Annotated in this window: 56 protein-coding genes (2 of these 56 cut by a window edge); 1 reads left to right on the top strand and 55 read right to left on the bottom strand. The window is 34.5% G+C overall.

Annotated features, from left to right (window positions below):
• The 14 genes from ftsX to VTHSUH11_RS06930 form a co-directional block, all read right to left on the bottom strand.
• A protein-coding gene (gene ftsX, locus VTHSUH11_RS06995) for a permease-like cell division protein FtsX (protein WP_105093135.1) crosses the window boundary here: on the bottom strand, positions 1-56 show its start. The gene continues 832 nt to the left of window position 1, outside the view; the window shows 56 of its 888 coding nt (coding positions 1-56); it begins with the start codon at positions 54-56; its stop codon lies beyond the left edge, outside the window.
• Entirely contained in the window at positions 46-732 is a 687-nt protein-coding gene (gene ftsE / locus VTHSUH11_RS06990) for a cell division ATP-binding protein FtsE (protein ID WP_059362160.1), read from the bottom strand. The genes ftsX and ftsE overlap by 11 nt, the downstream gene beginning before the upstream one ends.
• An 11-nt stretch (positions 733-743) precedes the next feature.
• Positions 744-1,676 carry a transketolase family protein gene (locus VTHSUH11_RS06985; RefSeq protein WP_105093134.1) on the bottom strand — a complete coding sequence of 311 codons (933 nt, stop codon included), beginning with the start codon at positions 1,674-1,676 and terminating at the stop codon, positions 744-746.
• Complete coding sequence (locus VTHSUH11_RS06980) at positions 1,676-2,512, bottom strand: transketolase (RefSeq protein WP_105093133.1); 837 nt, start codon at positions 2,510-2,512, stop codon at positions 1,676-1,678. The genes VTHSUH11_RS06985 and VTHSUH11_RS06980 overlap by 1 nt, the downstream gene beginning before the upstream one ends.
• A gap of 35 nt (positions 2,513-2,547) precedes the next feature.
• A complete protein-coding gene (csaB, locus tag VTHSUH11_RS06975) occupies positions 2,548-3,642 on the bottom strand; it encodes a polysaccharide pyruvyl transferase CsaB (protein ID WP_105093132.1) in 1,095 nt (364 codons plus the stop codon).
• Positions 3,635-5,671, bottom strand: coding sequence for a DUF5693 family protein (locus VTHSUH11_RS06970; protein ID WP_105093131.1), 2,037 nt, complete (start codon positions 5,669-5,671; stop codon positions 3,635-3,637). Before VTHSUH11_RS06970 ends, csaB begins: the two co-directional genes overlap by 8 nt.
• Positions 5,672-5,683: 12 nt before the next feature.
• The gene (locus tag VTHSUH11_RS06965) at positions 5,684-6,376 is read right to left on the bottom strand and encodes an LmeA family phospholipid-binding protein (protein WP_059362145.1); all 693 of its coding nucleotides are present in this window, start codon (positions 6,374-6,376) and stop codon (positions 5,684-5,686) included.
• Positions 6,377-6,384: 8 nt separating this feature from the next.
• A protein-coding gene (gene prfB, locus VTHSUH11_RS06960) for a peptide chain release factor 2 (protein ID WP_244900000.1) occupies positions 6,385-7,492 on the bottom strand; the annotation gives its coding sequence in 2 pieces (ribosomal slippage) (positions 6,385-7,434 and positions 7,436-7,492; 1,107 coding nt in all).
• A gap of 126 nt (positions 7,493-7,618) precedes the next feature.
• A complete protein-coding gene (secA, locus tag VTHSUH11_RS06955) occupies positions 7,619-10,054 on the bottom strand; it encodes a preprotein translocase subunit SecA (RefSeq protein WP_105093130.1) in 2,436 nt (811 codons plus the stop codon).
• Between the two features lie 203 nt (positions 10,055-10,257).
• Positions 10,258-10,791: a ribosome hibernation-promoting factor, HPF/YfiA family gene (gene hpf, locus VTHSUH11_RS06950; RefSeq protein ID WP_059362137.1), complete on the bottom strand. Its 534-nt coding sequence runs from the start codon at positions 10,789-10,791 to the stop codon at positions 10,258-10,260.
• Positions 10,792-11,025: 234 nt separating this feature from the next.
• Positions 11,026-11,223: a cold shock domain-containing protein gene (locus VTHSUH11_RS06945; protein ID WP_059362134.1), complete on the bottom strand. Its 198-nt coding sequence runs from the start codon at positions 11,221-11,223 to the stop codon at positions 11,026-11,028.
• Between the two features lie 465 nt (positions 11,224-11,688).
• Positions 11,689-12,408, bottom strand: coding sequence for an amino acid ABC transporter ATP-binding protein (locus VTHSUH11_RS06940; protein ID WP_059362131.1), 720 nt, complete (start codon positions 12,406-12,408; stop codon positions 11,689-11,691).
• Entirely contained in the window at positions 12,405-13,055 is a 651-nt protein-coding gene (locus VTHSUH11_RS06935) for an amino acid ABC transporter permease (protein ID WP_059362128.1), read from the bottom strand. Before VTHSUH11_RS06935 ends, VTHSUH11_RS06940 begins: the two co-directional genes overlap by 4 nt.
• 14 nt (positions 13,056-13,069) lie before the next feature.
• The gene (locus VTHSUH11_RS06930) at positions 13,070-13,882 is read right to left on the bottom strand and encodes a basic amino acid ABC transporter substrate-binding protein (protein WP_105093129.1); all 813 of its coding nucleotides are present in this window, start codon (positions 13,880-13,882) and stop codon (positions 13,070-13,072) included.
• Positions 13,883-14,838: 956 nt separating this feature from the next.
• Here VTHSUH11_RS06930 and VTHSUH11_RS06925 point away from each other — a divergent pair.
• Positions 14,839-15,441: an HD-GYP domain-containing protein gene (locus tag VTHSUH11_RS06925; RefSeq protein ID WP_059362122.1), complete on the top strand. Its 603-nt coding sequence runs from the start codon at positions 14,839-14,841 to the stop codon at positions 15,439-15,441.
• Positions 15,442-15,495: 54 nt separating this feature from the next.
• On the opposite strand, the gene VTHSUH11_RS06920 is transcribed toward VTHSUH11_RS06925, so the two are convergent.
• The 41 genes from VTHSUH11_RS06920 to VTHSUH11_RS06720 all read right to left on the bottom strand — a co-directional run.
• Positions 15,496-16,215: a ComF family protein gene (locus VTHSUH11_RS06920; protein WP_105093128.1), complete on the bottom strand. Its 720-nt coding sequence runs from the start codon at positions 16,213-16,215 to the stop codon at positions 15,496-15,498.
• Positions 16,215-18,368: an SF1B family DNA helicase RecD2 gene (gene recD2 / locus VTHSUH11_RS06915; protein WP_105093127.1), complete on the bottom strand. Its 2,154-nt coding sequence runs from the start codon at positions 18,366-18,368 to the stop codon at positions 16,215-16,217. Before recD2 ends, VTHSUH11_RS06920 begins: the two co-directional genes overlap by 1 nt.
• Positions 18,368-19,132 (bottom strand): shikimate kinase, encoded by a 765-nt coding sequence (locus VTHSUH11_RS06910; protein WP_059362114.1) that lies wholly within the window; start codon positions 19,130-19,132, stop codon positions 18,368-18,370. Before VTHSUH11_RS06910 ends, recD2 begins: the two co-directional genes overlap by 1 nt.
• Before the next feature lie 9 nt (positions 19,133-19,141).
• A complete protein-coding gene (locus VTHSUH11_RS06905) occupies positions 19,142-20,071 on the bottom strand; it encodes a bifunctional riboflavin kinase/FAD synthetase (protein WP_105093126.1) in 930 nt (309 codons plus the stop codon).
• A gap of 2 nt (positions 20,072-20,073) precedes the next feature.
• Positions 20,074-21,009: a tRNA pseudouridine synthase B gene (locus VTHSUH11_RS06900; RefSeq protein WP_059362110.1), complete on the bottom strand. Its 936-nt coding sequence runs from the start codon at positions 21,007-21,009 to the stop codon at positions 20,074-20,076.
• Complete coding sequence (locus VTHSUH11_RS06895) at positions 21,009-21,953, bottom strand: DHH family phosphoesterase (RefSeq protein ID WP_105093125.1); 945 nt, start codon at positions 21,951-21,953, stop codon at positions 21,009-21,011. The genes VTHSUH11_RS06900 and VTHSUH11_RS06895 overlap by 1 nt, the downstream gene beginning before the upstream one ends.
• 17 nt (positions 21,954-21,970) lie before the next feature.
• A complete protein-coding gene (gene rbfA / locus VTHSUH11_RS06890; protein ID WP_059362105.1) occupies positions 21,971-22,327 on the bottom strand; it encodes a 30S ribosome-binding factor RbfA in 357 nt (118 codons plus the stop codon).
• A 9-nt stretch (positions 22,328-22,336) separates the two neighbouring features.
• The gene (infB, locus tag VTHSUH11_RS06885) at positions 22,337-24,808 is read right to left on the bottom strand and encodes a translation initiation factor IF-2 (RefSeq protein WP_105093124.1); all 2,472 of its coding nucleotides are present in this window, start codon (positions 24,806-24,808) and stop codon (positions 22,337-22,339) included.
• Positions 24,809-24,823: 15 nt separating this feature from the next.
• Entirely contained in the window at positions 24,824-25,129 is a 306-nt protein-coding gene (locus VTHSUH11_RS06880; RefSeq protein ID WP_105093123.1) for a L7Ae/L30e/S12e/Gadd45 family ribosomal protein, read from the bottom strand.
• Between the two features lie 9 nt (positions 25,130-25,138).
• Positions 25,139-25,408, bottom strand: a complete 270-nt coding sequence (gene rnpM, locus VTHSUH11_RS06875; RefSeq protein WP_105093122.1) for an RNase P modulator RnpM — start codon at positions 25,406-25,408, stop codon at positions 25,139-25,141.
• On the bottom strand, positions 25,408-26,493 hold the full coding sequence (gene nusA, locus VTHSUH11_RS06870; RefSeq protein ID WP_105093121.1) for a transcription termination factor NusA: 1,086 nt from the start codon (positions 26,491-26,493) through the stop codon (positions 25,408-25,410). Before nusA ends, rnpM begins: the two co-directional genes overlap by 1 nt.
• Before the next feature lie 17 nt (positions 26,494-26,510).
• Entirely contained in the window at positions 26,511-26,969 is a 459-nt protein-coding gene (locus VTHSUH11_RS06865) for a ribosome maturation factor RimP (RefSeq protein WP_105093120.1), read from the bottom strand.
• Between the two features lie 185 nt (positions 26,970-27,154).
• Positions 27,155-27,847 carry a hypothetical protein gene (locus tag VTHSUH11_RS06860; protein ID WP_105093119.1) on the bottom strand — a complete coding sequence of 231 codons (693 nt, stop codon included), beginning with the start codon at positions 27,845-27,847 and terminating at the stop codon, positions 27,155-27,157.
• Positions 27,831-28,385 carry a lytic transglycosylase domain-containing protein gene (locus tag VTHSUH11_RS06855; protein ID WP_105093118.1) on the bottom strand — a complete coding sequence of 185 codons (555 nt, stop codon included), beginning with the start codon at positions 28,383-28,385 and terminating at the stop codon, positions 27,831-27,833. Before VTHSUH11_RS06855 ends, VTHSUH11_RS06860 begins: the two co-directional genes overlap by 17 nt.
• Positions 28,386-28,453: 68 nt before the next feature.
• Positions 28,454-29,062 (bottom strand): dephospho-CoA kinase, encoded by a 609-nt coding sequence (gene coaE, locus VTHSUH11_RS06850; RefSeq protein WP_105093117.1) that lies wholly within the window; start codon positions 29,060-29,062, stop codon positions 28,454-28,456.
• 47 nt (positions 29,063-29,109) lie between these two features.
• Positions 29,110-31,734, bottom strand: a complete 2,625-nt coding sequence (polA, locus tag VTHSUH11_RS06845; RefSeq protein WP_105093358.1) for a DNA polymerase I — start codon at positions 31,732-31,734, stop codon at positions 29,110-29,112.
• Positions 31,735-32,183: 449 nt separating this feature from the next.
• Positions 32,184-32,444, bottom strand: coding sequence for a 30S ribosomal protein S20 (rpsT, locus tag VTHSUH11_RS06840; RefSeq protein WP_005378787.1), 261 nt, complete (start codon positions 32,442-32,444; stop codon positions 32,184-32,186).
• A 90-nt stretch (positions 32,445-32,534) separates the two neighbouring features.
• Positions 32,535-33,707, bottom strand: a complete 1,173-nt coding sequence (locus tag VTHSUH11_RS06835) for a phosphopentomutase (protein WP_105093116.1) — start codon at positions 33,705-33,707, stop codon at positions 32,535-32,537.
• Between the two features lie 229 nt (positions 33,708-33,936).
• Complete coding sequence (locus tag VTHSUH11_RS06830) at positions 33,937-34,470, bottom strand: NUDIX hydrolase (protein ID WP_105093115.1); 534 nt, start codon at positions 34,468-34,470, stop codon at positions 33,937-33,939.
• Between the two features lie 143 nt (positions 34,471-34,613).
• Positions 34,614-36,230 carry a DUF2828 family protein gene (locus VTHSUH11_RS06825; protein WP_105093114.1) on the bottom strand — a complete coding sequence of 539 codons (1,617 nt, stop codon included), beginning with the start codon at positions 36,228-36,230 and terminating at the stop codon, positions 34,614-34,616.
• Between the two features lie 483 nt (positions 36,231-36,713).
• Entirely contained in the window at positions 36,714-37,196 is a 483-nt protein-coding gene (locus VTHSUH11_RS06820) for a lecithin retinol acyltransferase family protein (RefSeq protein ID WP_105093113.1), read from the bottom strand.
• A gap of 22 nt (positions 37,197-37,218) precedes the next feature.
• Positions 37,219-37,563: a hypothetical protein gene (locus VTHSUH11_RS06815; protein ID WP_105093112.1), complete on the bottom strand. Its 345-nt coding sequence runs from the start codon at positions 37,561-37,563 to the stop codon at positions 37,219-37,221.
• Between the two features lie 126 nt (positions 37,564-37,689).
• Positions 37,690-38,064, bottom strand: coding sequence for a phosphomannose isomerase type II C-terminal cupin domain (locus VTHSUH11_RS06810; protein ID WP_105093111.1), 375 nt, complete (start codon positions 38,062-38,064; stop codon positions 37,690-37,692).
• The gene (locus VTHSUH11_RS06805) at positions 38,061-39,221 is read right to left on the bottom strand and encodes a tRNA lysidine(34) synthetase (RefSeq protein ID WP_105093110.1); all 1,161 of its coding nucleotides are present in this window, start codon (positions 39,219-39,221) and stop codon (positions 38,061-38,063) included. Before VTHSUH11_RS06805 ends, VTHSUH11_RS06810 begins: the two co-directional genes overlap by 4 nt.
• Positions 39,211-39,819 (bottom strand): AAA family ATPase, encoded by a 609-nt coding sequence (locus VTHSUH11_RS06800; RefSeq protein ID WP_105093109.1) that lies wholly within the window; start codon positions 39,817-39,819, stop codon positions 39,211-39,213. Before VTHSUH11_RS06800 ends, VTHSUH11_RS06805 begins: the two co-directional genes overlap by 11 nt.
• A 9-nt stretch (positions 39,820-39,828) precedes the next feature.
• Positions 39,829-40,662 (bottom strand): MBL fold metallo-hydrolase, encoded by an 834-nt coding sequence (locus VTHSUH11_RS06795; protein ID WP_105093108.1) that lies wholly within the window; start codon positions 40,660-40,662, stop codon positions 39,829-39,831.
• 7 nt (positions 40,663-40,669) lie between these two features.
• Positions 40,670-41,896 carry a radical SAM protein gene (locus VTHSUH11_RS06790; RefSeq protein ID WP_105093107.1) on the bottom strand — a complete coding sequence of 409 codons (1,227 nt, stop codon included), beginning with the start codon at positions 41,894-41,896 and terminating at the stop codon, positions 40,670-40,672.
• Positions 41,883-42,836, bottom strand: coding sequence for a glycosyltransferase family 2 protein (locus tag VTHSUH11_RS06785; protein WP_105093106.1), 954 nt, complete (start codon positions 42,834-42,836; stop codon positions 41,883-41,885). Before VTHSUH11_RS06785 ends, VTHSUH11_RS06790 begins: the two co-directional genes overlap by 14 nt.
• 8 nt (positions 42,837-42,844) lie before the next feature.
• Positions 42,845-44,650 (bottom strand): hypothetical protein, encoded by a 1,806-nt coding sequence (locus VTHSUH11_RS06780; RefSeq protein WP_105093105.1) that lies wholly within the window; start codon positions 44,648-44,650, stop codon positions 42,845-42,847.
• The gene (locus VTHSUH11_RS06775) at positions 44,650-45,834 is read right to left on the bottom strand and encodes an aminotransferase class V-fold PLP-dependent enzyme (RefSeq protein WP_105093104.1); all 1,185 of its coding nucleotides are present in this window, start codon (positions 45,832-45,834) and stop codon (positions 44,650-44,652) included. The genes VTHSUH11_RS06780 and VTHSUH11_RS06775 overlap by 1 nt, the downstream gene beginning before the upstream one ends.
• Positions 45,831-46,811, bottom strand: coding sequence for a glycosyltransferase family 9 protein (locus VTHSUH11_RS06770; RefSeq protein ID WP_244899999.1), 981 nt, complete (start codon positions 46,809-46,811; stop codon positions 45,831-45,833). The genes VTHSUH11_RS06775 and VTHSUH11_RS06770 overlap by 4 nt, the downstream gene beginning before the upstream one ends.
• On the bottom strand, positions 46,783-47,478 hold the full coding sequence (locus tag VTHSUH11_RS06765; protein ID WP_105093102.1) for a hypothetical protein: 696 nt from the start codon (positions 47,476-47,478) through the stop codon (positions 46,783-46,785). Before VTHSUH11_RS06765 ends, VTHSUH11_RS06770 begins: the two co-directional genes overlap by 29 nt.
• Positions 47,450-48,172, bottom strand: a complete 723-nt coding sequence (locus tag VTHSUH11_RS06760; protein WP_105093101.1) for a dTMP kinase — start codon at positions 48,170-48,172, stop codon at positions 47,450-47,452. The genes VTHSUH11_RS06765 and VTHSUH11_RS06760 overlap by 29 nt, the downstream gene beginning before the upstream one ends.
• Positions 48,173-48,184: 12 nt before the next feature.
• Entirely contained in the window at positions 48,185-49,198 is a 1,014-nt protein-coding gene (locus VTHSUH11_RS06755; RefSeq protein WP_105093100.1) for a mevalonate kinase family protein, read from the bottom strand.
• Positions 49,199-49,203: 5 nt separating this feature from the next.
• Positions 49,204-50,466 (bottom strand): PfkB family carbohydrate kinase, encoded by a 1,263-nt coding sequence (locus VTHSUH11_RS06750; protein WP_105093099.1) that lies wholly within the window; start codon positions 50,464-50,466, stop codon positions 49,204-49,206.
• 481 nt (positions 50,467-50,947) lie between these two features.
• Positions 50,948-52,051 carry a ferredoxin gene (locus VTHSUH11_RS06745; protein ID WP_105093098.1) on the bottom strand — a complete coding sequence of 368 codons (1,104 nt, stop codon included), beginning with the start codon at positions 52,049-52,051 and terminating at the stop codon, positions 50,948-50,950.
• Positions 52,051-52,857: a hypothetical protein gene (locus VTHSUH11_RS06740; RefSeq protein ID WP_105093097.1), complete on the bottom strand. Its 807-nt coding sequence runs from the start codon at positions 52,855-52,857 to the stop codon at positions 52,051-52,053. Before VTHSUH11_RS06740 ends, VTHSUH11_RS06745 begins: the two co-directional genes overlap by 1 nt.
• Before the next feature lie 13 nt (positions 52,858-52,870).
• The gene (locus tag VTHSUH11_RS06735) at positions 52,871-54,133 is read right to left on the bottom strand and encodes a hypothetical protein (RefSeq protein WP_146104613.1); all 1,263 of its coding nucleotides are present in this window, start codon (positions 54,131-54,133) and stop codon (positions 52,871-52,873) included.
• A gap of 130 nt (positions 54,134-54,263) precedes the next feature.
• The gene (locus VTHSUH11_RS06730) at positions 54,264-55,088 is read right to left on the bottom strand and encodes a hypothetical protein (RefSeq protein ID WP_105093095.1); all 825 of its coding nucleotides are present in this window, start codon (positions 55,086-55,088) and stop codon (positions 54,264-54,266) included.
• Positions 55,089-55,240: 152 nt separating this feature from the next.
• A complete protein-coding gene (gene dut / locus VTHSUH11_RS06725; protein WP_009660864.1) occupies positions 55,241-55,690 on the bottom strand; it encodes a dUTP diphosphatase in 450 nt (149 codons plus the stop codon).
• 10 nt (positions 55,691-55,700) lie between these two features.
• On the bottom strand, positions 55,701-57,671 hold the 3' portion of the coding sequence (locus VTHSUH11_RS06720) for a polyribonucleotide nucleotidyltransferase (RefSeq protein ID WP_105093094.1). The gene runs 99 nt beyond the window's last position; the window shows 1,971 of its 2,070 coding nt (coding positions 100-2,070); its start codon lies beyond the right edge, outside the window; its stop codon occupies positions 55,701-55,703.

The following is a 57,671-nucleotide window of genomic DNA, read 5'->3' as shown; positions in this document are numbered from 1 at the left end:
CGTTTCATAGACTTTAGTGCTTCTTTAAAGAAATATTTCATTGTTCTAGGCTTCATTAAACTCTGCACCCCTCATATTATCACTAAGAACACGACCATCTTTTAATTCGATAACTCGCTTATTTAAATAGGTAACAATATCCATATTATGTGTAACCATAATAACGGTAGTGCCAAAATTATTAATGTGCTTAAACAAATCAACAATATCTTTACTTGTATTAGGATCCAAGTTTCCTGTTGGTTCGTCAGCAATGAGTACTGTTGGACGATTGACGATAGCTCGAGCCACAGCGACACGTTGCTGTTCACCACCAGACAAATCCTCTGGTAAATCATTTGCCTTATCAGACAAACCAACAAGCTCGAGTACATGCGCCACTTTTTCTTTAATTACCTGTGGTTTCTCCTCGATAACCTCTAAAGCAAATGCGATATTTTCAGCTACGCTCTTATTAGGTAATAGGCGAAAATCTTGGAATACTACGCCTAATTTCCGACGTAACTTTGGTATCTTACTACGTTTCATATTCGTAACATCGAACTCATCAACTATTACTGTACCAGAATCAGGCATAACCTCATGAGTCAATAGTTTAAATAATGTAGATTTACCAGCCCCACTATGACCACAAATCAATACAAATTCACCATCATTAATGGTGAGACACACATTATCAAGTGCGGTAGATCCATTGTCATACACTTTACTAACATTCTTAAATTCTATCATCGGTTCCCCTTTTATTTACGTGTCACCACTTTTTTAGCTGCCATTACAATATCATTAGCTGTTAAACCATATTTTTCCATCAATTCTTTTGGTGTACCACTCTCCCCAAATGTATCTTGGACACCAACGAATTCCATCGGTACTGGCTTATTAGCAACAACAACTTCAGATACAGCAGAGCCTAAACCACCTAAAACATTATGTTCTTCTGCTGTTACAATAGCACCCGTTTCTTTTGCAGCTTTAATAATAGCTTCGCTATCGATAGGCTTAATAGATGCCATATTAATAACACGAGCAGAAATTTCTTCAGCCTCTAACTGTTTAGATGCTTCTACAGCAGGGCCAACTAAGGCGCCACAAGCAATGATAGTAACATCGGAACCATCTTTTAATTGATTAGATTTACCTGGTACAAATGTGTAGTCATCTGCAGTTACATCATCAACACCAGCTCTGCCGAGACGTACATAAACTGGCCCATTATAGTTGGCAGCCCATGTAATAACAGCTTCTGTTTCTTTTTCATCGGCTGGTACGATAACAGTCATATTAGGTAAAACACGCATACATGCAATATCTTCTAAACTTTGATGAGTTGCACCATCTTCACCTACAGTGATTCCTGCATGAGTAGCACAAACCTTCACATTAAGCTTTGGATAGCATACAGCATTACGGATTTGTTCAAATGCACGACCGGTTGCAAACATAGCAAAGGAAGATACAAATGGAATTTTACCAGCTGCCGCAAGACCAGCACCTACAGAAATGAGATTTTGCTCTGCAATACCAACATTAAAGAAACGCTCGGGACATTCCTTTTTAAATGTATCCGTCTTAGTAGATTTTGATAAATCAGCATCAAGAACAATAATATTAGAATTCTCTTTACCAATTTTTGCTAGCGCATTGCCGTACGCTTCACGTGTTGCTTTACCCATTATTGTACCCCCATGATTTCATTTACGAATGCCACACCTTGTTCTTCACTAGGTGCCTTACCATGCCAACCAGCTTGACCTTCCATTTCTGCAACACCTTTACCTTTTACAGTATGCATTACAATACATGTCGGACCTTCTGTGAAAGCCTTCGCCTCTTGAATTGCTTGATGTAATTCGTCAATATCATGACCATTTACTTCAATAACATTCCATTTAAAAGCTTTAAATTTATCTGGAATTGGCAATGGGGACATAACTTTTTCAATATCACCATCAATTTGTAGGCCATTATAATCTACAAAGGCAGTCAAATTATTTAATTTATAGTGACCGGCAAACATGGCTGCTTCCCACACTTGGCCCTCTTCAAGTTCACCATCACCGAGGATAGAATATACACGATAATTAGCATTATCTACTTTACCAGCTAAAGCCATACCGCAAGCAGCGGAGATGCCTTGGCCCAAAGAACCAGTAGACATATCGACACCAGGTGTATGTTTCATATCCGGATGACCTTGTAAGAAATGATTGATTTTACGCAAATTCAATAATTCGGATTTAGGGAAATATCCTTTTTCTGCTAATGTAGCATAGAGTGCTGGCGCAGCATGACCTTTAGAAAGAACAAAGCGATCTCGATCTTGCTTATTAGGATTAGCTGGGTCTACGTTCATTTCAACAAAATATAAAAGAGACATAACATCAGCAATAGATAAAGAACCACCAGGATGACCTGATTTAGCTGCTGTTACGGATTGTACGATGCTAACGCGAATTGCTTTAGCCTTCTCTTGTACTAATTGTTTTTGATCTTGACTCAATGTAGTCATAAAGACCTCACTTTCTGGATATATCCAATTTATAGTTAACACTCTTCTAAAAGGGAAATAGCAAATTCAGCATTGCGTTTTGATACCTTGCGCAATGTTTGGATACGATCAAAGGAATGTTGATATGATTCAGTAGAATTTAATAACTCTATACAGCGGTCATACAGTACCTCTTGATGTAGCTCCGTCATGGTCCCTATTGGTTCCTGTTCAATCATATGTAAAAAGCTTGTAATTTTAGGATCATAAGAAATACCAATAACAGGTTTTCCCATTAATGAACTAAATACTAGTGCATGTAGTCGAATGCCAATCATCAAATCCACATTACCTGATAATGAAAGCTGCTCCTCCGTTGTAAAAGGTCCTTCTAACACAATCGGTTTAACCGTCATTAACGATGCAATAGCTTTTGCTTCCTTTGTATCATCTGGATGTGACATAGGAACAAAGATGATTTCCGCATTTTGATTTATGCTGAGACGACTCAAAACATCGGCTAAACTTTGTCTATAAGCCGTATCGTCCTTCCAACGGCGAACTGCAATACCAATTCGTTTTAGCCCACTTTCAGAAGAAGCACAGTTATATTTAGTTAAAATATTCGCACCTATTGATAAATCAGCTTTATGCATTGCTAATACAGCATCCGCTGTCACCTCAACATTTTTAATGCCTAAAGCAAATAACTCATCTTTAGAAATGGTATCACGGACGGTAATACCATCCACATATTGTAACATGAATCGAACTGCACGTTTTGTAGAATTTCGATACAAAGGACCAATGCCTTGAGAATACAGCATAACTGGTTTTCCCAGTAATTTTGCAAGCCCCATAATGCTTAAATAGTAATATGTATTCCGTATGCTGGTAGCATCTTGTAATAAACTGCCACCACCACTAATAACAAGATCTGCATTACTTATGGCATTAAATATACCAAAGGCAGCAAATGTTCCAACTGCCTTAATATTATGCTTTCTACTAGTTTCTTGAGGATTACCTGATATAACCGTAATATGTGCATCACCTTCTACATCACGAATGGCATCGATAATGGCACAAAGCATCGCTTCATCACCAGCATTACCAAAGCCATAGTAACCGGAAATAACAATATTACTCATGACAGTCCTCCCGACGCATTGCCCATTGTGAGATATAGATTACTAAACGAACTGCGAGAATAAGTGCAACCCCAAGCACACAACCGAGTAATAAACCATCGTAACCACGCATGATGGACATGAATACAGGTGTTCTAATATGACAGAATGTTTCTACCATAGATGCAATACCAATAACTCCTGCTAAGGTCAATACAAAATGTATTACCATAGGCCATTTACGTAAGAAAGCGAATGTAGCTAACATCAATAATGGATGCCCAATGATAAACTCTTTTTCCCGTGGTCTAGCATATAATGTATTTTCTAAAAATCTGCGCAATACAAGTTCAAAAGTTGGTACTGGAACACCAGCGGTATGTCCACTACGGCCTACAAATACCCAGCCTACTGCACCTAAAGCTGCCGCAACAAAGAATACATAGATTTTCACATCCATTGTTAAAAATTCACAAATAAATTTCTTAGCCTCTGCTCTAGTATTTATCATGCGGCCTTTCCATAATGGAAAACGTTGTAAATATGCAATCATAACAAGGATAATTGGCAACACAAAGGTAAGCTTAACACCTCTAAAAATGGCAAACTCCATAAAGAATTTTGTATTTCCCAATAATGCTGAAATATACATGCCACCAATAGCTGCAAACAATGCTGCTATAATTAGATAAAATACTGCGAATATAGTAGATTTCCATGGGCCAACAGGACGTGTGCCACCTGATCTACGCCATTCCTCCATGAGCATAACCATAGCACCTACCGGTGCCATAACAGCAGCAGATAAAGCCCAAATTTGTACTAGTAGAGTACCACTAGTTACGATAAATGCAACAATAGAAAGCAAGGATAGTGCGAAGAACAAAACTAATTGCTTATGCTGTGACATAGAAATAAACATTTGTCCTACATACACAAATAATGCAATACTACCGATCATAGTTAGAACAACTAATAAAGGGTTTTGTGTATATGCTGGATAAATATCAGCAGCCCCAAATTTATAACCTTTAGCGCTCAATTTATCATTAGCACTTTGGATATAATTGATAGTTGTTTGTAATACAGTCTCATTATTTTGACCAACTTCATAAATTGGGAATAAATTATAGCGAATATTACGTTCAATATCACTAATATAGAAACGTTGTGCTGCTTCTTCAGGAGTAATTTTCTTTAATTCCTCTTTAGCGATAGTATAAACACGACCTACGCTATAATTTTTCTTTTCCGCCATTTCTAAGAAACCTAGTTGAGGTTCGTATTGCAATTGATTAACAGCTTCTATACCTACCAATGGAATGTGAAGCGTATTCATAGCCTCTAAGGTTTCATCGATATGATTAGGAGCACCTAGTGCCTCTTTACCAGCAAAAATAATGCCCGTTACACGAGGGACCCCTTCTAATCGATTAAACACATATTTAATATCTTCTGGTGTTACATTTCTATAATTTGTAGGACGAATGATGACATTAAAGCCACGATTGGCAACTTCCATAGCTTGAATTCTAGAAACGCCTAAATTCATTTTCGCATAACTATCAGCGGTAGCACCTTGTAATTCTAATACAGGTCCAATACTAGTATTAAGCTCTTTTACCTTCTCTTTACTAATACGATGATATAAATCCTCTCGAATTTCCTTATAATACCCTTCTTTACCAGTAATAAGGGCAACATAAGTAGCGCCTGGTTTAATAGAACTGCCATTGATGCGGACATTTGACATATCTTGTGATGAAAGTAGTTTAATTTCACCAGCATCATTTGCTTTCTCCAAAGTTCTATCATAAATAGCAAAAGCAGTTACACCTGCCTCTTTTAGTGCATCAAAAGCTTCTTTTTGACTACGCTTTTCAAAGGCATTAGCACGAAGAACAGCATCATAATCTATAATATTTTCAATATGGTTCTGCGCCTTTTCAATCGTATTGCGCTCCACTACTAAATAGAGTGCAGAGATAAGGCCAACTATAATACATAGAATAAGAACCAATGAGTGCTTAGTTTTCTTAGCAGTATGCACGATAATTCCTTTCTAATTGAGTACAGGTTTAATCTTAATATGAATTTCACCTTTTTCAACTGTAACTGATTCAGCTTTCACTGGTATTGGGAAATTATTGAAATCATAAATAGAAATTGGTTGTAATTGTTGAGATGTAATACCACCAATAGTCAAACCACTTACTGTAAAGCGACTTGGTGCAAAGGATAAAACATTATCTTTTAATTGTAATGAACCTTGCAAACTGGCTTGTCCCTTCAAAGAACCCATAATATTAACGGTTCCAGTTAAAGAAATACGCTCATTATCAATACTTACATTTGCATCTTGCAACCCTTCCGTATTTTGAATGAGAAATGTTTTTAAATCATTTTCTAATACTACACCTTCTATATAGGACGGTCCAAGGCTTAATACGTCAACCTCATGAGATGCAATGAGAGATACTGGATTGATAACTAGATTATTAGCTTCATAACGAAAGCTAGAAAAGTTTAATTTTCCTAATTGAACATTTTCCAAAGTTCCCGCAACGCGATCAGCCTGACCATACACTAATTTAAAAGCAGGTGTAGATTCAATAACAACGGTTTGACTCGATGGTTGTAGTGATTTATTGATTTCACTTTCAACGATAGATTCCATATATTTAGGTACTACAAATTGAGCCCCTACAGCACAAACAACAATAAGAAAGACTATGAATAGTAAAAATTTCTTCATAATTGCACCTATACAGTTAAATTAGCTTCTTTCTTTAAATAGCCTTCAATAAATTGGTCTAAATTACCATCCATAACGGCTTGAACATTACCTGTTTCCACCGATGTACGATGATCTTTAACCATATTATATGGATGGAATACATAAGATCTAATTTGACTGCCCCATTCAATAGCTTGGTACGTACCACCAATCTGTTCCTTTAACTCAGCTTGCTTTTCTAACTCTAACTCAAATAATTTTGCACGCAATAAACGAAGTGCTTGTTCTCTATTTTGCATTTGAGAACGCTGTGATTGACACTGCACAACAATGCCTGTCGGTTTATGAGTCATACGAACTGCTGAATCTGTTTTATTAATATGCTGACCACCGGCACCACTAGCGCGATACGTATCAACTTGAACATCTTTCATGTCGATGTTAATTTCCACAGTATCATCAATTTCCGGCATAACATCGACAGCTGCAAAGGATGTATGACGACGTGCAGCAGCATCAAATGGTGAAATACGCACTAAGCGATGTACACCTTTTTCAGACTTCATATAACCAAATGCATATTCCCCTTTAACAAGGAATGTAGCACTCTTAATGCCCGCTTCGTCACCAGGTTGTTCATCCATAAGTTCTACAGAAAAGCCTGCTTTCTCTGCCCAACGTAAATACATACGAATCAACATAGAACACCAATCTTGTGCTTCTGTACCACCAGCGCCAGCATGGAAGGTAAGAATCGCATTATTTGTATCGTATTCACCGCCGAGTAAAAGCAACACCTCTTGTTTTTCTACGGCTTCTTGAATATCATTGACGAATTGCTTGATTTCACTTTCCATAGAGAGATCTTCTTCTTCAATCGCCATATCTAACATGACGCTAGCATCCTCAATATCTGATACTAATTGCTTATATCCTTCAACGGAATTTTTTAATTGCGTTGCCTCTTGAGAAACTTCACGAGCCTTATCAGGATCATCCCAAAATGTAGGATCACTCATTTGAACATCAAGTGTAAAAATTCGATCTTCTTTCTGAGCGATGTTAAAGTGAATCCCTCATTCCATAAATTCGTTCTTCTAAACCAGAAATAATAGGCTTTAAATCATCTAACAATTTATGTCACCACCTTTGTGTCTCTACTACATTACCATAGTAATAATTTACTGTATTACTAAAATGAAAAATGGCCGTTGCCCAGAAGGTAAAAGTCCCATTGAGCAACGTGCCATTTCACAAATGTTAATCTATGTTTTGTGGCTCCAACACATCTTCATGATGGGGTTGTGCACCTTCTAAGTGATCAACTGGTTCTTCAATTTCCTGAATCAATTGTGCACGAATTTTGTATAATGCCATGATTGTTTCATCTTGAATAGATTCAATCATGTGTTGGAACATATCGTAGGCTTCAAATTTATATTCCACCAATGGATTCTTTTGTCCATATGCACGAAGGCCAATCCCTTCACGAAGCATATCCATATTATCCAAATGTTCCATCCATTTACTATCGACAACACGTAGCATAATTGCTTTTTCAAGTTGGCTAAACATCGCATCGCCTAACAAGTCAATACGATCTTGATATTCGCTATGAGCGATTTCATGCAAGCGTTCATCCAATTCTTGACGCGTATATTCTTCCATTTCTTCTGTAGACATAATTTCAGAAGTTAAGAAGTATTGACTCAAGTGTTTATGTAAACCTTCGTAATCCCATTCTTCAGGATACAATTTTTCATCAGCATACGCATCGACAGCTTCTGTTACAAGCTTATCAATCATTTCAATGATAGTGTCTCGTAAAGAATCATTTCCTAAAATGCGACGACGTTGTTCATATAACACTTCACGTTGTTGATTCATAACATCATCATATTCCAAGATGTATTTACGAATATTATAGTTATGATCCTCAACTTTCTTTTGAGCTCGTTCGATAGATTTTGTAATTAAGGAATGTTCAATTGGTTCATCTTCTTCCATACCTAATTTATCCATAATGCCAGAAATATTATCAGCACCAAAGATACGCATTAAATCATCTTCTAAGGATAAGAAGAATTGAGAGGAACCTGGGTCACCTTGACGACCAGAACGGCCACGTAATTGGTTATCAATACGACGGCTTTCATGACGTTCAGTACCCAAAATTGCTAAACCACCAAGTTCTGGAACACCTTCACCAAGAGTGATATCTGTACCACGACCAGCCATGTTAGTGGCGATTGTAACCATACCCATTTGACCAGCATCTGCTACGATTTCTGCTTCCTGTTCATGATGTTTAGCGTTCAATACCTTATGTGGTACACCAGCGCGCAATAACATATCTGAAAGTTCTTCAGATTGAGTGATGGATGTAGTACCAATCAAAATAGGTTGGCCCGTTTGGTGACGTTCTACAGCATTGCGAACAACAGCACGATATTTAGCCGCCTTAGTTTTGAAGATAAGATCTGGTAAATCCACGCGAATCAAAGGACGATTTGGAGGAATTGGAATAACGTCTAATCCATAGATATCGTTAAATTCTTTTTCCTCTGTTTTCGCTGTACCAGTCATACCAGACAACTTTTCATACATACGGAAGTAGTTTTGGAACGTAATAGATGCCAATGTTTGGCTTTCACGTTCAACCTTAAGACCTTCCTTAGCCTCAATAGCTTGGTGTAAGCCATCAGAATAACGACGACCGAACATCAAACGACCCGTGAATTCGTCAACAATAACAACTTCGCCGTCTTTTACTACATAATCCGTATCGCGATGCATCATAGCATGAGCGCGCAAGGATGCGCCCAACAAATGGTTCAACTCAATATTTTCAGCATCATACAAGTTTTCAACACCAAGCATTTTCTCTACTTTTTCAATACCTGAGTCAGTAGGTGCAATGGTCTTCTGTTTTTCATCGACAGTATAGTCTTCATCTTTCACAAGATGAGGCACTATCTTAGCTAATTTATAGTAATTGTCAGTAGAACGATTACCAGGACCAGAAATAATCAACGGAGTTCTCGCTTCATCAATCAAGATGGAGTCCACTTCATCGACGATAGCATAATTTAATGGACGTTGTACCATTTGAGCTACATCGGAAACCATGTTATCGCGAAGATAGTCAAAACCAAATTCATTGTTAGTACCATATGTTACATCAGCACCATAGGCCTGTTTACGTTGGTTGTAATCGAGATTTGCAACGATGAGACCTGTAGAAAGGCCTAGAAAATTATACAAGCGACCCATTTGTTCACTATCGCGTGTAGCCAAATAGTCATTAACCGTTACAACGTGAACACCTTTACCTGTTAAAGCATTAAGGTATACAGCCAAGGTAGCCACCAAAGTTTTACCTTCACCTGTACGCATTTCTGCGATATTGCCTCTATGTAGGCAAATACCACCTAGTAATTGCACGTCAAAATGACGCATGCCAAGTACGCGCTTTGAAGCTTCACGACATACGGCAAATGCTTCCGGTAAAATGTCGTCTAAAGTTGCTCCCTTTTGTAAACGACGTTTAAACTCATCTGTTTTACTGACAAGATTAGCATCGCTTAATTTTACATAATTAGGTTCTAGTTCATTAATATGATCTACAATTTTGCGCATTTTTTTAACTTCTTTTGCGCTATTATTTCCTATAAGACTTTGTAAAAAGCCGAACAAACAAATCACTCCTCTTCGGGATATCTTACATTATTATATCTAATTCATTATACCGAAAAAGCCTTGAATAGTCAAAGAATTCAAGGCTTTTCTATAGAGATGTATATGCTATTACAAAAATGGATGCCCTTTCGGGCATCCATCGTCTATATGCTTCGGTTAGCCCAATGTAAAAGGGCAATTAATTGGTAACCGACTATATATTATTGAATTTCTGGTTCAATCAAACCATAGAAACCATCATGTCTACGATATACAACATTCATTGTTTCTGTTTCTGCATTAAAGAACATAAAGAAGTCATGTCCAATTAAGTTCATTTGCAAAATAGCTTCTTCTACATCCATAGGACGAACTGCAAAATGTTTACGTTTTACAACTTCAATTTTTTCTTCTTCTACTGGTGTTTCAAGAGGTACTACGTCTGGATGGAAAGCTTCTGCACGTTTGAATCGTTTTGCCAAACGAGTTTTATGTTTATGGATTTGACGAACAATTTTATCTACTACCAAATCGATTGCTGCATACATATCATCGTTTGTTTCAACGCCGCGCAATACGATTTTATCTACGAAACATGTAATTTCGATAGTTGCTTTATCTCGCACTACAGATAAAACTGCTTGTGCATCTAACTCATCATCAAAGTAACGAGTTAGTTTGCCTAATCTTTTTTCTACGTACTCACGAAGAGCCGCTGTTACTTCAATGTTTTTACCTCTGATTGCTACTTTCATATGTCAACACCCTTTCTAAAAATCAACAACCAGTTTTAAGAATCTATTTAATTATTCTATTTCTGGTGTCTTATTTAGTATTTCTACATTTATGTGTAAAACTCCTCTTTTTCGAGTAATTTTTTATATTTTTTGTAGAAATATGTATTGTGCGCTATCAAACGCAAAAAAATCCCAACAAATCAAGCGTTGGGATTTTTATAATTTTGTTTTTATGTAATATTTGGTATGTATTTACGCTTTTACAACATTCGCTGCTTGTGGTCCACGATTACCATCAACGATATCAAATGTTACATTTTGACCTTCAGTTAAAGATTTGAAGCCATCATCTTGAATAGCAGAGAAATGAACGAATACATCACTTCCATCTTCTCTTTCAATAAAGCCATAACCTTTTTCTGCACTAAACCATTTTACTTTACCTAACATGGTAAGATCCTCCTAAAAAATATATTGTCTTACTGTCTTGCTTATATTGGTATCATACCATAGCATGTATAAAATATCAAACTCAAACTAAGTTATTTTTGACTAATTATTATACATAAATTATCATTATACTTTTCTATATATATCAAAAAAATATTGTATTTATATGGTCAATCAGGTTTTATTATATATTTCCTCTATTTATATTTATATGATTATTACAAGAATATATAATACCAATGAATCCATTCTTACTAGTTAGCATACATAAACTCTATATATATCACAAATATTTATATATAATATCTATTAATACGAATTAATCTATTTTAGAAAAATCTTTATATTATAATCAATTCAAAGAGACTCAAAAATAAGATATCAAAATTTTTTATATCTAAATGAATACAAAAATTAACCACCTACATTAACTTCATCTAATAATATAGGTGGCTAATTAAGTTCTTATAATATTTTGGACAAGAACAATTTTGTTCTATCACTAGTTGGAGCATCGAATACTTGTGATGGAGAACCATCTTCTAATATAAGACCACCATCAACAAATAGTACTCTATCTGCTACTTCTTTTGCAAAGCCCATTTCATGAGTTACGATAACCATTGTCATGCCTTCATCGGCCAATGATTTCATAACATCTAATACTTCGCGAACCATTTCAGGATCAAGCGCAGATGTAGGCTCGTCAAATAACATAACTTTAGGCTTCATTGCCAATGCGCGAGCAATAGCTACACGTTGTTTTTGACCGCCAGAAAGAGAATCAGGATACACATTTGCCTTATCTGATAATCCAACGCGTTCTAATAATTTCATTGCAATGTCATTAGCAGCTTTTTTATCAGTTTTTCGTACGTTAATTTGTGCTAAAGTTAAATTTTCAAGCACAGTCATATGCGGAAAAAGATTGAAGTTTTGGAACACCATACCTACTTCTGTTCTAACCTCATTTAATTTATTCTTGTCTGACAAATCCATGCCATCCACAATGACTTGACCACTTGTAGGTTCTTCAAGATAATTCATTGTTCGTAATACTGTACTTTTACCAGAGCCAGATGGACCAATGATTACTACAACCTCACCTTTATCAATATGAAGGTTGATACCTTTTAATACTTCATTTTTACCAAATGATTTTCGTACATCTTTTAAATCTATCATTTTACGTTATATTTCCTTTCAAGGTAAGCTACCAATCGAGAAATCGGTAATGTCATACATAGATAGATAATAGCTACCGTTCCCCAAATTTCTGTGGCTGCATAAGTCTTTGCAATAATCAACTGACCACGACGCATCAATTCTTCAAATCCGATTACAGATACAAGAGAAGAATCTTTCAACATCGCAATAAATTCATTACCCAAAGGAGGAATTGACGCCTTGAAGGCTTGTGGAATAATGATATGACGCATTGTTTGCCACCATGTGAGACCTAGCGAACGACCGGCCTCCATTTGACCTTTATCCACAGATTGAATACCAGCACGGAATATTTCAGATACATAAGCACCAGAGTTAATACTACATGCTGCAACAGCTGCTACATAAGGATCAATTCGCATACCAATAATTTGAGGTAATGCAAAATAAATCATAAAGATTTGTACAAGCATTGGTGTGCCACGAATGATGTCAACATAACACTTAGCAATTAAGCGAATCAAAATAAAATTCGACATTCTCGCTAAGGAGACAATCAAACCAATAATAAAACCACAGCTTACTGCTACTGCTGTAATTTTAATGGTCATCCAAGCACCATATAATAATAATTGTAAATTACTTGTTATGACATTCCAGTCCATTTATTACTCCCTAATTATTTAAAATCTAACACTACAGGCATATCTGCAGGTGCATCTACATTAAACCATTTTTTGTATAATGTATTGAACTCACCATCAGCTTTCATATCTGCAATTGCTTTGTTAATTTGTTCTTGCAACGCTTTATTATCTTTATTCATAGCTAAGCCAAGATATTCCTTAGTATTTGGATATGCCAAAATTTGGATTTTAGCATCAGGATGTTTTGTGCTGTAGTATTGAGCAACCGGCAAATCAATAACAGTAGCATCAACACCACCATTTAACAGTTCCAATAAGGCTTCATTACTATGGTCAAATACTTTAACTGTTGTACCTTCAATTTTATTAGCTAAATCAGAACCAGTTGTCCCCATTTGAGCAGCGATTTTTTTATTTTTTAAATCATCTAAAGAGTGAATATTACCATTATCTTTATAAACAATGGCTAATGCATTTTCATAATAAGGAGAAGAGAATAATACCTTTTCACTACGTGCTTTTGTAATAGTCATGCCAGAAGCAGCTACATCAATATCATGTGTATTTAACGCAGGAATCAAAGCATCAAAGGATACATTTTTTAGTTCCACATCTTTATTAATACGTTTACCAATAGCACGAATTAACTCAATGTCAAAGCCAGCGTAATCTTGAGTCTTATCATCTTTAAACTCAAATGGCACAAAAGTAGCATTTGTACCTACAACAATTTTATTCTTGGATGGTGCAGAGGTAGAATTAGAACCACAACCACCAATCAAAGAGGCGGCCATAACAGCCATCAAACCACCTAAAACTAATTTTTTTACCTTTTTATTAAACATAATCTTAACCTCATACTATAACTAAATTTATTTATATAGTATATATAGAAAGTATATTTATGTCAACAATTATGTATAAAAAAATCATTAAAAACCAGTATATCAATGAATTTTACATAATCTTTATACAATCATTGAATTATTATACGCAGAATGTATAACATAAATGGCATACTAATCAGCTAAAACAGTATTTTGTTATATACATATGCATAAAAGAAAAAAGCACATGAGAAAAGCCTCATGTGCCCGTAATACGGCTGACCTGGTCTTTGCCCCCACACTCGCCTGCTGGAAGGTTCGCTCATAAGCCCATAGCTCCCCACTACTACTCCTCTCGGTTACCCGGCAGGACTTACATCTAAGCCGCACCATGCTCACAGCCCCATAGACTGCTTATGTGGATCGTTTCGCCTGCGACTGGCCTCGACTTGCAACCACAGACCCGTATTTTCATATTATAGATTATAAATTATATCTATGTCTATATCTATATAATATATCTTCTATTCTATGTGTTTATTTGTATAATATATACCTTCAAAGAATTATGACTTTACTTGGTCAGACCTTTGAAAATTATATAATTTAATTGCAACCAACACAAACAAACATACGTATTCTCTAATATCATTGTTATGAGAATAGAAAAAGCAAGTCCTAATTTTAATGTATAGAAAATAGGAATAGGTATATAAAATAATTCTTCATTTTTTTATTATAATTCTTAAAACTCATTTTTTACATCCCATTATTAAGGCATTCTTTTTTTGTCAACTATTTTTACTATGCCAAATATGAATACCTATTCAAAAAGCAAACATTATACCGATACACAAAATATATTATTTAGTGTATAATACGAATACTGTTAAAGAAGAACGGATTACAAGTTGTACGATGTAACTTCCATGGGGGTTTGGATTTTACATCCATGTATGTTAGAGGGGTTTATTATGTTTATGTTATCATTGATGCAGCCTTCAGGACTGTATGAATTGGAGAAAGATAGTTTAGAGGCAATTAGTGCTCAACTATTACAAATGATACAAATGAAGAGCTATCACTTATATACACATTCTGTACAAGTATCCAATTATGCAGTTAGTATTGCTGCTAAAATGGGTCTTCCACTAAATGAGATCGAACAAATCCGTCATGCTGCACTATTGCATGACGTAGGTCTTTTAATGATTCCTAATGCGATGATTCAAAAAGCACCTTATTTAAACAAACAGGAAATGTCTAAATACAAACAACATGCTGCTAGCGGTGCTAATATGATTGAAAACTATCCATGTTGCCAACAAATTTTATCTTATATACGCTATCATCATGAGAAATGGGATGGCTCTGGATATCCAAAACATTTACGCGGTCCTAATATTCCTTTAGGGGCTCGTATCATTGCAGTAGCTGATTATTATGATTCTACTGTTAATCCATCCACTGAATTTTGGGCAAAAACAAAGGCCAAAGCAAAGGAAGAATTATTTAGTGCATCAGGTTCTCTCTTTGATCCAGATGTAGTTAAAGCATTTATTGATGTATTAGGCTAAACCTTACATCCATAAGGCGATAACAGATTCCAATTCTGTTATCGCCTTTATTTTTTAAAAGCTCCCACTAGCAATAGTGAGGGCTTCTATTGTTTGAGGACTATACCTCCTTAATACACGTGCCGCTGACTCCAACGTAGCTCCCGTTGTATAGATATCATCAACAAGTAGAATTCTTTTATCCCTTATCAATGATGAATCAAAATTATTATTCCACAAAAAAGCATCCTCTATTGTGTTTCTCCGCTCACTGCCTGATAATGACCACATTTCCTTATGAGTATCTAATTTATATAAACAATCAAACCATTGGAAATATTTATCCTCGCAATCCTCTAAAATTGGCCTATTACTGTTCTGTTTATCTTTAAATGTATCATGCTCATGATTTGTAAATGATAATACCCAATTATAGAAAAATAGATCTACCTGATTATACCCCCTACTCTTTTTCTTTTCAGAACTAGAAGGTATGGGAATAACATAATGCGGTTTATATGCGTGCATCCTCAAGTTGTACGATGCTAAAAAAGGAGCAGCCCCCTTGGACTGCTCCTTTTTTTCGTTAAATTTAACATCATATATCATAGACTTGATACCGCCTATATAATCAGCCAAAATCCAAACTGAATCTAGTGAGGATAATAACTTAGAAGGTACTTGTCTAATATTAAGAACTGCTTCAATACAAGAATCACACCAATCCCCTTGTTGTTTTACATGAGCACCACAATGAGGACAAACAGGCGGAAATAAAAAATCAAATAGATTCATTATCCATCACATCTTCCTTGTAAACGTTCTTTAAATAAAGTGTATCGTTCTTCACCATTAACGGTTTTTACAGCTCTTTCTACAGAGCTTTTCGTGCCAATCATAATGACCTTACGCTTAGCTCTTGTAACAGCTGTATACAGCAAATTGCGTTGTAGCATACCACCATACATAGGTACAAACGGAATAATAACAACGCCATATTCACTACCTTGGCTCTTATGAACAGTTATAGCATAGGCAGGCATAATCATATGTGCTTCATCGATGGATAGGCGCACCTCTTTGTGTATAAAGCGGATACAAATATCTGACTTAGTAATAGCATATATAACGCCAATCTCGCCATTAAATACTTCTAATTCATAATTGTTAAGGATTTGTATAACCTTGTCACCAACACGGAAGGTAATGCCATTAACACGAACCTCCCCTTTATAACTATCGGGAGGGTTAACCGATTGTTGTACATATTGAGATATAGTAGTACTACCCGCCTTACCACGACGCATAGGTGAAATAATTTGAATATCTAATTCATCATCGACATATTCTTTTTCTCGTTTATATACATCAATGATGGCCTTCATCATATCCCCTAAGGAATTAACAGGTATGAAAGTAAACTCATCACTGGTTATATCTAGACTAGGCATTTCGCCACGATTGATAGCATATGCACTATCAACTATACTATTACCCGAACTTTGACGATAGATATGTTGCAACCGTGTATAAGGAACCATATCGCTATCAAGTAGGTCTTTTAATACGAAACCAGCACCAATTGGTGGCAGTTGATCAACGTCACCAACGATGATAACATGTGCCTCCCGAGGGATTGCAGACATCAAAGAATAAAACAATCGCACATTGAGCATCGATGCTTCATCGATGATGATAACATCAATATCGAGTGGATCATCTTCATTTTTTGTAAAGTCATAGGAATCACTACCAGCTACAGGCATAAGCAATCGATGTATAGTTGTAGCTTCAAACTCAGTAGCCTCTGTCAAACGCTTTGCCGCACGACCAGTAGGTGCACAAAGAATGATACGCCCTAATCCACCTAATTGAAAGCCCTTTACCAAGGCCTTAATAATCGTAGTTTTACCAGTACCAGGACCACCTGTAATTAATGAAAACTTTTCAAAAAAAGATAGTTCAATAGCTTCCTTTTGCTCTGGACCAAAGGTTATATGATTCTCTGCTTCAAATCGCTCAATAAAACTAGGTATATCTAGCGATATAGGATCTGCTTCAATTAAGAAATCACGCGTATAATGAACGCCCTCCACCTCTGAAACATACATTTCAGGAGGATACACATACAATATATCATCATAATAAGTACTATAAACGATACCTTGACTAATAAGGGAATCAATATGATTAGCTATTAAGTCAGCATCAACCTGCAATAAATCATAGGTGCGACCAATTAATTCATCTACAGGCAAGCAGGTGTGACCTTGATTATCTAAATTTCCTAAAATCCAGTTAACACCTGCTTCTAATCGCCGTTCATCATCGGCTTCTATACCTAAATTCACAGCCAATGTATCGGCTGTATTAAACAACATATCCGGTGCAATACGCAACAAATTATACGGATTATCACGTATAACATCTATAGAGGATGCTCCATAATAGGTATAAACAGTACGAGACCATTTAGATGAAATTTGATGAGACTCAAAAAAGTGATTTAAATCAGATAATATACCTTCCCCCAATAAGGTGTTGTATAATTCCTCTTTCACACCTTTTCGCAAACCCGGTACATCCTTGATTTCCTCAGGTCGTTCCTCGCGTAATACATCTAAGAGACGAATACCAAAGTAGTCACATATTTTATCTATCGACTTTTCACCTAAGCCTTTTATGCCTAAGTTCATCAAGTACAGCCTAGCAGAGCCCATATTATCGGGCTTCAATTTCTCAATGCTAGATGCATCAAATTGAAAACCATATTTTTGGTGTTCTACATAACGACCCTTCAATTCAACATCTTCCCCCTCATTAGGGGCTTCAAAGCGTCCAGTACAAGTTATGTATTCCTCATTATAATCCTTTACAAGGAATACACAATACGTATTCTGCGTATTCTGATATATAATTCGGTATACAAATCCTCGTAATGCGTCCATTATTTCTCCGTATTAGGTAATGCTTCGATAATTTCTTGAACAGCATCAGTAATACTGCCTTCATTACCGATTTTAATATGGGCTACTTGTTCATATAGAGGATAACGTTCCTCATAAACATTGAAAATATACTCAATGCTTTCTTTCACAAGTGGTCGAATTTCTAAATCTAAATCATCGAGAATATGATTAACATCGCGATTTACAAATACAACAAGACCATTATTTCTCATAAGGTTTACGATTTTTTCGGACGTAACTGTACCACCGCCAGTAGCTATGACAGACGGTTTATTATAAATTAATTCTTTGATGGTTTCATACTCGTATTCGCTAAATGCATCTTTACCATCATAGATAAAAATATTCTGTACAGATTTCCCCACTTTATCTTGAATAGTTTGGTCAAGATCATAGAAATCACGGCCTAATTCTTTCGCAAGGACCTTACCAACCGTAGTTTTACCTGCACCAGGCATACCGATAAGGAATATATGCTTATGCATATGTTCTTTTAAGAACTCATTGCTAATAGAAATAACATCCTTCATATAAGATTCGATATATGTCAACATACGTGGATCTTTACTATTAGTTTTTAGGCTAGAAATAATCTCTTGATCCCGATCTTCGTCAATAAGAGGTAAATGATGTTCATCCTTAAATTTACCGATAAATTTAATAATAGATAAGCGTTGTTCAAATAACTCTACTAACTGTGCATCAATACCATCAATTTGTTTGCGTGCTTCTTTAATATCCATAGCTCCCCCTTATGAGTTATTACGTAAAATCTGAATAGCCGTTTCCTCGTCAATCTTCATTTGATCAATCAATTCCTGCAAGGCATTAAATTTAATCTCACCTCGTATATAGGATATAAACTGTACTGTTACTTCCTTACCATATACATCTTGGTCGAAATCAAATACATGTACTTCACATCGATGATATTGATTGGTGAAAGTTGGATTGTCCCCCACATTACCAACACCATCATACCAAATACCATCTATGCAAACTCGATTAGCATATACCCCATCAGGCGGTATAGCCATCTCATTAGGCAATAAAAAGTTAATCGTTGGAAATCCCAATGTACGCCCTCGTTGATCCCCTTTTATAACGATACCTCTAAACTGATAAGGGCGACCAAGCCAAGCATGTGCTTGCTCCATGCGGCCTTCTTCAATAGCCTTACGAATATTGGTACTACAGATAGGACCTTCCTCAGTAGATAATAATGGTTCTACTATGATGTGAATACCTTTATCTGTCAATTTATCTCGCATTAACTGTGGATTACCAGCACCTTTGGCACCAAATGTAAAATTAGTGCCAATTGCAATACCTACCACATCAATATCACGACATAATGCAGATAAAAAATCATCAGGAGACATATTAAATATGTCTAAATTCATAGGAAGTCTTAATATATAATCTACCTGTAGAGATTCGAGAATCTCATCCATAATATCAGCAGATAAAACGCGCTTTGGAACATCTCCAGGGCGTAATATCGTCATAGGATGAGCGCTAAATGTAACGAGTACCGTAACGGCATCATGTGCTTTGGCCTCTGCTATAGCATTGCCAATGACCCGTTGATGACCACGGTGTACACCATCAAATGTGCCTAATGCGTATACAATTTTACGATTAATTTGACGTAATTCATCAAACGAGTGTAAATGTTTCATACTTAACCTTCAATAAAAATATTTTTATCCACCTTAAGTGAATTCTTAGTTCTTTTGAGAATGCCTACAAAACCATTAGGCCCATAGGCTCTATACTTTTCAGATGGGACCGTATGAGAAAAGGCCTCTACGATTGGTAATTCTTTACCTTGTACCATCATCTTTAATTGTACACTATCTACGTCCACTTTTGAAAGATGCGATACCGCATGATCTGTAGGGAACACAATTTTTTCACCGTGAAGAGTTAATTCCTCTGCTATATAGGACGACTGAATATCAAATGGGCCAACAGCAGTTCTTGCTAAGGATGTCATAGTCCCAGGAATACCTAATCGAATACATATATCTCGTAACAGCGAACGAATATAGGTACCACTAGAACAAGTAACGCGAATTGTGAAATACGGAAAACCATAGGCTACAAGCTCAATATTAGAAATTATAATAGTTCGCAGCGGCAATTCCACTGGAATACCCTTACGAGCATATTCATAGGCGCGAACTCCATTGATTTTAATGGCCGAATATTTAGATGGACGTTGCTCTTGTGTGCCTACAAATGAAGCTAACAACGCAGTTAACTCATTCCAAGTTGGAGGCCTTAAGGATTCATTAATCTCTGTAGAATCATCTAATATGGTAATCCCTTCTACGAGATCCATATTGTCATCCGGTAATACCGCTTGTCCTGTACTATCTTCTGTATCTGTAAAAGTGCCAAACTTACATTCTGCTACATAGGTCTTATCAAAACCATCTGTGTATTCAATAAGACGTGTGGCCTTTCCTAAAAAGATGGGTAATACACCATAAGCCATAGGATCTAATGTACCACTATGACCTATACGTTTTTCTTTTAAAATACGACGACATATACCGACAGCATCATGACTTGTAATGCCAGGAGGTTTCAAAAACGGAAATACGCCATCCATTATTTAATAACCTCCAATAGACGAGATTTAGCCTCATCAATGGAGGCATCTATGGTACATCCTGCGGCACGTATATGACCGCCGCCACCAAAATGGTTGGCAATGGCATTCACATCAGTACCTTTAGAGCGCAAGCTAATTCGAGTGCGATTTGGACTTTCACCTTTCAACAAAATAGCAACATCTACGGTATCTACATTGCGAATGATGTCTACAAAACCATCCGTATCATCACCTAGAATAGCCATAACCGCTGGAGATATTTCGATGGTTGCAACGCGATTATCTTTATAAAATGCAATGGTTTGCATAATCTGTTTCGTCAATTCAAGGCGTGCTGCACTGACGGCTTCAATCGTTTCAGAAATAACATTAGGTCTTGCACCAGCAGCAACACAGAGACTTGCCATTTTAAGTGTATTAGCAGTGGTATTACTGAATTTAAAGAAACCACAGTCGGTAGCAATCGCCATGTAAAGGGCATTAGCCATAGACTCTGTAATAGGCCAATTCCATTGTTCACATAAATCCGTAATGATTTCACCAGTAGCCGCAAATTCAGGTTTTAAATATAGATGATCAGCAAATTCAGAATTAGAAATATGATGGTCTATATTAAAAATAGGTGCACTAAAGAGTGCACCTACGCGGCCAATCCGTTCATACGTGCTAGCATCTAATACCATGAGCATATCCACAGATACAGGGTTAGCCTCGTAATATGCTACATCCTTAATCTGATCAATATAGGATAAAAAAGAATATCTTTCAGGTATTACATCATCCACAACCATATGTACCGTTTTGCCTTGTGCTATAAGCGCCTCATAGAAGGCCACCATAGAGCCAATAGCATCTCCATCTGGTCGCACGTGGACAGTGAGCATTATAGAATTAGCTTCATACAGAGCCATGTGTAATTGATTAATTGTAATCTTACTCATAGTCTGTATCCTTTTTGTTAATTTGTTTCTTCATCCTTTTTGATTTCGTTCAAAAGGGATTCGATATGCATGCTGTAATCCAAGGATGTATCTTTATCAAAGGTAATCGTTGGAATATGGCGTAATTTCAATACCTTGCCAAGCTCGGTACGCACATGACCAGCTGCATGTTTTAATGCGATAAGTGTATCTTCTTTCTCTTTATCGGAACCAAACAAGGAAACATAAATCGTAGCTTCACGTAAATCACCTGTTACATGAACATCGGTAACGGTAGTAAAGCCGATGCGAGGGTCTTTCAACCCACGCATCAACATTTGACTTACTTCTTGTTTGATGAATTCTTGTAATTTTCTTACGCGAACATCACTCATAGTAACCTCCTACATTTGAGGTGCAATTTCTTCCATCAAGTATGCTTCGATTATGTCGCCTTCCTTGATATCGCGGTAACCTTCTAAGGAGATACCACATTCGAAGGATGTTTTAACCTCTTTCACTTCGTCTTTGAAACGACGTAAGGAGTCAACTTTACCTTCAAATACTACAATACCATCACGGATCAAACGAACTTCGGAGTCATTAGTAATACGACCTTCAGTTACATAAGAACCAGCAACGATAGCCTTAGGTGTAGAGATAACTTGACGCACCTCTGCACGACCAACGACAACCTCTTTAAATTGAGGCGCCAACATACCACGCATCGCAGACTCAACGTCGTTGATAGCATCATAGATTACGCGATACGTACGAAGGTCAACCTTTTCATTTTCCGCAGCGCGACGTACATTAGCATCAGGACGTACATTGAAGCCCATTACGATAGCATTAGATGCGGAAGCCAACATAATATCGGATTCGTTAATAGCACCTACTGCAGCATGAACGATAACGATACGTACTTCAGGGTTCTTAATACCTTCTAAGGATTGACGCAATGCTTCTACGGAACCTTGAACGTCAGCTTTGATGATGATATTAAGATCTTTTAACTCACCTTGTTGAATTTGGTTGAAGATATCATCTAATGTAACCTTGTGAGTAGCTTGTAATTCTTGAACACGTTGTTTTGCAATACGTTTTTCTGCGATTGCACGTGCTTCATTATCATCCATGCCGTTGATAATTTCACCAGCTTGAGGAACTTCTGAGAAGCCCAAGATTTCTACTGGCATAGAAGGACGAGCTACTTTTACCTTTTCGCCGCGTTCATTTGTCATGGCACGTACTTTACCATACGCAGTACCAGCAAGTACAGTGTCACCTACACGAAGGGAACCTTTTTGTACTAATACGGTACATACAGCACCGCGACCTTTATCAAGTTGAGCCTCGATAACTACGCCATAAGCTTTACGGTTAGGATTAGCTTTCAATTCCATAACCTCTGCTACGAGCAAGATATTTTCGAGTAAGTCGTCAATACCTTGTTTTTGTTTAGCAGATACAGGAACCATGATGACATCGCCGCCCCATTCTTCTGGCAATAAACCATGTTCAGACAATTGTTGTTTAACGTGGTCTGGGTTAGCACCTGGTTTATCCATTTTATTGATAGCAACAATAATTGGTACATCTGCAGATTTAGCATGGTTAATCGCTTCAATAGTTTGTGGCATTACACCGTCGTCGGCAGCAACTACAAGAACAGCGATATCAGTGGATTTCGCACCGCGTAGACGCATAGCTGTGAAAGCTTCATGGCCAGGAGTATCAAGGAATGTAATTTTATTATCGTTGTAACGAACTTGGTACGCACCGATATGTTGAGTAATACCACCTGCCTCGCCAGCTGTTACATTAGTTTGGCGAATTACGTCCAATAAGGATGTTTTACCATGGTCAACGTGACCCATGATAGTTACAACTGGTGGACGAGGTTTTAATGTTTCTGGTGCATCTTCAATTTCAATGATATCAGTAGGATCTTCTTCCGGTTCTACTTCAGTTACAGTTACACCAAATTCCTCTGCTACGATGGTAGCTGTATCAACGTCAACCTCTTGGTTGATGCTTGCCATAACACCTAAAAGCATCAATTTTTTGATGATTTCAGATACTTCACGGCCCATTTTTTCAGCTAATTCTTTTACTGTTAAAGGACCGCTTAATTCGATTTCAGTAGCGATTGCTTCTTGTGCTTTACGTTCTTCTTCCGCTTTATGTTGCAAGTATTGCTCGTTGCGGTGTTTTACCTTATTTTTCTTCTTTTGCATGGAAGTAGATAATAAGGATTGTGGGCGATTGTTGCCTTTTTTATTTTTCTTGTTACGACGGTCATTGCCATTTTGTTGGTTGCCATCATTATTGTTTCGATTGTCTACACGACCATTACGGTTGTTATTGCGACCTTCTGCATTACCATTATTACCTTGGCGTTTGTCATTTTTTTGACCTTGTTGAGCATCATTTTTATGGCCTTGTTGTTGACCATTTGGACGGTCTTGTTTTTGATGGTTACGGCCATCTTGTTTAGGACCATTATTTTGTTTTTTAGTAGGCTCGTTAATTTGTACATGACGAACATGAGGTTTCTTGTCTTCATGCTTTTTATCATCATGTTTAGCCTCTTTTTTATGGCTATGTTCTTTTGCCGGTTTATCTGTTTTTACAGATTTAACAGGTGCAACTGCTTTTTCATGTTTGCGTGGATTAGCTGGTGCAGCTGCCGCTTTTCTATCAGCCCTATTAGACTTACCTCCTAATTGGCTCTTCACCACACTATAGCCTGCATCATCTACCGTATTAACAGCTTTTGTAACATTAAAATTATGTTGTTGCAAAATAGAAATAACCTGTTTACTTTCAACGCCAAATTCCTTAGCGATTTCATGTACGCGTTTTTTGGACATCTACATACCCCCTTCTTACTGATCAATCTCTTTTAGTAACGCTTTCGCAAATCCATCATCCTCTACGGCCACCACCACACGTACTTCTTTTCCAATAGCCGTACCTAATGTCTCTTTACTGCCGACCTTACGCAATGGGATATGATAAGCTTCTGCTAATTGTATGTATTTCTTTTCATTATTGGCTGCACAATCACCAGCTAATAAAACTAGCTTTGGTGTTTTCTTCTTCATCGCTTTTTCTACGATGAAATCTCCGGAGCTCAATTTTCCAGCTCGCTGTGCTAAGCCTAAGAGATTTAAAACTTTATCTTCATTCATATGCTGAAATTATTCATTTCTTTCCAAATCGTGTTTTAATGCCTCATATACATCCTTTGATACGGTATGTTTTAAAGAGCGTTCTAATTTTTTACCTTTATACGCAGCTTCAAAACAGTCCATAGATGCACAAATATAAGCACCACGTCCAGGCGCTTTACCAGTTCTGTCGATACTGATTGACCCTTCTGGACTTAGAGCAACACGCATCAACTCACGTTTACTCTTTGGTTCACCACAGCCTACACAGGTACGCATAGGTTGAGATTTGGTTTTCATTAGTCTTCGCTTTCCGCTGCTTCTGTACTAGTAAAACCTGTGAAAGGATTCTCTGCAGCTTGTGTTTCACTCTTAATGTCGATTTTCCAGTTTGTCAATTTAGCTGCTAACCGAGCATTTTGACCTGCTTTACCAATAGCCAAGGACAATTGATAATCTGGTACTACAACGTAAGAAGCTTTTTCTTCTTCGCTTACATCTACGGAAATAACTTTTGCAGGACTCAAGGAATTAGCAATGTAAATAGCAGGATCTTCATCCCATTTTACAATGTCGATTTTTTCATCGTGCAATTCATCTACAATGTGTTGAACGCGTTGACCTTTAGGACCTACGCAAGCACCAACTGGATCGATGGATTCATCGCGGCTATATACGGCGATTTTAGAACGCATACCAGGTTCACGAGCTACAGATTTAAGCTCTACTACACCTTCATAGATTTCTGGCACTTCTAATTCAAACAAGCGTTTTAATAGGCCTGGATGAGTACGGGAAATCATAATTTGAGGACCTTTCGTAGTTTTCTTAACCTCTACGATATAGCATTTAATGCGGTCCCCTTCATGATATGTTTCTGTAGCAATTTGCTCAGTTGGAGGTAAGATAGCTTCTGTTTTACCAAGATTGATATATACGTTTTTACCTTCAACGCGTGTAATTACACCCGTAATGATATCGCCTTCACGGCTATAATATTCTTCGTATACAACACTGCGTTCAGCTTCTTTCAAACGTTGAATTAACATTTGTTTAGCTGTATGAGCTGCACTACGACCAAAATTAGCAGGTGTTACATCTGCTTCAACAATATCGCCAATTTCATAGCGTTTATCGATTTTACGAGCATCTAATAGGCTGATTTCGGTTTCTGGGAATTCTACAGTTTCTACAACTTGTTTCTTCGCCATTACCTTATAAGCACCAGTTTCACGATTCAATTCCACATACGCATCTGGATTAGAATGTGGTTCCTTACGATATGCTTGTAATAATGCAGCTTCTAGGGATTCAAAAATAACCTCAGGTGCAAAACCTTTTTGTTTTGTCAGCACCATAACTGCTTGAATTAATTCTTGACTCACTCGTATGCCTCCATATATTAAAAATCAAGATGTAATCGAATTTGTGCAATGGCAGAACGTTCAAATGTTACGCTTTCACCATTGATTGAAAATTCTATCGTTGTATCTGTAAAGCCTTGTAGTACACCCGTATATTGTTTACTGCCATTAATAGGTTTAAACAATTGGATATCTACATCACGGCCATTATAGCGAATGAAATCTTTATCCTTTTTTAGAACTCGATCAAGACCAGGAGAAGACACTTCAAGCAAATAATTTTCTGCAATAGGGTCTTTCTCATCGAGGATAGCACTCAATTTTTCACTGACCATTTGACAGTCATCCAAATCAACACCACCTGGCTTGTCGAGATATACGCGTAAATACCAATCCCGTTCTCGAACATAGTCGACATCGACTAATTCCAGATTTGTGCCGGCTATAATGCCTTCTACTACAGAGGATACGAATTCCTCTACGGCCTCTCTTTTCATAGCCATCGCCTCCTTCTAACATACTACTTATCTATTATTCATACCGTTCCATTGTAGATTTGGCAAAATAATATGACTAATTTCGCCTAATCATAAACGAAAGAGTGAGCAACAATAGCCCACTCTTAAAAAAGTTTATATAAAAGTCACGTTTATTATAGCATATTTCTATGCAAATGTACAATTTAACTACGGGAATTTAATTCACAAAGTATATTAGTTAAATATTCAGATAGTGCATTTTCTAATTGACCTAATGTTTTCGCATCTAAATGATGGTCGATTTCCGGATGATTTTGATAGCGTAACTCGGCAAAAAACTCGTCACGGTATTCATTATAAAAGAGTAATAAACCAGTACATTCATCCATCTTTCGATATTCACCTATGATATAGGAACCATTAATCATGCGTACCGCATTTTTAGGTGTAATATCTAGCATAAAACCTTCTAATTCAGTAGGCATCACAGATTCATAGTCCCAATTTTGCAATCCTTTACGCATATACGTATAGGTAAAATTTTCAGCACTATTAATCAGTAGTTTCGTAAGACCTTGAACGCAACGTTTTTGTAATCCGGCCCAATAAGACTCAAATTCTTGACGTACAAAGGATATATCCACAAAGGAAAACAATGGCATTACTACATGCACTGTATAATCCTCTACTTCTTTATCGTAAAGAGCACACCACTTCCACCCTAAATCATTTTCATAATGAAATAGAGGCAATGTTAATACAATCTTTCCAGCGGACATAGCCTCTTGAGCTTTAGCAATTTCATCAGGTCCTGTTACAACGAGTTTAAAATTACCAATCTCCAAGGGTAACCAAGAATAGTCTAAAGACTTACAGGTTTCAATGATATTTTCCATATAATGCCTCATATCTTTCTTGATACATTAATACCGTCTTCACATACATACGTGTTTCAGGAAACGGAATCGTATCAATCATACCATTCCAATTCTTTTCCTTAACCCATGACTCAACATGTCCACGCCCTGCGTTATAGGCAGCCAGAGCTTGTACCTCATCGCCATTAAATTCTTTTAATAAATACCCCAAATACCAAGTGCCTAATTGGATATTCGTTTCTGGCTCTTTTAGTTGGCGATCCGTGTAGTTACCATGCCCCATTTGCTGGGCCACCCAACGAGCTGTATCCGGCATGAGTTGCATCAATCCTAGAGCGCCTGTTTCGGATTCAGCAGTATTTTTATATTTACTTTCAGCCAAAATGACACTGGCCACCAAGGCCGGTGATACCTCTTCCTTTTCCGCAGCCGATACAACTACATCTCTATAATCAAAGGGGTATGCTGTATAGCGTGCCACAGGATCTTGCATATGGTTAAAATAAAACCATCCTAACACGACAACAGCCAATGCTGTTGCTGTATTTCGTTTCATACATCCTCCCCTTACTGATAACATGTATATATCGATTATATTGATTCTATCATAAATTCAATTGATGATTATTTATTATACAACGTCAATAGTTTTTCACGCCACAATTTTTCTAACTGAATATATAATTCATCAGGTGTACCATCATTATTAATGATGACATCTGCAAAGGAGCGTTTATCATCTAATAACATTTGACTTTGAATACGCGCTAATGCGTCCTTTTTTGAGTATCCATTGCGCTCCATTAACCGGCGAACCTGCACCTCTGGCGATACATACACTAGCCAAACCGTATCGAGTCGCTCATACCACTTACCCTCAATGAGAAGAGGAATATCATAAATTACGGCTGGAGCTTCTTCCTCTTCGTACATAGCACTCAGTTCATCAATACGCTGACGAATGAAACCATGTAAGCAGCTATTTAACTGTAGGCGTTTTTCTTCATTATGAAAGACGATACTACCAAGTGCTTCACGATTTAATCTGCCATCATCGAGAATCACTGTATCACCAAATAATTCACGGATAGCAGCAAGTCCAGGCGTACCAAGATCAACAACTTCACGTGCTACTACATCGGCATCAATATAAGGTACATTCTTCTTTTTAAAAAAGTCTAGTACTGTACTCTTGCCAGATGCAATTCCACCTGTTAAACCTATTTTTAACATATGTGCCTCCTGCAGCTATCCTTCTACTCGAACGTTATATGTAAAATTTATTTTACAAGTGCCCAGTTTTCCGCATTATGTACATCAACGATAAGTGGAACATGTAATGCTACAATGGATTCCATAGTTTCCTTAAGCAACGTTTGAATAGCATCCAATTCTTCATTTACCACTTCTAATACAAGTTCATCATGCACCTGTAATAATAAGCGAGATTTAAACGTCTTCTCTTCTAAAATGGATTCTACCTTATTCATAGCGAGCTTAATAATATCAGCAGCAGTACCTTGTATCGGTGTATTCATTGCCGTACGCTCTGCGAACGAACGACGGTTGAAATTGCGACTATTGATATCTGGCAATTCGCGCATGCGACCAAACATCGTACGCACCTTACCCGTTTCATGGGCTTCTTTTACCATGTTATCCATATATTCTTTAACCTTTGGATAGCGGCTAAAATAAAGCTCAATATAGTTTTTTGCTTCTTGACGCGTAATGCCTAAATCACGAGACAAACCAAAATCTGAAATACCATAGATAATGCCAAAGTTGACAGCCTTTGCGTGAGACCGTTCTTCGCTAGTTACCTCATCCTGGGACTTACCAAGCACTTCAGCAGCAGTAAATCTATGAATATCTTTACCATCGTTGAAAGCCTTAATTAACGCTTCATCACCAGACAAGTGCGCCAAAATACGGAGCTCGATTTGTGAATAATCGGCACTCACCAATGTATCAAAGCCTTCGCCAGGATAGAACAATGCGCGAATTTCACGACCCTTTTCTGTACGAACAGGAATATTTTGTAAGTTCGGATCTGAAGAGCTCAAGCGTCCAGTAGCTGTTACCATTTGGTTGAATGTGGTATGAATGCGATGTGTTTCAGGATTAATAAGGACCGATAAGCCTTCACAATAGGTAGAAACTAATTTAGCTACAGAACGATAGGCTAAAATCTTCTCTACAATAGGACTTTCATGACGAAGCATATCCAAAACTTCTGCATCTGTGGAGTAACCTGTTTTCGTCTTTTTAATGACAGGTAGATTCATCTTTTCAAACAAGATAATGCCCAATTGTTTTGGAGAATTAATATTAAACGTTTCCCCTGCTAATTCATAAATTTCTTCCTGAACAGCTTCGAGTTCCGCCTTGAATTTAACAGTTGTTTCTTCTAATTTTACAGGGTCAATATAAATACCATTTTTCTCCATAACTAATAATGTATGAATCAATGGCAATTCAATATTGGTGTATAAATCCCATAAAGATTCGTCTTGCAATGCCTTAACAGCGGCATCGTCCATAGCAAGCAATGCTTTCACCATAGAGACGCACTCTACATCTACACTACCTGTAGCAATGGATGGCACACTAAAACGCTCTGTTAAATAGAGATATCCATAATTGGTACGCGTTGGGTCCAACAAATAAGCCATCAAGGATACATCGTGAATACGGGCCACGCCATTTTCATACAAACGGATTTGAGCCGGTTCATCGTGGCAAAGAACCTCCATCAATTCCTTGCTTTGTGTTGTCACAACCGTCTTTGCACCATTCAATGCATTCAATAATTCGTCATTATGAGAACCATCTAGCTTGATAATGCTTTCACCATTATTAATGAAAGCAGCCGTAATCGTACGGAACGGCGCTTTGCCATCCGTAATAATATGAACACCAATGGTTTTATTTTTGTAAAAGTCCTCAGTAAGAGCAGATGCATCTAACAGATCATCGATTTTAATCTCTTCGGCCATACTAAAGAGTCCACCAAAATCCTCTGCGTCGTCACCTTCTGCTCCCATCACACTAGCCAAACGAGGTGTCAATTTTGTAAAACCTAATGTTTCAAACATAGGTTTCACTTCGCCAAGGTGGAAATTCTGTACAAATTGATCAAGTGTATAGGGCAAGTCCATGTCAGTCTTGATGGTAGCCAATTGACGAGATAAGAAGGCTAACTCTTTATTTTCAACAAGACGTTCTTTTAATTTCTTGCCCGAAATATTATCGATATTCTCATATACAGACTCTAAATCACCATATTCATTAATCAATTTAAGAGCTGTTTTTTCACCAACCCCTGGAACACCAGGAATATTATCGGAAGAATCACCCATAAGCGCCTTCATTTCGATAACTTTATCTGGGCCATAGCCATATAATTCAGACATATTATCCAAGGTAACCTCCAGCATGTCTGAAATACCTTTTTTCGTTAAGAATACATGACTGTAATCGGTAACAAGCTGTAAATTATCGCGGTCACCGGTGATGATTTTTACCGCTAAATCGGAGGAACCAAATTTCTTCGACAAGGAACCAAGAATATCGTCCCCCTCATAACCTTCCTCTTCAATAACACAAATGCCAAGAGCCTTCAACACATCTTGAATCAAACTAAATTGAGGACGTAAATCCTCTGGTGCATCAGGGCGATTACCTTTATATTCACTATACATTTCCGTACGGAACGTTTGACGACCTTTATCAAAGGCTACCGCAATATAATCAGGTTTAATCTCCTCATATAATTTAATGAGCATTGTCAAAAAACCATATACTGCATTGGTTGGCGTGCCAAGAGCAGACTTCAACGGAGGAAGCGCAAAAAAGGCACGAAATAATAGGCTGCTGCCATCTATAATCATTAATTTTTTCATAGGTACACCTCGCTTAATCATATGTTTCATTATAACATATTGAGGCGTAATAAAATTGATTTTTACTACCTTTGCTTCTATCAAAAATATATGCATTCATCTTTCTAAGTTTTGCAGAATAGGACTGAGGGCAGCCCCAAAACCTCCACCGGCCGGGTCTGACTACGGCCTACGGCCTTCGCAGGGCCAAAGTCGGTTTTGGAGCTGCCCTCAGTCCACTCCCATTAGGTATTTAAAATGTTATGCATATATTTTATGATTACAGCATTTAGCACTAAAAATCAATTTTATCACTGCACTAATATTTCTATTCAATGAAACGTATGATTAAGCGTTCGCCAATCCCGACCGTAGGGAAAAGGACGCCTTTCGGCGTCCTACTTATAATAAATTTATATATTTTGTGGTATAAAAAAAGCCCATCGATGATGGGCTTTGGCTCTATAAAATTATAAAGCGTTTACTTTAGCTGCAAGGTTGGATTTTTTGCGAGCTGCAGTGTTTTTATGAAGTACACCTTTGGAGGCTGCTTTATCAATTACGCTAGTAGCTTGAACAAGTGCTTGTTTTGCTTCTTCTACTGCGCCTGCTTGAACAGCTTCAACGGTTTTACGAGCTGCTGTACGGATTTGAGATTTCACAGCGGCGTTTTTCGCACGACGTTCAGCATCCGTTTTTACGCTTCTAATACTGGATTTAATGTTTGGCAATTGAGTCACCTCCTTAAAAATCGTTTCTTATACCTGAATGATTATATCATACAAGATATTGTGACGCAAGGATTATATTACACAATACGACTATTTCATAATATCTTTTAAAAATGATGTGCCTACTGCATATGGTGAAAGTCCAAAGTTCGCCAATACGGTTTGTCCTATATCCCCAAAACTATGGCGTAGACCTAGATCTATAGCACCTTTCATACTTGGACTATAGGCAAGCAATGGAACGTGTTCACGCGTATGGTCTGTGCCATGCCATGTAGGATCATTTCCATGGTCAGCTGTGATGATAAGCAAATCATCTTCTTTCAATAATGGTAATAATCCACTCAATTGGTAATCGAAATCTTCAATGGCACGTTTATAGCCTTCTACGTTACGGCGATGACCATATAGACTATCAAACTCTACAAGATTCACCATCATGAGGCCACTTTCAAAGGAGGAACCTAATAAGTAAGGTACCACATTCATGCCGTGAGCATTCGATTTGGTTGGATAACTTTCATCCCATCCGACATGAGCATAGATATCGCCAATTTTGCCGACGGCCACCGTCGGAATTTGTGCAGCTTGTAATTCCTGTTGCACCATGCGGTGTTCAGGCATACGGCTATAGTCATGACGATTCGAGGTACGTACAAAATGACCGGGTTTTCCTACAAACGGACGAGCTATGATACGACCTACATAATAATCACCAACGCATACTTTGTTACGCGTAATTTCGCACATACGATATAAATCCTCTAGAGGAATCACATCCTCGTGTGCTGCAATTTGGAACACAGAATCCGCAGAGGTATACACAATAGGTTTCCCCGTTTTCATGTGCTCTACGCCGAGACGCTCGATGATTTCTGTACCAGATGCCACCTCATTACCAAGATACCCATAACCGGTTTCTTTGGTAAAGGTATCCATTAACTCCTTAGGAAAACCATCATAAAATGTTGGAAACGGAACCGTCACAGGATGGCCCATCATTTCCCAATGACCACTGGTTGTATCCTTTCCCGTACTGACTTCCTCCATTTTTCCATAAGCACCCATAACAGTTGTTTCATCGGTCTTAATATCCGCAATATTGGCCAAGCCTAGAGAACGCAATGTGGGACAATGAATCAAACCTGCGGTTGACTCAATATGACCTAATGTATTAGATCCTTCATCATTAAATTTTGCCGCATCTGGGGCATGACCAATGCCAACAGAATCCATAACTAATATAATGATTCTTTTATACATAAGTACTCCTATTGTAATATTCAACTAAAATATTACGTGCTATACTACCATTAAGAGCCAAGTAACGTGAGTTAGGGAATAAAAACGCCTAACGTATGAGGTATCCTACCACCTCAACACGTTAGGCATCATCATATTTCCGTATTTTAGATGAGCCTAACGCTAACAGCACGTTATTTGGCTCTCTTTATGTGTTAATTATACTATATATAATTATGAAAATAAAGTACTACTTAAGATAAGGCATAGCTAACATTAGAGCTGCTAAGGATTTACTATCCTTAATTTGTTCATTCTTAATAGCCTCTAATAATTCAGGCAATGTATAGTATTCAAGTTCTACGTATTCATCTGGATCCCAATGAGTTTCACCCATGGTGAGATCTTTTGCTAAGTATAGATGTAATACTTCATTACAGAAACCCGGACTTGTTGCAATAGTTCCCAATGGAATCCATTGATTAGCACGGTAACCTGTTTCCTCTGCTAACTCACGTTTAGCACAAGTTAGAGGCTCTTCATTTGGATCTAATTTACCTGCTGGAATTTCAAGTAAAGGCTGTTGCAGAGCATAACGGAATTGACGTTCCATCACAATTTTATTGTCTTCTGTAACAACTACGATTGCTGTAGCACCTGGATGATGGACAACTTCACGCCACGCTTCATTACCATTTACATCAGCTATATCGTAGGTAACTTTGATTAATTTACCATCAAATATCATTTCGCTAGATTTTTGTATTTCTTTGCTAATTGCCATACTTAATTCCTCGTATATATAAAATGATTGTTATATTATAAAACCTACAACTCATTATATCACAAATTAATTACACAAAAAGAAGGTTCCTACTCGTCATATTGTGACTAATAGGAACCTATTTTAATGAGATTATATAAATGTTAAGCTACATTTACATAGCCTTGTAATACTGTATCTACAATACTACATTTAGAGTCTAACTCCACTTTAAGTGCCCTTTCAGGATTGACTTCTCTAGATACCACCATATCCACGATAGATTTAGAAAAACCAGATACGAGAACAACACCACTCGGATGCATTTGTACAGGAATTGTATTATGTGCATAGACAGATACATTCCAGAAAATGAGCCGTGGCATGGTATACCCAAGGGCTTCAAATTTCTGACGACATGATTCAATAACGGTCGTGTTATCCTCATGCTTTGTAGCCTGATCAAACTGCATATCAGAAATAACGAGACACGCTGAAGGTAACTCCTCTTGACGCAGATGATTTTTTACGGCTGTATCTAGAATTAAGTCAAATGTTGCCTCTATATCCGTATTGCTGTAATCGTCAAAGCGATGTAAGCGTCTAAGCTTATCTCGCAAAGTTTCACACATCGAAATGTCTACCATCTGAGGGCGATTGCTAAAGGTAATGAATCGATTTTTAAAGGATTCATTCTTATTATGCTGTGCACAATACAATGCAATCGAATCTGCTACACTAAGTGCGGTAACGGAACTATTACGAGATAGTTGTTGCCCCATAGATCCAGACCCGTCGCGTATAACTAAGATATCGTCATAATCCTTAGGAGATTCTTGGGCATTCCATAATTGCTCTAATGTTTCGTCATATGGATTTAGACTACTGTCCCAGCAACTATCCGCCTTTACGTATGCTTGCACAATATCATACAAGAACATAGAGTTCGCATTAATCTTAACTGAGTCGTCTCCCTTTTCTAATGATGTAAGATACGCCTGGCGGCGTTCTTCATCATGTTTTAAGAAAGCATTACGATATTTAAGATTCGCCTTAGATGGTACATGATTATAATTAATATCGTTCCATTGGTTAAGAGAAGCCTTGCGATCTACTACCGCTAAATGTTCGCGCAATTTAGACAACATTTTACGATACTCTCGTGCATTTAGATGTAATAAGGATTGTAAAATAGCCGCCTCAGAACGTTTTTGCTTAGACGATGTATTATTGGACGGCATCCATTTTGCTAATAAGCTAATAGAATCGCCCAGTCCGCACCCCATTACATCACGTCTAAACTGATTGGCAATTAGCTCACCCAGACCATCACGTAAGACGCTACTCGTCGTATCAAAGAAAATGCGTAGCACATCATCCCAACGACCATAGTTCCATAACTCGGTGCCGATGACGAACTGCAATGCTATCTCTGGATGCAAGTCACCAATTTTAGTGAGCATCATGCGAAATACATCACGCTCACCAAGGCCTAGCTTAATATGGCGGGCATACATAAGCCATTTCATGGTATACAGAGGGTCTTCCTTATAGGATGTAATGAATAAACGCAATGCTTCCACTGCATCCATAGTGCGATGTGCACCATAGAAATATCGGTCATGTTTACTTTTACCATAAAAATTAACTGCGACCTGACGCAATGCAGGCACAGAGAAATTAAGGTCCACAAGAGGACTGCCACTCGTATGATACGCAGTACTATCATTAGCTGTATAGGATTTTTCATTATTTGTTAAAGCGTCCATAAATGTATTCATAGTTCATATCTCCTTGGCATATAAAAAACCGCTGCGGATTATCACAACGTAAATTTTGAAAGCAAAATAAACAAGACAACCATGAGCGGTTACAATACAAAGTTCAAGACAATTGCTAACCTCACTGAGGCTAAGGATAACTAGACACGATACTCTAGACCAAAGGGTCTCCATAACTACTGTTTCTGGTTATTTAATCGAAAGATTGCTGCTAGTGTCTAACCTTATGAATCGTTTATGAACGATAACTATGAAATTATACTAGATTCTATACTCATCTTAATCAAGTTATGTATGTGATAGGATTGCTGTTAGAATCTAAGTCTTTCTGTTCTACATGTTGGTGATTACTTTCACCTGATGATGCAATTATAATACACGTATCCGTGTGTGTCAATAATTATTTTTAAAATATTTTGCTTTTTTGAAAGTTAGAACTAGCAACACATATTTTACTGTATTGCTAGTCCCTTATAGTTACTACTAATACTCTGCCTCTACGCGCCAAATTTCATCAGCTAACCATTTCAATGGTCCACGTGATGGTCGTAGAAATCTAGCTGCCATACCTTCTATACTAAGTTGTGTAGATTCTAGTTGACCTGTTTTACACCAAATAGCAAAGTGTTCACAGTTATGGCCAAACAAGTTATAATCGCCTTTTCCAATCATAGATTTTGCACGTTGTACAGTTTTACGGGGCCCATAAAATCTAGCAGTTACATCAGAGTCTTGAAAAATAGATAATAAACTATCGTCCTCAGCAATATATAAGGTATCTCCATCACAAAACTCTTCAATGCTAGTTTCAGCAATGCGTCCATCAAGTGGTGAATCCCCTTTTATATAGTGGATAATTTTATGATATCCAGCATATACGCCATAATGTTGATATACATCACCAAAGAAAAAGTTACTTCGTTGACAAAATACAATATCACCTAATTTTAACTTTTTTGAAGCCATTATTACTCTCCCATACAACAGATTATTTATGATTATTTATATACGTAATAATATCATCTAAAGAAATATTTTGATTCTTGCCTCGTAATAATCGCCATACCTTTCTAACTAATTTATAGAATAGATATAAACCAGCCAATGGCCAGAATACACCAAATGGGTTTTGTTCAAATGGATTCCGTGGATGTGGAAATGGTCCAGGCATGGGTCCTATAATATTAGGCCAATTGTGTTCATGATACACCCCTTCAGGATGAACACCAGTTTTATTTCTATTAGAAGAAATATACTCTACTACATCTTCGTATAATTTAGGATCTTCTTTTTTTACACATTCAAGAGCTTCTTTAATACTGTCTGTTTTCATACTATACACCTCTATATTATAAAACAACATTTGATTATTAAGACTATTAGATAGTTACAAATAGATTATATAAGACGATATGTCTATAAAATTACTCATATTTTAAATAAATATAAGATTTACATCTTATACTCGCCCATAAGCATCATCAATTCTTATAATGTCATTTTCATCAATATAGTCACCCTCTTGTAATTCAAGAATTTGTAAAGGCGTATTAGATATATTTTCTAAACGATGAATATGATTTCTAGGTATTAATATTATATTATCTGGACAAATAATAAACTTCAAATCATCCAAAGTAACTAGACCAGTACCACTATATACATACCACAATTCGTTTCTTAATAAGTGCAATTGTAAGCTAATTTTAGAGTTGATAGAAATAACAATATGTTTTAAAACATAATTCTTTTGCCATTCTAAAACACGATAATATCCCCAAGGCCTTTCTACTATTTCATTTATTTTAACGCTGCTAGTTTTAAGTTCTATCATAGTTTTGAGACTTTATATTTTCTTGTCCTAAATAATTCAAGCATTAAATTGTCAAATAACTCTATTTCAATTCTAGCGGTACTATTATCTGAAAAACTATATACAATATCTGCAGTCAATGAATCAAAGTCAAAATAAACTTTCAATTGGTTATTCTGATCTTTGTAAGAACAAGATATTTGATTATCATTCTGATAAATATGATTACATTGACCAAATAATTCTAAGCGTTCTTTCAACCTATTGAAAATTTTTTCATATACTATAGAATTATTTAAACCAGAATTTAGTTCGTAAATATGAGAATGATAGCTTTGAAAATCCACACTTGAAGAATTAGCCAATTTATTAACATGTAATCCTTTTTCTTGTAATGATTTAATTGCCTTTGTCTCATAGCCAGTAGGAATAGTTATTATAAATGTTGACGGCATATGAATAGATGCTAGAATATTGTTTTTTCTTGCAAAATCAGTAATCGCATCATTATAGATTTTTAAATCTGAAAAAAGTGTTTCATCTAACTCTACACCTATATCAGCAAATTGGATTGGACACCCCTCTCTATGGTATTCAAAATACTTGTCACCAGTTGAATTAATTCTTTTAACTTTTATACCTTCTTGAGATAAAAAAGATTCTACTTCATTTATACTTAAATCAATAAGTGGTCTAACTACAGATATACTAGCCGGTAAAACCATTCCCATTTCTGATCCCCAGTATGTGTTAAATTTAAGACTCTCATTTAACTTATTGTTTGATATATAGTCTTTAATTCTAGCTATTGTAGTACGATCATTACCATTATCACCGATACAAAGCCATCCATATTTTTTTGATGAAAGATAATCTAACAAAATAGAATACATTGTTTTCTTACATATTAAGCAAGGTCTTCCAGCTTGATAGCCACTTACAGTTTCAGAAAACTCCTTTGTAAAATCATAAATAATTAGGGGAATATCAAACTGTTTACATATACGCTTTGCTTCATTTGTTGGTATCTCACTCCCCCATTTGTGAATAAAATGAATGGCAGTAACAGATATACCTGCTTTTTTTAACATAACCACAGAGGCAATACTATCTTTACCGCCTGAAAGCATTGCAATCACATTAGGGTTGATTGAATTTAATATATTATCAAAGTTCAATTAAATCAGCCTCCCCTTTACTAATATATTTTTTCACTTGATTATATAAATTAATGTAATCAGTTTCGATATGATTAGTATTTAAATGTAGTACATTATCTCCTACAGAATTTTCTAAAACATTTTTTTGAATATTACTTACATCATCTTCTGTTATAGGCTTATGCAAATTGCTAATGCCAGTGATATATGGGAAATAATTTGTAGTAGATAGGCCTAGATGCCTTTTGTCTTCCTGAATTCTTTTATTATAACGTGTGGCTAATATCTTATAATCCGCCATACAAACAACACAGAATAACTCTACTTGATTATTTGCATTTAATAATATACGCAATGTATCAAATTCTTTAAAATTATTATCAATGATTAAGTCTTTATTTCTACTAATATAAAATTTAATAACACGATACATCATCGCTTCACCTTTTATACTTAGTAATTTTTTCTCATCATGATTTTTAAAACCATACTTATCAAATAAATGTATTTTAAATAGATCTTTGGATATACAATCTATCTTAAGATCCTTAGCAATATCTGATGATAATGAACTTTTACCACTAGCAGGTGGTCCAGTAAAAATTATTAATTTCATTCAAATACCTCATATATTTAAAATCATTCCATCATATGAAATAATATATCCTAATTCATTTCCTTTAATAACAGCATCATCATAACTAATTAGACCATTATGAGAAAAATGGTTAGCAATAATCTTAGTATTTAAATCAATTAAATTATATTTTCTCATTAAATCACACATTATTTTCATACGTTCAAAATTCATATGACCAGGATAATCAATATGTTTGATACCTTCAGTACAATCTAAAGAAATTGCATCAAATCGTATATTGTTTAAATTTAAATATAATAAAGACTCTTCTGACAAAACATCTGTATCATGGGCATATAAAAAAACAGAATCATCCTTTCGAATAACATAAACTAAAGGATTCGTTGTATTATGAATACTTGAAATTGGTATAATCTCATACTTATCCTCGATATAAAAAGGACTATAATCGTAAACTGGTTGATAGAAAATACTTTTATCTTTTGTTACAAAACCATTATCATCTGGCTTTAAAACCTTTTTAACACCTCTACCACCATAAACAGTTAATGTAGGTGTGCCTAAATCTAAGTTTGCACGACTTCTTCTACGGGCTCTTAAATCCTCTAAATAGAGATGATCATCATGTGTATGTGTTATTAAACAATGGTATATATCAGCTAGTGAAATATCATATTGTAATGAATGCATATAAGTATCTGGACCAAAATCTATAAGAATAGTATCGTCAATTAAAACTTGTGATCGAGTACGAATATTCTTACCTTTATATTTTCTAGCATATTTACAAACATCACAATGACAAAACAAAGCGGGAATACCCTCAGCCGCACTAGTGCCTAAATAAGCGATTTTCATTATAATACTACCTCAATATAATACGAGAATCAAAAGCTTCATTAGTTAAACTCGTCCTTAAAGCTTTAGAACAATAAAAAGGATTAAAAGATTCAGTATTATTTAGTATATTCAATTGATAATAAAAGTCTAATACAGTATCAAGATCCGGTACATTACAATCTAGTTTATTCCCTTTATCTAGATGTAATACATTACCACTTACAACAATGCCTTTATCGATGATATTTTTACAATAAGATAAAACCTCATCAATTGGTTCTAAACCAACAACCAAATTTGTCCAAACATTTCCTTTGCCAAAAATATTTACTGCATAAATTAATCTATCAATAAAATATTCACGCCCCAAAGCAGCTTTGCCTGGGCAATAATGTTGAAATCCTTTAGGCGTAATTGCTTCAAGATTAAAAACAACCTTCTCTATTCCTGACTTTTTCATAAGATCAATATTGTCTACGTTATTTGGCGGTGATATTACCGCAACAAGCCCCTCTGTTGCACGTTCTTTTAATATTGGAGAAATAGATTTTGCTATTTCTGAATAAATTTGAGCCTGTTCATCTAGCTTATCATTTGAAAGATTTCCACTAATCATAATGGCATGAAGGTGTTCATCATAACATTCAGATTCAATCGCTATATCCAGAGCTTCCAATAAATTAGGAATATATTCTTGTTTATATTTATCCCAAGTAACTAGTCCATTAGAAATCTTCTGAGCTGATACATCCTCTAATCGAATAAAATTATTTATCCCACAAAAAAGACAACCATCAGAAATATTACATCCTTTCCAAGGAATTATATTTAATTCATCATATCCACAGGCAGTAATATAATTAGTAACATTAATATTATTAGAAAGTTTATTGTTATAATAACTTGGAGTTTGAACAAACGATAATTCTATATTCGGAATTAAATCGTTATTATATCTAGCAAATAACTTATCATCCTCATTAACATCAATGATAACTGGACATGTTATACCATTAGAGGCAACACAAGAAACAACTACCTCATAACCATCAATACTATTTTTAATATTTAGTTCTTGAGGTCTATACCTATCAGAAGCAATTGGCATATTATAAACTAAATTTTGTTGTTTCGCATTTGATTGAGCTGCTTTGTTTAAAGCTTTACTAGTGAATTCAACACCATTAACCAATATTAAAGATTTTAATAATGTTTCTTCTTTACATATATAAGTTGAACTATAAACATTCATTATGTTTTCTTCCCCTGATTATCGTATTAATTACACTAATTCCCCATACAATATGAAAGATTGGAAATACTATTTCATAGATAAAAGAATAAAAAACTAGATTTTTAGGCTTAGAAATAATAAATGAAATTACTCCTAGATATATTAATCCTAAAATAATATTTATTTCAAAGAAGATATAGCATAAAAACCAGATTATAATCCATAAAAAATGGTACGCAAATCCATGAATCAATAATCGTCTTCTATAACTACAATTATCCCAAATCGACAATAATAATGTTGAATAACCGATTCCCCATCTCCATCGTTGTAAAACTAACCCCATAAAAGTATTATTAGGGGCTTCACTTCCTAATATCTTATCTGAAATATAGCGTTTATCAATATATTTACTAACGTATAAACCAATTGCTAAATCATCTAAATATGTATCAGTATTCAATAATTTACTATCAAAAATACTACGTTTTAAACAAAAAAATTGACCAGGTATACTTATACCTGTATTTAATTTCCATAAAGTTGGTCTAATAATATTATGAGATAATACCTTATCTATTAAAACCATTAACTCCCATACATTAGAATATTTGGAAACATTAATCTTTCCCCAACCTATAGAATAATTCTCTTTAATCATTATCTCTAAGAAAGATTTAATGTCATGTGTATTAGGTGTTATATCATTATCAATACTAATAAAGTATTCAGATTGATCAACACTAAATAAATGTAATAGTTTCTTATATTTAGTACCATGATATTTAATCAATTGAATATGATAAGGCTTTTTAGGTAAATCAAAAAACTCCTCACAATATATAATTACTTTAAAACCGTTACCATATATATGGTAGAGCTCTAAAGCCAGTTCATCTAAATGCGTAGTATATACTTCATTTTTTCTTGTATATGTAACCAAACATAATTTATTCATACATTCCTCTAGTACAACCATAGATCTTTTCTTGATTCAATATAAAAATCAAAATCACAATTAGTTAAATCTACTCCTAAGATCTCAATAAGTTCAGATATTTCCTGATTTAATTTATGATGAGTTATTGATTTATTTCCATCTTGAAGCATAAAAATACCAATCGGTAAAATCAATAAATTTTTATATTTATATATATTTAGATCAATATACTCAATAAGATTATTAGGCTTCATATTTCTCAAAAGATTGTTAAATAATAATATTGGATATAAATAAACTCTAGTGTTCATATAATTACATATTTTTCTGTATTTATGACTATCAAGCAGATTCATATTGTTACATAATTGCTGAATAGTTTCTTCAATTCCTTTTTTATATCCAAATATTTTTTTATTATTTGTGCACAAAAGAAGTAATTTCAAATAAAAATGACTTTTAAAAGAATATGGCCACATATTCAATTTTCTATTCAAAGAACTATAAATACTATTACTAGATTTCTTTATAGGAAAATCAGCAATTTTAGATAAAAAATGATAGATATAATTATAGTAATCTGTCAGTTCATAATAAGAAGTTAAATCTCTAAAATACTTCCAATTAAAATTTTTATTTTGCAGCATATAATATAAGTCATTAATATCTTTCATGTATACCGTTTCATGTTTAAATACATGAGATATAGTTATACAAGAGACTTCTTCTATCGATAAACCATCTTTTGGTATAAATGGAATTAACTGGGTTCTCCCTAATGGAAAGCCGCCCATATTAATATCCACGATTACTTGATATTTATTCTGTAATATTTTTTCTAAATGGATATGACCATTTAACACTTCTTCATCTTTGAAATATACTGCTTTAAATGAAAATGGAACTGAGCCATTAAAAGAAAATTTAAAGCCTCTATTTTCTACTAAAAAGTTAATCAAGTTATATGCATCATCAAAATTGTATGCTAGATAATCAAAATCCATATGCACTCTATAAGTATCTTTAGGATAATATGTATTAGTGACTCCACCTTTTACTTTTGAAACTTTTAACTTTTTATCATTAATATAATCATCTATAATATTAATCTCTGTATTAGCGATATTTAAACTTACAATTTGTTTTACGGCTAACTCAATTATCTTACTATCTAATTTTAAGTCATATTTATTTGCATTGTTATAAAAAGGTACAGCCAGCCTTAGCTTTTTTATAAGTTTCATATCTTCATCAGATATAGTGGTTAGATTTTCTAAAAATAATTTTTGCTCTTCTTTAGATAATATACATAATCCTAATTTCTGAAAAAGAATTTCTCTACTGTCATCTAAACTATTTATTCCTGAAACAATTTTTCTAGCCGTATTAATAGTTGGAGGCACTTTTGATTCATTTTTCCATTGAAAATTTTTAGTAGAGACACAAGCGTCACAAGCCAAACTAATGCCCTGATTATTATCACAACTTTTTATTGTTATACTACTTTTCTCTGCAGCTTTTAATAACAGCTCAACAGGCAAACTAAGACAGCCATGACGATTTATATCCTGGATATGAAATAACTTTTTATAACTAAAATAATTATTATCGATAATATTTTGAACTTCTTTTTTTACATGTAAAATATTCTTTCCTGAAAGTTTTAGTTCTAAGTCCTTTGCAACAGACATTGCTAAATTACATGATTGACCATGAAAAGAAAAATAAAAATTAGAATCCTCAACATAAGAGTTTATAACTAAATGATCACCGCAAGCTACACCATTTGAATCAATAACACTCTCAGGTGCTAAAATTATATTCTTATTCATTATATAGCCTCATAAAGTACATTAAAAAATTTATCTATATCAGATTCAGTTGTTGCAATTCCCCAGGAAAATCGTAGAACAGAAATTAACCCCAAATTATTAAGTACATTTTGCGCACATAAATGTCCTGTTCTAATAATAATGTTATTATTAGCCATAATTTCACCCATATCATGTACATGTATATTCTTTATATCCATCGAACACAAAGCTATATGCCCATTGATACCTTTATTGATAATGCTAATTTTTGAATTATCAATTTTTTTATTTACATACTCCCATAATTTATCCTCATGTTTCATTATTTGATTTAGATTAATACTACTCATGAATTGACATGCAGTAGCCCATCCTGCTAATAGACCTATATCAAAAGTTCCTGACAAATATTTTCTTTCGTGCTCATGAGCTTTAATGTTTTGACCAAGAACACTCCAAACCATGCCTCCACCCCAAAAAATAGGCTTAACTAGCTTACTTATTTTCTTATTTATTGCTGCTGCACCAATTTGTTTGGGACCATACATTTTATGGGCAGATAAAAAATAACCATCTGCAGCTAAGTTTGAAAAAGAAACACTCTGATGCCCTATTGACTGACATACATCTAAAAAAATCATTGCATTTGTCTTTTGACGAAAATACTGTAAAGTTAGTTTATCCAAATTATATGAGTTAACATTTGATGTAAGTGATAAAGATATAATCTTTACTCGATTTGTATCCAAAGTATCTATAAAATGATAATCAATAGATCCATCTTTAGATAAAGGTAACTCTACTAATATTGCACCTTTAGTACGACATAGATTTATCCAAGGCAAATAATTACTATGATGTTCATAAGGCCCTAATACCACAATATCTCCTCTAGAAATAAAATCATATAAACTTAATGCAACTAGATTAATTGCTTCTGTGGAATTTTTAGTAAGCATTAATTCATATTGGTTGTCTCCATCAAAAAAATCCAATATTGTAGAGATACTATCATCAAATATTGTTTGTGCTAATTTAGATAATGTACCATCACCTCTAAAAGCACTTACCCCTATATTCTCCTGATAATCTACCCATTTATTAATGACACACTGTGGTGTAGGTGTAGTAGCTGCATAATCGAGATATATTAATTCTTGATTACGCATTAATAATGGAAAAAATTCTTTATAATTCATCATATATATAACTTCACCTGTTCAAATACACTATCTACATCAATTAAATCTAAACAAACATGATTATTATCGCATTTTCCTTGCCATAAATACTTACATTTACAACGCTTTTTATAAAAAACAGTACTTCCCTGTCCATATTTCCATATTCCATTAACAACAGGGGATAGCGGACCACAAATCATAATTGCAGCTACATTTCGCCAAACAGCAAAATGAATATATGCGGAATCATTTCCAATTACTAAAGTAGTATCAGCTAAAATCTTATCGAGTTCCTGCCAATTATGACTAATAATAATATTCTTAATATTATTCTCAACTAATATATCGTAAAGATCTAATTCCTCCGGCCCTAGTACAAATATAACTTTATGATTTGAAATCATTGTTGATAACTTTATATAATATCCTATTGGCCATCGTTTAAGAACACCCATTTTACTACTTCCAGGAAATATCAAAACGGTTCTCGATATCCGTCTTTTTTTGATGATTGGTTTTATTTCTGGATATAAGTGATTGATAATTTTAAAATGCCGTTCCATTCTATTAATTTCAGAATCCATTACTGACGCTATATCAGTATAAAATAGACTAGCACCATCTTTTGTCGTTTCACTGCTTCTTCCAAGACATTTCTTGATATGGGAAAGACTTCCAAATAAAGCACTTTGGAATACGCCATGTAAATCTACATATAAATCAAAATTCTCTTTTCTAACAGCTTCTATAGTTGAAGTAAATATACTACAATCAAGGACTCGTGTTTCTCCTTGCGTATCGATTACCGGTTTTAATCTAGGCTGTGGAATGATTATATCTATATTAGTGTTTAATTTACATAAATCTACCATTTCTTTAAAACAAGTAAATCCAATAATCCAATTAGGATATTGTTTTTTAATTGCATCTATTAATGGGAAAATTCGAATAATATCTCCATGATTTCTAAGTTGACAAAATAAAATTTTCATCATTACTCCTATAGCACAAAACATTTAAACTATTTACAAACAGTTCTATATCTTCACTTGATATTATGTTTTCCAATATAGATTTAATTTTATTCTGATTTTCAACAATAAACTTTACATCAGAATCTATCATAAATATATTATTCTCAAGCATATATTTAACTAAATTCTTAGCAACTAAATAATGTCTATAGGTTTTATAATCATTATGATTTCTTAATGTTTTTTGAATAATTTTATTTAGCTTATTAAGTAATAATGGTGTTGGTGCCATTACCAAATATTCTTTATGGAAAAAAATTCTTTCAATACAAGGTATATTTTGACATAATAAAACATCTAGTTTTATATATTTACCCTTAATGTTCCAAAAGGCTGTAATCACATCATCACCAAATCGATTTTTATTCAGATAAATTATGTCTGCCACTTGTAATACTTTTATAATGTCACTTTTAGTCGAATGCTCCGCTATCAAATCGATATCTTTTAAAGGATACTCAAAATCTTTTGTTATTAAGATATATGCCAAGCCCCCCCTAATAATTACTTTATTTAAAGCATTTAATTCTTCAATTACACTAACTATATAATTAGGTAAATCATTCCATTGAAATAGCATTAAAGGATAGTTTGAAGAATTATATTGTTTTTCTATAACCTTTTCCACTTAAATACCCCTGTAAAATATTTACGATTCTATTAGTTACCTCAACTTGTGATCCTACAGCATCAATAAAATGGGTAGGAATAGTATTAAGTCTATGTAGAAACTCGTTTAATTTATATTGATCCTTATGCATTTGATCTACCGAATCCATTTTTCTAAGAGGTCCTCTGTTTCTTATAACCACTCTTTTATGAGCTTCTTCAATAGGCAAATCCATATAGATGATAGCAGTGGGTTTATAAAATCCTCTTAAATGATTTTCTAGTAACTTCCAATTCTGCATCTCTGAATTACCATAAGCATCTAAATTATAATAGAATGTTGAAAGTATTCCTCGAGACATTAACGCAAACTTTGCACCTGATAACGCTGCATTTTTTAATGCTAAATGTAAATCCAATGTAATCATAAGGGGATTAAACCAAGGACATTTCAGTCTCAAATCATTCCAGTGAATCTCCTTATTGGTATAAACAGATTTTAATATTTGTCCAATTCCAGACTTTGTAGGCAAATCTATATATGCACATTTTCCATATATTTTTGTTAATTCTGAGGAAACTAATTTAATCTGCGTCGTCTTACCTGCACCTGGTAGTCCCTCAAATGAAAAAAAAGGAATCAATGGCTCTCCTACATCTGATTCATTATAAATACAATTCAATATTAATTTTAATTCATCTAATCCGTCCATCGTTCCCCCATATTATTCACTAGTTATTAAATAACATTGATATCCATATTTCCGTTTAACAAACCGAATTATTTCTCTTGCCCTATTTTCATCTATTAATAGCATTTGAGCAAAACCGTCCCCCTGTGAACCCACCCCTTTACATGCGAAAACATCACTATGATGTTTCATGCAATCTATAAAGTTGTGTAATAAAGGTGCTTTTAGTTCATCACAATATTGAGTTAAATGTTCATCAAATAACATTTGATACGCATTTAATAATTGGCCTATCGTTTTTATATCATTACTTTTTAGACTCTTTATAACTTGATCAACATAATAATTACTAATTTGATTGAGAAATTGCTTTATAGAATTATTTAAAATACCTTTGTCTCCTACATAAGCTTTATTTAAGTCACTTAAAATCTTTGTGGTATTTTTATTGCCATTCAAATCTACTAATACAAAAAACAATTTAGATGGAACATGAATTGGATTAATAACAATATTATCGTCATAAAATTTTAAATCATATACACCAGTTCCTAAAGCGCAGCATTGATCCATTTTCCCACACTTAGATCCTGTTAATATTTCAGCTTCAAAAGCTAGCTCCATCTGAAGTTTTAAGGGAATTTTCAAATTATAGATTTTACTACATAAATCTATAATAGCTACACATATTGCTGCACTAGAAGATAAACCTTTTTTCATTGGTAACGTCATCTTATAACAGTCTATATATACTCCTGGAATGCTATAACGAGTAGACAAAACGTAGAAAGTTGCTATAACATAAGAAAAAAAATCATCATTAATATAGTTTTTTAAGTTATCTGTATCTGAATAAATTGACTTCCTACCAAACTTATAAAAAAAGTGGTTTGATTTACAACCTCTTAAATAAATACCTAAATTCAGATTACAAATGATAGCGTGTCCATAGTTATCTTTCGATATTAAAGCTACCCAATCTGTATGTTCTCCTAATAGACACAATCTTCCAGGAGTAAACACCTTACAAAAAGCACTATTATTCATAAAACCTAACCAATATACCTAATCTTAATATTATTATGTAGACTAATATTTTCTAACCATTTCTTACATTCAATAGGTTCACTATAAACTATTATATTTATAGAATCTATTAAAGCTAATAGCTTAATAATTTCACTCTCTATTCTCAAATATTCATTATTTTTTTGAATAAGCAAAACATTAAATTCCATTGATTTTAGACATCTTTCTAAATGACTTAATTGTGCTAGTATATTTTCTTCAATTACTAATAAATTGATGTTAGTAGCATCTAAATGACTAAAAATCACCTTAAGCTGATCTAAACTACATAATTTTCGACAACTATTTTCTTTATTCAAGGACACAATAACTTTACTTATCAAATCTTGCTTATTTAAAATATACGTTTCTTTAGATTGTACAGCTAAAGCCCCTACTTCATTGAGTAATGTTAATTCATCAAAATCAAATTTACCACAACACTCAATTATTGATGCAGTGGCTAAAACTGAATCTCCGGCGCCAGATACATTTATAGGGTTTACTAAAGACTGTTTCTGATGTATATTTTTATAACAATCTATATAAGTAACTCCATTTGCTCCTTCGGTTATTATTCGTCTATTAGTTATATCTTGATCTGAAATATTTAAACTATATTTATACGTCGAATATTCCTCTTTATTTAAGAATAATACTGTATCTTTATCTATCTTATATCTACTTAAATCTCTAGAGTGAACTATAACGCTTTTATTATTAGAAATACAGTAATTTTGTATTATATCAATTACGTTTTGATCAATACAACCATATAAGTAATCCACCACAACTACTATATCTGGATCCTTTTGATGCAAATACATATTAAGTAAATCACTATCATACGAACATGATTTAATATTATTATCTAACCTCATAACTTGTTGAGTATCAATATAAATCCGTTCTTTTAAATTAGTTTTATCTAATTTCTGTGATAGTAACGTCACACCATTTTTATGACATAAATCATCAACTATAGATGCATAGTAATCATTTCCGATAATTCCCAATAAATAGGTTTCATTATAAAAATCTGCTAAATTTGCAGCAACATTACTAGCACCACCTAAATTATATATTGTCTTATTTTTTTCAATTATGGGTAATTTAATACCAGTAGATACAGATGACACTTTACCATATGTATATTTATCTAATAAAATATCCCCAATTACAATAACTTTCTTCTTTTTTACATCCTTAATATATTTTAAAGATATTGAGATTAACATATTATTCATAAGGCCTAAACCATATAATCCGATACTATAAAAATATAACTATATATTCATATATTATCACGAAAACCTTTCATCCTCATAAAGTTTTCATTAATTTATATTTTAAGAAAGTAATATCATTTTAGTAAGATTCAAATTCCATCTTACCTTTATGAAATTATGTAAATCAGTTATCACTGTTCCTAATATACTACTAGTCATTTAGGCAACATAATATGATTATGTAAGCAATTTTCAAATAATAAAAAAGAGAATCAAACTTTATCCTGACTAACTTATCAATCAGAATGACAGATAGAAGGTTGATTCTCTATATCTAATAGTAAATGGCACTCTAAGAATGTACAAAAATGATGATATAAGTATGTACAATTTTGATTGTACTACCAATACTATAGTTGATAAAACAAGGCAATATGTAATTTTAAAATAAATGGTTTTCAGTAAAAAGAAAATATTTTTAAATCTTAATCATTTCAAATCAATAAAGATATTTATCAATTTCACCTATAGTTGATTCTAAATACTTTTCCTTTGTATAATTGTTATCAATAATAGGTTTGATCTCATCAAACACTTTATACTTTTTATTAGTCAATCTTTCAATTTCTATAAATTTATTCACAAACATATCCAATAATAGATAATTAAAAGAACGAATAAATAAATTTACATACATTGCAGCTTTTTCATCTAAATCAACACTACTCATACTAAGCTGTATATCAGAATAAAATTCTGCGACTACTTCTTTTAAACTTCTATGGCAATAGCGAGTTTTATATTTATCACCAAATAATCCACTTCCAATATACTCTTCAAAATCATCTGTATCTATATAGCTTTTATATGAGCTAAGACTACTATAGGATCCTGATTGAAAATCGGCCCAAACACCAGAACTAGTGCTAAAACGTTCAAATTCACTCACATCCTTTAATCTCATTTTAAAATCATCATTCTCAAAATCTAGATTAAAACTATCAAAATCTATCGGAATAACTCTATTATTAAGATTCGCATTGATTAGTCCACTATATTTATTCAATATACTACGTATTTTATCTAATCTTTTTCCAATAAAGCTTTCCTCAGAAAAATCATAATATGGGTAAATTTTATCTAGTTTATATTGTACAAATAATTCAAGAATAATTTTACGATAACGACTATAAACATATCGATCAAATTCTTCTAAACCAGCGTTAACAGCTTTACTGTCACTACTGTACTTATAATCAGATCCATAAAAATTAGGACTTTCAGGATAAGCTAGTTGATACTTATTTCTATCATAAGTAAAAGTAGAACTTTCTTTATATGTTATTAAGCAATCTAACAATTCAGACTTTAAGTCCTTTAAAATATTATCTATACTACCATTTGATTTAACTTCAACAATAGATATCGCATTTGTAGGACAAAGAGAAGATATTTCTTCCGCTATTATTAAATCCTGTTCTAATATATTAGACCCAAGATTTGACTTTGCTTTACCAGTGCTATCCTCAACAAAATAATCAGAATAACTTAGACACGCACCACATGCAACACATTTTTTCTCATCAACACTAAAAGTCTTCATTATACACTCCCATTAATAATCATATAAAAGTCATATGCAAATTTGTAACTATTAGCTAATTGTTCTGTAATATTCCCTTCTTCATCTATAACAGGACAGTCAATAATATCTTTAACCGCCATTGCAATATTAATAGTATTTTTTATGATTTCTCTATCCTGAGTCGTATATTTATATTTATCATATCCTATAGTATCAATTAATTGATCTACCAACTTTATTGATTTAAGTAAAAACAAATTCAACGAAGCTAATAAATCTGATATTTTATTGGCTTCATCAATTATATGATTTAACATCATACATATGTTATCAGCATTGCTAGCATATGCTTCTGCTATACGTAAATGCTTTCCGGCAATTATTACTTCCCGTTTTGATTCATCAACCATTAACCCCGTAAAACCACCTTTAAGTAAACTAACTATAGCTTCTTTTCCAGTATAAGGCTGAATTATTATGTTATGATCTACCATTAAATTTCCATATTTTTCTTTTGGAAAGGTGAGATTAATTTGTGCTTTTTTGATTAATGCATCATCAAACTCAACTTTCTTTATCCTACTAAAAACATCGACAAAAGGTCTAAGTGAATATTGTGTTATAGAAAGTTTTCTATTCAAAAGCTTTTCTAAAGCTTTATCATGTTGTTCGATAGTTTTTTCAATTTTTAACTTACTCTCATGTTGTAAATTATAGGCTTTTCTTAAACGTTTTAAAGCTTTTTCATCTAATTCAATACTCTTATCGATATTTTTACATGCTATTCCAATTGCAGCTATAACTGCAGGAGCAAATATTATCAATGAATCCTCCCCCTTATAATTTTAAGACTTGATTATCATCAAAGAAAAATTCATCAAATGATTTTAAATCTTTAAATATTACTTCCTTATTAAAATATTTTAGTATCTGATTAAGTCCATCTGTAATCCCTTTTGAATTATTATTTTTAATGCTAAAACATAGATTGTAATATCCATTTAGTACCTGAGAATCAAACAAATGGTTTTGCTTTTCTATATATTTAGATATAACGCTACGATCAGAATTAATTTTATTATTAAAATCTTCTATTAATTTGTCATACCGTCTCATTTGCTTCTTTGATAGCTTTACTTCAGATTGCCATTCAATTATCCACGCACTTATTTTATATTGAATATCTGATACAATCGAGGTCGTAATTAATGCAGCCAATGGCCCACCAGCAGCATAAGCAATAGCATATAATGGTGATTTAATAATATTAAAAATTAAACTATTAATACATTGATATCCATCAATTTCAGAATTGATATATCGCATTATAGTGATTGATGAATTAATACTAGTCACTATACTTTGAATATTTATAAATTCCGTTACATTACCAAGACCCTCTTTCTCTAAGAGTTTTCCAATTTCATTCACCATTTCATCTATAACAACTGAACCAATCATTATGCCAGTCTCTTTTGCAATCTCTTTTGCAGTTTCTGCTCTTGTTAATTCACCATTATAACTTCTATAAAGAATTTGTGCTGAACTTAAAGCAGTACTATATAGCATAAAATTCATCTCATCATTAAGTTTCAAGTCTTTAATATGTTTATTAGAGGATTGAATTGTTTCATTTAATGTAATTTGACAGCTTTTGATTTTTTTTGTTATTATCTTTCCAACACCATCTTTATGAAAATTAGCCTCTGCATAAACTTGATATTTTAACAGATTAGTTATTTTAACAATATTTAGATTATCATAATTATCAATAATAAATTTAAGATTCGATTTACGACCCTTAGCTTTATTTAAACTCTCATTTGTTGCAACCAAGTTATAATCACTTACAAGTATCTCTCTTAACTCTGACGGTTCTAAATAATCTCCATACCAAGAATTAGCCTGTTCAATAGATATTACATGATCTATATTAATCTTTCTATTAGGAGTATACCTTTTATTTAAGTAAATTTTTTCCCCTGTATAAGCATCTACAGTAGTTGTTCTGCCAGCTAATAATCGAGATCGATAACTAAATTTATTATTATTTCTTTTTCCAATATCATCCAATTCACGTCTCAAAAACTTTCTGCTCATATAATACGCCCACCTCAGCTTATATTTCATTTACTTCTCATGAATATGTTATGAATAAATTATAGTTTTTCTATAATTATATGTCAATTTATACAACTTAGAATATCAGATTAAAAATAATATTAGAGATTTATCTCATAATTAATTTTCCATACATTTTATTGTATTCCACTTTTAATGTACCTACGTGTTCACCTTTAATCTGTTTATTAATACTCTTCGCATAATACATAACATCACATTCATAAGGACTACCAGGCAACATAGCTAATAGTTCTTCTACAGGATTTAAATCATCTAAGTACAAATACTCCCACTCGTCCTCTAAATCCACGTAATATTCAAAGGAATGAGCATCACTGTATTCAACTTTTTCTGGCAAATTTCGATCTAACAATGTAAACACATTTGTATATATTTGTTTTAATTCGTCTGAAAATGATCCTTTCATATAGAAATCATTAGTTAAAAAGACTTTCATCACAAGTAATTCTTCACACCATGTTAAAAGTGGTACTACTTCTACATCAAAGATGTTAATAATTCTTTGGTCATGTTCTTCTAAAGCTTCTTCTAGATTACGTTTTACCTTTTCTTCAGCTTCATCTCTTGAACCACTTTCAGAGGGAATAAAAATTTTCATCAATGCAGCGCATTCGGATGCTTCTCGAATTGATTCAATAGAACGTAAGCGTAGTTCTTCGTTTATTACAGCTATAAAAGTATTTACATCTCCCCATATGTCTATTACCCAATCCTTAAAATGTTCTTTGTCAGTAAAGGCTTCCTTTAATTCATCTCTATACTTCTTTAATCCTTTTACAGCCCATTCTGCATGTAATCGATCATAGCGATCACCAAAATCCTCATCTTCTCTTGGAACATCAAATTCTGCTTTTTCAATTTCTGCTTTAATATCTTCTACTGTGATGATGTTTTCTTTTAAAGTTTTCATAGCTAATCTCCTATATAACACAACAAACAAAATAAATATGGTTCTGGATTACCTTTAGTATATCTAACCCTATACGTAATTTTTTACACACAAAAAAACCGCCCAACCTAAGTTGAGCGGCTTTCACCATTCTAATCAGAATAATATGTATTTTACATAGTACCAGTACTACCAATACCACCAGTTCGTACGCCTGTTGCGTCGTCATCGTTGGTAATAAGGTATTTAGAGAAAATGCCTTGTGCAACGCGTTCGCCTTTTTCAAGAGTAACAGGTTCGTTGCCAAAGTTTAGGAGGGCAATCATAATATGACCTTCGTTGTCCTCATTGTTGTAGTAATCACTATCTATGATACCAGTACTATTCACCAATGCTAGTTTGCGTTTGATAGCCATGCTAGAACGGATGTGGATAGCAAGGTATTCGTCGTATGCCATGAAGGCCTTAAGGCCTGTCGGCACGAGAACTACTTGATTTGGTTCTAATGTAACAGCTTCAGCGCATTCAATATCATAGCCTGCGCTTTCTGTGGTTTTACGTGTTGGTAAATTGATATTTTGTTCTTCAAAAGCAGAAACTACTTCAAAGCCACGAATATCCATGTAACACCTCTTATTTCAAACAATCTTTACGGGACAAGTTAATACGGCCTTGTTTATCAATTTCGATAACCTTAACCATAATTTCGTCACCCACATTTACAACGTCTTCTACATTTTCAACGCGTTCTTTTGCAAGTTTGGAAATATGTACAAGACCTTCTTTACCTGGTAATACTTCTACGAAAGCACCAAACGCCATCAAGCGAGTTACTTTACCAAGGTATACTTCACCTACTTCAACCTCTTTAGTAAGGTTTTCGATGATTTGTTGCGCTTTTGCAGCCCCTTCTTGGTCTACAGAAGCGATGAATACTGTACCATCATCTTCGATGTCAATTTTTGCACCTGTTTCATCAATGATACTACGGATTACTTTACCGCCAGAACCGATTACGTCACGGATTTTATCTGGATCAATTTTCATTGTAATGATGCGTGGAGCGTATTGGGACATTTGTTTACGAGGTTCAGCAATGGTATCTAACATAATACCCATGATGTGCATGCGGCCTTTATGAGCTTGTTCCAATGCTTCGTGAAGGATTTCACGGGATAAACCAGAAATTTTAATATCCATTTGGATAGCTGTTACACCCTTAGCTGTACCAGCCACCTTGAAGTCCATATCGCCAAGAGCATCTTCCATGCCTTGAATATCTGTTAAGATTGTGTAGTGTTCACCTTGTGTTACAAGACCCATTGCAATACCAGCTACAGGAGCTTTAATAGGTACACCAGCATCCATCAAGGACAATGTGGAACCACATACGGAAGCCATGGAGCTAGAACCATTGGATTCTAATACTTCAGATACTAGACGCAATGCATATGGGAATTCTTCTTCGCTAGGAATGACAGGTACCAATGCGCGTTCAGCTAAAGCACCATGACCGATTTCACGGCGTCCAGGACCACGGGAGGAACGAGTTTCCCCTACGGAGAAGGATGGGAAATTGTAGTGGTGAATATAGCGTTTTTCTGTTTCTAAACCGATACCATCAATTGTTTGTTTTTCAGACAATGGCGCTACAGTAGCTACGTTCAATACTTGAGTTTGACCACGTGTGAATAGACCGGAACCATGTGTACGAGGCAATACGCCTGTACGGCAAGAAATTGGACGAACTTCATCAAGTTTACGGCCATCTGGACGGATTTTTTCAACAGTGATCATATGACGAACGATTTCTTTCGTCATAGCATCAAATGCTTTATTTACATCAGCTAAGTTATCTGGGTAGATATCTGCAAAGTGTGCTAATACATCTTCACGTACTTCTGTTTCTTGTGCATCGCGTTGTTGTTTATCGGCACAACGAACTGCTGCGTCAAGTTTATCGTGACCATATGCACGAACTGCATCAGCGATTTCAGCAGGTACGTCTTTGCTTTCGAATACGCGTTTTTCCTTGCCTACTTTAGCTTTTACATCTTCTTGGAATGCAACGATTTTCTTAATTTCTTCGTGAGCAGCCATGATAACTTCAAGAATAGTTTCTTCTGGAACTTCTTGAGCGCCACCTTCAACCATGAGGATAGCGTCTTTTGTACCAGCTACTACGATATTAAGGTCAGTTTCTTCTAATTGTACTTTTGTTGGGTTTACAACAAATTCACCATTTACACGACCCATGCGAACGCCTGCGATAGGACCAGCCCATGGGATATCGGAAATAGACAATGCTGCAGATGCACCAATCATACCACAGATAGCAGGATCACAATCTTGATCTACGGACATAACTGTAGCTACTACGTGTACTTCGTTACGTACACCTTTATCAAATAGTGGACGAATAGGACGGTCAATCAAACGGCTATTCAAGATAGCAGATTCAGGTGGACGTGCTTCACGTTTGATAAAACCACCTGGCAAACGACCAATAGCATACATTTTTTCATCATAATCTACTGTGAGTGGGAAGAAATCGATATCCTTCGCCTCTTTAGAACCTGTAGCGGTAACGAGTACGCGTGTATC

The sequence above is a fragment of the Veillonella tobetsuensis genome, from assembly GCF_002959935.1.
GTDB lineage: Bacteria > Bacillota > Negativicutes > Veillonellales > Veillonellaceae > Veillonella > Veillonella tobetsuensis.
The sequence above is the reverse complement of the archived record's forward strand: the minus strand, read 5'-3'. Positions and strand labels throughout refer to the sequence as shown.

Coding starts and splice junctions, on each gene's coding strand:
- ftsE (WP_059362160.1), bottom strand. CDS start 732: ATGATAGAATTTAAGAATGTTAGTAAAGTGTATGACAATGGATCTACC.
- VTHSUH11_RS06985 (WP_105093134.1), bottom strand. CDS start 1,676: ATGGGTAAAGCAACACGTGAAGCGTACGGCAATGCGCTAGCAAAAATT.
- VTHSUH11_RS06980 (WP_105093133.1), bottom strand. CDS start 2,512: ATGACTACATTGAGTCAAGATCAAAAACAATTAGTACAAGAGAAGGCT.
- csaB (WP_105093132.1), bottom strand. CDS start 3,642: ATGAGTAATATTGTTATTTCCGGTTACTATGGCTTTGGTAATGCTGGT.
- VTHSUH11_RS06965 (WP_059362145.1), bottom strand. CDS start 6,376: ATGAAGAAATTTTTACTATTCATAGTCTTTCTTATTGTTGTTTGTGCT.
- hpf (WP_059362137.1), bottom strand. CDS start 10,791: ATGAAAGTAGCAATCAGAGGTAAAAACATTGAAGTAACAGCGGCTCTT.
- VTHSUH11_RS06945 (WP_059362134.1), bottom strand. CDS start 11,223: ATGTTAGGTAAAGTAAAATGGTTTAGTGCAGAAAAAGGTTATGGCTTT.
- VTHSUH11_RS06940 (WP_059362131.1), bottom strand. CDS start 12,408: ATGATAGATTTAAAAGATGTACGAAAATCATTTGGTAAAAATGAAGTA.
- VTHSUH11_RS06935 (WP_059362128.1), bottom strand. CDS start 13,055: ATGGACTGGAATGTCATAACAAGTAATTTACAATTATTATTATATGGT.
- VTHSUH11_RS06930 (WP_105093129.1), bottom strand. CDS start 13,882: ATGTTTAATAAAAAGGTAAAAAAATTAGTTTTAGGTGGTTTGATGGCT.
- VTHSUH11_RS06925 (WP_059362122.1), top strand. CDS start 14,839: ATGTTTATGTTATCATTGATGCAGCCTTCAGGACTGTATGAATTGGAG.
- VTHSUH11_RS06920 (WP_105093128.1), bottom strand. CDS start 16,215: ATGAATCTATTTGATTTTTTATTTCCGCCTGTTTGTCCTCATTGTGGT.
- recD2 (WP_105093127.1), bottom strand. CDS start 18,368: ATGGACGCATTACGAGGATTTGTATACCGAATTATATATCAGAATACG.
- VTHSUH11_RS06910 (WP_059362114.1), bottom strand. CDS start 19,132: ATGGATATTAAAGAAGCACGCAAACAAATTGATGGTATTGATGCACAG.
- VTHSUH11_RS06905 (WP_105093126.1), bottom strand. CDS start 20,071: ATGAAACATTTACACTCGTTTGATGAATTACGTCAAATTAATCGTAAA.
- VTHSUH11_RS06900 (WP_059362110.1), bottom strand. CDS start 21,009: ATGGATGGCGTATTTCCGTTTTTGAAACCTCCTGGCATTACAAGTCAT.
- VTHSUH11_RS06895 (WP_105093125.1), bottom strand. CDS start 21,953: ATGAGTAAGATTACAATTAATCAATTACACATGGCTCTGTATGAAGCT.
- rbfA (WP_059362105.1), bottom strand. CDS start 22,327: ATGAGTGATGTTCGCGTAAGAAAATTACAAGAATTCATCAAACAAGAA.
- infB (WP_105093124.1), bottom strand. CDS start 24,808: ATGTCCAAAAAACGCGTACATGAAATCGCTAAGGAATTTGGCGTTGAA.
- VTHSUH11_RS06880 (WP_105093123.1), bottom strand. CDS start 25,129: ATGAATGAAGATAAAGTTTTAAATCTCTTAGGCTTAGCACAGCGAGCT.
- rnpM (WP_105093122.1), bottom strand. CDS start 25,408: ATGAAAACCAAATCTCAACCTATGCGTACCTGTGTAGGCTGTGGTGAA.
- VTHSUH11_RS06865 (WP_105093120.1), bottom strand. CDS start 26,969: ATGAAAAGAGAGGCCGTAGAGGAATTCGTATCCTCTGTAGTAGAAGGC.
- VTHSUH11_RS06860 (WP_105093119.1), bottom strand. CDS start 27,847: ATGGAAAATATCATTGAAACCTGTAAGTCTTTAGACTATTCTTGGTTA.
- VTHSUH11_RS06855 (WP_105093118.1), bottom strand. CDS start 28,385: ATGAAACGAAATACAGCAACAGCATTGGCTGTTGTCGTGTTAGGATGG.
- coaE (WP_105093117.1), bottom strand. CDS start 29,062: ATGTTAAAAATAGGTTTAACAGGTGGAATTGCATCTGGCAAGAGTACA.
- polA (WP_105093358.1), bottom strand. CDS start 31,734: ATGAAAAAATTAATGATTATAGATGGCAGCAGCCTATTATTTCGTGCC.
- VTHSUH11_RS06835 (WP_105093116.1), bottom strand. CDS start 33,707: ATGTATAAAAGAATCATTATATTAGTTATGGATTCTGTTGGCATTGGT.
- VTHSUH11_RS06830 (WP_105093115.1), bottom strand. CDS start 34,470: ATGGCAATTAGCAAAGAAATACAAAAATCTAGCGAAATGATATTTGAT.
- VTHSUH11_RS06825 (WP_105093114.1), bottom strand. CDS start 36,230: ATGAATACATTTATGGACGCTTTAACAAATAATGAAAAATCCTATACA.
- VTHSUH11_RS06820 (WP_105093113.1), bottom strand. CDS start 37,196: ATGGCTTCAAAAAAGTTAAAATTAGGTGATATTGTATTTTGTCAACGA.
- VTHSUH11_RS06815 (WP_105093112.1), bottom strand. CDS start 37,563: ATGAAAACAGACAGTATTAAAGAAGCTCTTGAATGTGTAAAAAAAGAA.
- VTHSUH11_RS06810 (WP_105093111.1), bottom strand. CDS start 38,064: ATGATAGAACTTAAAACTAGCAGCGTTAAAATAAATGAAATAGTAGAA.
- VTHSUH11_RS06800 (WP_105093109.1), bottom strand. CDS start 39,819: ATGAAATTAATAATTTTTACTGGACCACCTGCTAGTGGTAAAAGTTCA.
- VTHSUH11_RS06795 (WP_105093108.1), bottom strand. CDS start 40,662: ATGAAAATCGCTTATTTAGGCACTAGTGCGGCTGAGGGTATTCCCGCT.
- VTHSUH11_RS06790 (WP_105093107.1), bottom strand. CDS start 41,896: ATGAATGTTTATAGTTCAACTTATATATGTAAAGAAGAAACATTATTA.
- VTHSUH11_RS06785 (WP_105093106.1), bottom strand. CDS start 42,836: ATGAATAAATTATGTTTGGTTACATATACAAGAAAAAATGAAGTATAT.
- VTHSUH11_RS06780 (WP_105093105.1), bottom strand. CDS start 44,650: ATGAATAAGAATATAATTTTAGCACCTGAGAGTGTTATTGATTCAAAT.
- VTHSUH11_RS06775 (WP_105093104.1), bottom strand. CDS start 45,834: ATGATGAATTATAAAGAATTTTTTCCATTATTAATGCGTAATCAAGAA.
- VTHSUH11_RS06770 (WP_244899999.1), bottom strand. CDS start 46,811: ATGATGAAAATTTTATTTTGTCAACTTAGAAATCATGGAGATATTATT.
- VTHSUH11_RS06760 (WP_105093101.1), bottom strand. CDS start 48,172: ATGGACGGATTAGATGAATTAAAATTAATATTGAATTGTATTTATAAT.
- VTHSUH11_RS06755 (WP_105093100.1), bottom strand. CDS start 49,198: ATGAATAATAGTGCTTTTTGTAAGGTGTTTACTCCTGGAAGATTGTGT.
- VTHSUH11_RS06750 (WP_105093099.1), bottom strand. CDS start 50,466: ATGAATAATATGTTAATCTCAATATCTTTAAAATATATTAAGGATGTA.
- VTHSUH11_RS06745 (WP_105093098.1), bottom strand. CDS start 52,051: ATGAAGACTTTTAGTGTTGATGAGAAAAAATGTGTTGCATGTGGTGCG.
- VTHSUH11_RS06735 (WP_146104613.1), bottom strand. CDS start 54,133: ATGAGCAGAAAGTTTTTGAGACGTGAATTGGATGATATTGGAAAAAGA.
- VTHSUH11_RS06730 (WP_105093095.1), bottom strand. CDS start 55,088: ATGAAAACTTTAAAAGAAAACATCATCACAGTAGAAGATATTAAAGCA.
- dut (WP_009660864.1), bottom strand. CDS start 55,690: ATGGATATTCGTGGCTTTGAAGTAGTTTCTGCTTTTGAAGAACAAAAT.